This is a genomic window from Roseomonas marmotae, assembly GCF_017654485.1.
Taxonomy (GTDB): domain Bacteria; phylum Pseudomonadota; class Alphaproteobacteria; order Acetobacterales; family Acetobacteraceae; genus Pseudoroseomonas; species Pseudoroseomonas marmotae.
This window is the reverse complement of the sequence record NZ_CP061091.1, coordinates 980,512-1,034,629: the sequence shown is the minus strand read 5'-3', so window position 1 is coordinate 1,034,629 and position 54,118 is coordinate 980,512. Positions and strand designations below refer to the sequence as shown.

At 67.4% G+C, this 54,118-nt stretch carries 64 protein-coding genes and 4 tRNA genes (1 of these 68 cut by a window edge); 15 read left to right on the top strand and 53 right to left on the bottom strand.

The genetic code is table 11. The features are described from left to right. The 5 genes in view from IAI58_RS04935 to IAI58_RS04915 are tightly spaced (at most 7 nt apart) and all read left to right on the top strand, a layout consistent with a single transcriptional unit that may run on beyond the window. Positions 1-489: the 3' portion of an ABC transporter substrate-binding protein gene (locus IAI58_RS04935; protein ID WP_207448522.1), read on the top strand. The gene continues 1,113 nt to the left of window position 1, outside the view; the window shows 489 of its 1,602 coding nt (coding positions 1,114-1,602); its start codon lies off the left edge, out of view; its stop codon occupies positions 487-489. Between the two features lie 4 nt (positions 490-493). After that, on the top strand, positions 494-1,468 hold the full coding sequence (locus IAI58_RS04930; RefSeq protein ID WP_207448520.1) for an ABC transporter permease: 975 nt from the start codon (positions 494-496) through the stop codon (positions 1,466-1,468). Next, positions 1,465-2,394 (top strand): ABC transporter permease, encoded by a 930-nt coding sequence (locus IAI58_RS04925; protein WP_207448518.1) that lies wholly within the window; start codon positions 1,465-1,467, stop codon positions 2,392-2,394. Before IAI58_RS04930 ends, IAI58_RS04925 begins: the two co-directional genes overlap by 4 nt. A gap of 7 nt (positions 2,395-2,401) precedes the next feature. After that, positions 2,402-3,421, top strand: coding sequence for an ABC transporter ATP-binding protein (locus IAI58_RS04920; RefSeq protein WP_207448516.1), 1,020 nt, complete (start codon positions 2,402-2,404; stop codon positions 3,419-3,421). Next, positions 3,418-4,425, top strand: a complete 1,008-nt coding sequence (locus tag IAI58_RS04915; protein WP_207448514.1) for an ABC transporter ATP-binding protein — start codon at positions 3,418-3,420, stop codon at positions 4,423-4,425. The genes IAI58_RS04920 and IAI58_RS04915 overlap by 4 nt, the downstream gene beginning before the upstream one ends. 83 nt (positions 4,426-4,508) lie before the next feature. Here the strand turns inward: IAI58_RS04915 and IAI58_RS04910 are convergent, their stop codons facing one another. From IAI58_RS04910 to IAI58_RS04685, 46 genes are all read right to left on the bottom strand, one after another. Further along, positions 4,509-5,147 carry a glutathione S-transferase family protein gene (locus IAI58_RS04910; RefSeq protein WP_207448512.1) on the bottom strand — a complete coding sequence of 213 codons (639 nt, stop codon included), beginning with the start codon at positions 5,145-5,147 and terminating at the stop codon, positions 4,509-4,511. Between the two features lie 15 nt (positions 5,148-5,162). Further along, positions 5,163-5,963, bottom strand: coding sequence for an NAD kinase (locus tag IAI58_RS04905; RefSeq protein WP_207448645.1), 801 nt, complete (start codon positions 5,961-5,963; stop codon positions 5,163-5,165). 187 nt (positions 5,964-6,150) lie between these two features. Beyond that, positions 6,151-6,579 carry a 50S ribosomal protein L17 gene (rplQ, locus tag IAI58_RS04900; protein ID WP_207448510.1) on the bottom strand — a complete coding sequence of 143 codons (429 nt, stop codon included), beginning with the start codon at positions 6,577-6,579 and terminating at the stop codon, positions 6,151-6,153. Between the two features lie 26 nt (positions 6,580-6,605). After that, entirely contained in the window at positions 6,606-7,622 is a 1,017-nt protein-coding gene (locus tag IAI58_RS04895) for a DNA-directed RNA polymerase subunit alpha (protein WP_207448509.1), read from the bottom strand. A gap of 26 nt (positions 7,623-7,648) precedes the next feature. After that, positions 7,649-8,041, bottom strand: coding sequence for a 30S ribosomal protein S11 (gene rpsK / locus IAI58_RS04890; RefSeq protein ID WP_007434887.1), 393 nt, complete (start codon positions 8,039-8,041; stop codon positions 7,649-7,651). Position 8,042: 1 nt separating this feature from the next. Continuing rightward, positions 8,043-8,420: a 30S ribosomal protein S13 gene (gene rpsM, locus IAI58_RS04885; protein ID WP_120637997.1), complete on the bottom strand. Its 378-nt coding sequence runs from the start codon at positions 8,418-8,420 to the stop codon at positions 8,043-8,045. A gap of 198 nt (positions 8,421-8,618) precedes the next feature. Further along, positions 8,619-9,272, bottom strand: a complete 654-nt coding sequence (locus IAI58_RS04880) for an adenylate kinase (RefSeq protein ID WP_207448508.1) — start codon at positions 9,270-9,272, stop codon at positions 8,619-8,621. A gap of 41 nt (positions 9,273-9,313) precedes the next feature. Continuing rightward, on the bottom strand, positions 9,314-10,675 hold the full coding sequence (gene secY, locus IAI58_RS04875; RefSeq protein ID WP_207448507.1) for a preprotein translocase subunit SecY: 1,362 nt from the start codon (positions 10,673-10,675) through the stop codon (positions 9,314-9,316). A 108-nt stretch (positions 10,676-10,783) separates the two neighbouring features. Next, on the bottom strand, positions 10,784-11,275 hold the full coding sequence (gene rplO, locus IAI58_RS04870; protein WP_207448506.1) for a 50S ribosomal protein L15: 492 nt from the start codon (positions 11,273-11,275) through the stop codon (positions 10,784-10,786). A gap of 1 nt (position 11,276) precedes the next feature. Beyond that, entirely contained in the window at positions 11,277-11,474 is a 198-nt protein-coding gene (gene rpmD, locus IAI58_RS04865) for a 50S ribosomal protein L30 (protein ID WP_207448505.1), read from the bottom strand. After that, on the bottom strand, positions 11,467-12,078 hold the full coding sequence (rpsE, locus tag IAI58_RS04860; protein WP_207448504.1) for a 30S ribosomal protein S5: 612 nt from the start codon (positions 12,076-12,078) through the stop codon (positions 11,467-11,469). Before rpsE ends, rpmD begins: the two co-directional genes overlap by 8 nt. A gap of 12 nt (positions 12,079-12,090) precedes the next feature. After that, complete coding sequence (rplR, locus tag IAI58_RS04855; protein ID WP_207448503.1) at positions 12,091-12,453, bottom strand: 50S ribosomal protein L18; 363 nt, start codon at positions 12,451-12,453, stop codon at positions 12,091-12,093. Next, the gene (rplF, locus tag IAI58_RS04850) at positions 12,454-12,990 is read right to left on the bottom strand and encodes a 50S ribosomal protein L6 (protein WP_207448502.1); all 537 of its coding nucleotides are present in this window, start codon (positions 12,988-12,990) and stop codon (positions 12,454-12,456) included. Between the two features lie 13 nt (positions 12,991-13,003). Beyond that, the gene (gene rpsH, locus IAI58_RS04845) at positions 13,004-13,402 is read right to left on the bottom strand and encodes a 30S ribosomal protein S8 (protein WP_207448501.1); all 399 of its coding nucleotides are present in this window, start codon (positions 13,400-13,402) and stop codon (positions 13,004-13,006) included. 15 nt (positions 13,403-13,417) lie between these two features. Further along, positions 13,418-13,723: a 30S ribosomal protein S14 gene (gene rpsN / locus IAI58_RS04840; protein ID WP_207448499.1), complete on the bottom strand. Its 306-nt coding sequence runs from the start codon at positions 13,721-13,723 to the stop codon at positions 13,418-13,420. 51 nt (positions 13,724-13,774) lie between these two features. Beyond that, positions 13,775-14,335: a 50S ribosomal protein L5 gene (gene rplE, locus IAI58_RS04835; RefSeq protein ID WP_207448498.1), complete on the bottom strand. Its 561-nt coding sequence runs from the start codon at positions 14,333-14,335 to the stop codon at positions 13,775-13,777. Next, the gene (gene rplX, locus IAI58_RS04830) at positions 14,332-14,652 is read right to left on the bottom strand and encodes a 50S ribosomal protein L24 (protein WP_207448496.1); all 321 of its coding nucleotides are present in this window, start codon (positions 14,650-14,652) and stop codon (positions 14,332-14,334) included. Before rplX ends, rplE begins: the two co-directional genes overlap by 4 nt. A 2-nt stretch (positions 14,653-14,654) precedes the next feature. Continuing rightward, complete coding sequence (gene rplN, locus IAI58_RS04825; protein ID WP_207448494.1) at positions 14,655-15,023, bottom strand: 50S ribosomal protein L14; 369 nt, start codon at positions 15,021-15,023, stop codon at positions 14,655-14,657. A gap of 11 nt (positions 15,024-15,034) precedes the next feature. Next, positions 15,035-15,325, bottom strand: coding sequence for a 30S ribosomal protein S17 (gene rpsQ / locus IAI58_RS04820; RefSeq protein WP_207448491.1), 291 nt, complete (start codon positions 15,323-15,325; stop codon positions 15,035-15,037). A 16-nt stretch (positions 15,326-15,341) separates the two neighbouring features. Further along, positions 15,342-15,548, bottom strand: coding sequence for a 50S ribosomal protein L29 (gene rpmC, locus IAI58_RS04815; RefSeq protein WP_007434872.1), 207 nt, complete (start codon positions 15,546-15,548; stop codon positions 15,342-15,344). A 4-nt stretch (positions 15,549-15,552) separates the two neighbouring features. Next, positions 15,553-15,975 carry a 50S ribosomal protein L16 gene (gene rplP / locus IAI58_RS04810; protein WP_187785658.1) on the bottom strand — a complete coding sequence of 141 codons (423 nt, stop codon included), beginning with the start codon at positions 15,973-15,975 and terminating at the stop codon, positions 15,553-15,555. Positions 15,976-15,987: 12 nt separating this feature from the next. Next, entirely contained in the window at positions 15,988-16,665 is a 678-nt protein-coding gene (gene rpsC / locus IAI58_RS04805; protein WP_207448489.1) for a 30S ribosomal protein S3, read from the bottom strand. Position 16,666: 1 nt separating this feature from the next. Beyond that, positions 16,667-17,071 carry a 50S ribosomal protein L22 gene (gene rplV / locus IAI58_RS04800; protein ID WP_207448487.1) on the bottom strand — a complete coding sequence of 135 codons (405 nt, stop codon included), beginning with the start codon at positions 17,069-17,071 and terminating at the stop codon, positions 16,667-16,669. A 6-nt stretch (positions 17,072-17,077) separates the two neighbouring features. After that, positions 17,078-17,356, bottom strand: coding sequence for a 30S ribosomal protein S19 (rpsS, locus tag IAI58_RS04795; RefSeq protein ID WP_207448485.1), 279 nt, complete (start codon positions 17,354-17,356; stop codon positions 17,078-17,080). Between the two features lie 5 nt (positions 17,357-17,361). Beyond that, positions 17,362-18,195 (bottom strand): 50S ribosomal protein L2, encoded by an 834-nt coding sequence (gene rplB, locus IAI58_RS04790; RefSeq protein WP_207448483.1) that lies wholly within the window; start codon positions 18,193-18,195, stop codon positions 17,362-17,364. A gap of 4 nt (positions 18,196-18,199) precedes the next feature. Then, the gene (locus IAI58_RS04785) at positions 18,200-18,496 is read right to left on the bottom strand and encodes a 50S ribosomal protein L23 (protein WP_419555851.1); all 297 of its coding nucleotides are present in this window, start codon (positions 18,494-18,496) and stop codon (positions 18,200-18,202) included. A 29-nt stretch (positions 18,497-18,525) separates the two neighbouring features. Then, positions 18,526-19,146 (bottom strand): 50S ribosomal protein L4, encoded by a 621-nt coding sequence (gene rplD, locus IAI58_RS04780; protein ID WP_207448481.1) that lies wholly within the window; start codon positions 19,144-19,146, stop codon positions 18,526-18,528. A 12-nt stretch (positions 19,147-19,158) separates the two neighbouring features. Further along, positions 19,159-19,845 carry a 50S ribosomal protein L3 gene (rplC, locus tag IAI58_RS04775; RefSeq protein ID WP_207448479.1) on the bottom strand — a complete coding sequence of 229 codons (687 nt, stop codon included), beginning with the start codon at positions 19,843-19,845 and terminating at the stop codon, positions 19,159-19,161. Positions 19,846-19,864: 19 nt separating this feature from the next. Then, positions 19,865-20,173: a 30S ribosomal protein S10 gene (rpsJ, locus tag IAI58_RS04770; RefSeq protein ID WP_007004401.1), complete on the bottom strand. Its 309-nt coding sequence runs from the start codon at positions 20,171-20,173 to the stop codon at positions 19,865-19,867. Positions 20,174-20,202: 29 nt separating this feature from the next. Then, on the bottom strand, positions 20,203-21,390 hold the full coding sequence (gene tuf, locus IAI58_RS04765) for an elongation factor Tu (RefSeq protein WP_207448477.1): 1,188 nt from the start codon (positions 21,388-21,390) through the stop codon (positions 20,203-20,205). Positions 21,391-21,414: 24 nt separating this feature from the next. Next, positions 21,415-21,891, bottom strand: coding sequence for a 30S ribosomal protein S7 (gene rpsG, locus IAI58_RS04760; RefSeq protein WP_007438459.1), 477 nt, complete (start codon positions 21,889-21,891; stop codon positions 21,415-21,417). A 13-nt stretch (positions 21,892-21,904) separates the two neighbouring features. Continuing rightward, positions 21,905-22,276 (bottom strand): 30S ribosomal protein S12, encoded by a 372-nt coding sequence (gene rpsL, locus IAI58_RS04755; RefSeq protein WP_120010321.1) that lies wholly within the window; start codon positions 22,274-22,276, stop codon positions 21,905-21,907. A 331-nt stretch (positions 22,277-22,607) separates the two neighbouring features. Beyond that, the gene (gene rpoC / locus IAI58_RS04750; protein ID WP_207448475.1) at positions 22,608-26,876 is read right to left on the bottom strand and encodes a DNA-directed RNA polymerase subunit beta'; all 4,269 of its coding nucleotides are present in this window, start codon (positions 26,874-26,876) and stop codon (positions 22,608-22,610) included. A 97-nt stretch (positions 26,877-26,973) separates the two neighbouring features. Further along, positions 26,974-31,161, bottom strand: coding sequence for a DNA-directed RNA polymerase subunit beta (gene rpoB / locus IAI58_RS04745; protein ID WP_207448473.1), 4,188 nt, complete (start codon positions 31,159-31,161; stop codon positions 26,974-26,976). Positions 31,162-31,368: 207 nt separating this feature from the next. Continuing rightward, positions 31,369-31,749, bottom strand: coding sequence for a 50S ribosomal protein L7/L12 (gene rplL, locus IAI58_RS04740; RefSeq protein WP_207448471.1), 381 nt, complete (start codon positions 31,747-31,749; stop codon positions 31,369-31,371). Positions 31,750-31,838: 89 nt separating this feature from the next. After that, entirely contained in the window at positions 31,839-32,357 is a 519-nt protein-coding gene (rplJ, locus tag IAI58_RS04735; protein WP_120639583.1) for a 50S ribosomal protein L10, read from the bottom strand. A gap of 323 nt (positions 32,358-32,680) precedes the next feature. Further along, positions 32,681-33,376: a 50S ribosomal protein L1 gene (gene rplA / locus IAI58_RS04730; protein WP_120639584.1), complete on the bottom strand. Its 696-nt coding sequence runs from the start codon at positions 33,374-33,376 to the stop codon at positions 32,681-32,683. Between the two features lie 4 nt (positions 33,377-33,380). Then, positions 33,381-33,815: a 50S ribosomal protein L11 gene (rplK, locus tag IAI58_RS04725; protein ID WP_187779871.1), complete on the bottom strand. Its 435-nt coding sequence runs from the start codon at positions 33,813-33,815 to the stop codon at positions 33,381-33,383. A 198-nt stretch (positions 33,816-34,013) separates the two neighbouring features. Next, positions 34,014-34,580: a DUF4142 domain-containing protein gene (locus tag IAI58_RS04720; RefSeq protein ID WP_207448470.1), complete on the bottom strand. Its 567-nt coding sequence runs from the start codon at positions 34,578-34,580 to the stop codon at positions 34,014-34,016. A 110-nt stretch (positions 34,581-34,690) separates the two neighbouring features. Continuing rightward, positions 34,691-35,137, bottom strand: a complete 447-nt coding sequence (locus IAI58_RS04715; protein WP_208776026.1) for a DUF2062 domain-containing protein — start codon at positions 35,135-35,137, stop codon at positions 34,691-34,693. A gap of 7 nt (positions 35,138-35,144) precedes the next feature. Next, complete coding sequence (nusG, locus tag IAI58_RS04710) at positions 35,145-35,681, bottom strand: transcription termination/antitermination protein NusG (RefSeq protein ID WP_207448468.1); 537 nt, start codon at positions 35,679-35,681, stop codon at positions 35,145-35,147. A 16-nt stretch (positions 35,682-35,697) separates the two neighbouring features. Beyond that, positions 35,698-35,895 (bottom strand): preprotein translocase subunit SecE, encoded by a 198-nt coding sequence (gene secE, locus IAI58_RS04705; RefSeq protein WP_207448641.1) that lies wholly within the window; start codon positions 35,893-35,895, stop codon positions 35,698-35,700. A 108-nt stretch (positions 35,896-36,003) separates the two neighbouring features. Next, positions 36,004-36,080: transfer RNA gene (locus IAI58_RS04700), tRNA-Trp, on the bottom strand. Positions 36,081-36,326: 246 nt separating this feature from the next. Continuing rightward, positions 36,327-37,514, bottom strand: a complete 1,188-nt coding sequence (tuf, locus tag IAI58_RS04695; protein ID WP_207448639.1) for an elongation factor Tu — start codon at positions 37,512-37,514, stop codon at positions 36,327-36,329. 96 nt (positions 37,515-37,610) lie between these two features. Next, positions 37,611-37,684 (bottom strand) — tRNA-Gly (locus IAI58_RS04690). Between the two features lie 93 nt (positions 37,685-37,777). Next, a tRNA-Tyr gene (locus IAI58_RS04685) sits at positions 37,778-37,860 on the bottom strand. Positions 37,861-38,405: 545 nt separating this feature from the next. On the opposite strand from IAI58_RS04685, the gene rlmB reads away from it, so the two are divergent. From rlmB to IAI58_RS04650, 7 genes are all read left to right on the top strand, one after another. After that, complete coding sequence (rlmB, locus tag IAI58_RS04680) at positions 38,406-39,248, top strand: 23S rRNA (guanosine(2251)-2'-O)-methyltransferase RlmB (protein ID WP_419555850.1); 843 nt, start codon at positions 38,406-38,408, stop codon at positions 39,246-39,248. 119 nt (positions 39,249-39,367) lie between these two features. Next, entirely contained in the window at positions 39,368-39,595 is a 228-nt protein-coding gene (locus IAI58_RS04675) for a hypothetical protein (RefSeq protein ID WP_207450646.1), read from the top strand. Between the two features lie 212 nt (positions 39,596-39,807). Further along, positions 39,808-41,124, top strand: a complete 1,317-nt coding sequence (gabT, locus tag IAI58_RS04670; RefSeq protein WP_207450644.1) for a 4-aminobutyrate--2-oxoglutarate transaminase — start codon at positions 39,808-39,810, stop codon at positions 41,122-41,124. A 157-nt stretch (positions 41,125-41,281) separates the two neighbouring features. Next, positions 41,282-41,353: transfer RNA gene (locus IAI58_RS04665), tRNA-Thr, on the top strand. Between the two features lie 45 nt (positions 41,354-41,398). Next, positions 41,399-41,821 (top strand): hypothetical protein, encoded by a 423-nt coding sequence (locus tag IAI58_RS04660; protein ID WP_208776025.1) that lies wholly within the window; start codon positions 41,399-41,401, stop codon positions 41,819-41,821. An 11-nt stretch (positions 41,822-41,832) separates the two neighbouring features. Then, a complete protein-coding gene (locus IAI58_RS04655) occupies positions 41,833-43,233 on the top strand; it encodes a putative O-glycosylation ligase, exosortase A system-associated (RefSeq protein ID WP_207450625.1) in 1,401 nt (466 codons plus the stop codon). A gap of 52 nt (positions 43,234-43,285) precedes the next feature. Next, positions 43,286-44,413 carry an acyltransferase family protein gene (locus tag IAI58_RS04650; protein ID WP_207450624.1) on the top strand — a complete coding sequence of 376 codons (1,128 nt, stop codon included), beginning with the start codon at positions 43,286-43,288 and terminating at the stop codon, positions 44,411-44,413. An 85-nt stretch (positions 44,414-44,498) separates the two neighbouring features. Here IAI58_RS04650 and IAI58_RS04645 read toward each other — a convergent pair whose 3' ends face one another. Then, on the bottom strand, positions 44,499-44,747 hold the full coding sequence (locus IAI58_RS04645) for a hypothetical protein (RefSeq protein ID WP_207450622.1): 249 nt from the start codon (positions 44,745-44,747) through the stop codon (positions 44,499-44,501). A gap of 140 nt (positions 44,748-44,887) precedes the next feature. Here IAI58_RS04645 and IAI58_RS04640 point away from each other — a divergent pair, with 140 nt between their 5' ends. After that, positions 44,888-45,793: a diacylglycerol/lipid kinase family protein gene (locus IAI58_RS04640; protein WP_207450620.1), complete on the top strand. Its 906-nt coding sequence runs from the start codon at positions 44,888-44,890 to the stop codon at positions 45,791-45,793. Next, entirely contained in the window at positions 45,790-46,629 is an 840-nt protein-coding gene (locus IAI58_RS04635) for an inositol monophosphatase family protein (protein ID WP_207450618.1), read from the top strand. The genes IAI58_RS04640 and IAI58_RS04635 overlap by 4 nt, the downstream gene beginning before the upstream one ends. 100 nt (positions 46,630-46,729) lie before the next feature. Here the strand turns inward: IAI58_RS04635 and IAI58_RS04630 are convergent, their stop codons facing one another. Genes IAI58_RS04630 through osmF form a run of 4 tightly spaced genes read right to left on the bottom strand, consistent with a single transcriptional unit; the run spans position 46,730 to position 50,532 of the window. Further along, positions 46,730-47,455 (bottom strand): ABC transporter permease, encoded by a 726-nt coding sequence (locus IAI58_RS04630; protein ID WP_237182912.1) that lies wholly within the window; start codon positions 47,453-47,455, stop codon positions 46,730-46,732. After that, positions 47,452-48,366, bottom strand: a complete 915-nt coding sequence (locus IAI58_RS04625) for an ABC transporter ATP-binding protein (protein WP_207450616.1) — start codon at positions 48,364-48,366, stop codon at positions 47,452-47,454. The genes IAI58_RS04630 and IAI58_RS04625 overlap by 4 nt, the downstream gene beginning before the upstream one ends. Next, entirely contained in the window at positions 48,363-49,583 is a 1,221-nt protein-coding gene (locus tag IAI58_RS04620) for an ABC transporter permease (RefSeq protein ID WP_237182911.1), read from the bottom strand. The genes IAI58_RS04625 and IAI58_RS04620 overlap by 4 nt, the downstream gene beginning before the upstream one ends. Positions 49,584-49,590: 7 nt before the next feature. Continuing rightward, entirely contained in the window at positions 49,591-50,532 is a 942-nt protein-coding gene (gene osmF, locus IAI58_RS04615) for a glycine betaine ABC transporter substrate-binding protein OsmF (protein ID WP_237182656.1), read from the bottom strand. 414 nt (positions 50,533-50,946) lie between these two features. Here osmF and zwf point away from each other — a divergent pair, with 414 nt between their 5' ends. After that, positions 50,947-52,440 carry a glucose-6-phosphate dehydrogenase gene (gene zwf, locus IAI58_RS04610; protein WP_207450605.1) on the top strand — a complete coding sequence of 498 codons (1,494 nt, stop codon included), beginning with the start codon at positions 50,947-50,949 and terminating at the stop codon, positions 52,438-52,440. A 304-nt stretch (positions 52,441-52,744) separates the two neighbouring features. Here zwf and IAI58_RS04605 read toward each other — a convergent pair whose 3' ends face one another. After that, positions 52,745-53,017 carry an HU family DNA-binding protein gene (locus IAI58_RS04605; protein ID WP_207450650.1) on the bottom strand — a complete coding sequence of 91 codons (273 nt, stop codon included), beginning with the start codon at positions 53,015-53,017 and terminating at the stop codon, positions 52,745-52,747. Positions 53,018-53,168: 151 nt separating this feature from the next. Then, complete coding sequence (locus IAI58_RS04600) at positions 53,169-53,702, bottom strand: energy transducer TonB (RefSeq protein ID WP_208776024.1); 534 nt, start codon at positions 53,700-53,702, stop codon at positions 53,169-53,171. Positions 53,703-54,118 lie beyond the last annotated feature (416 nt).

Here is a 54,118-nt window from a genome sequence, read left to right as displayed (position 1 = left end):
AATGACCGTTACCTGAACGATGCGCGCATCATCCAGGCGGTGGGCCAGATGTGGTCGCGCATCGGCGTGACCACCAATGTGGAGGCATCGCCCTGGACCACCTTCGTGGCCCGCCGCAGCAAGCAGGAATTCGGCGCCTTCCTGGCCGGATGGGGCACATCCTCGGCCGAGGCCTCCTCGCCCCTCCGCTCGCTGACGGCGACGCCGACGCGTGACAAGGGCTGGGGCGGCTCCAATGGCGGCCGCTACAGCAACCCCGAGGCCGATGCCAAGCTCGAGGCCGCACTCTCCGAGCTGGACGACGCCAAGCGTGAGGCCCTGCTGCAGGAAGCCACCCGCATCACCATGGAGGATGTCGGCGTGATGCCTATCCATATCCAGAAGAACGTCTGGGCAATGAAGCCCAACCTGGCACACGATGCCCGCGCGGATGAACTCACCCGCGCCCAGGACGTGCGCCCGGCCTCCTCCAGCGCGGCGAACCGCTGACACCATGAGCCTTTATCTGATGCGACGGCTGTTGCAGGCCGTTCTTGTTATGCTGGCGATGTCCCTTATCGTCTTCGTCGGCGTCTACGCCATCGGCGATCCGGTGGAGATCCTGATCAGTCCGGATGCGGACCAGATCGAGCGTGAGCGCGCCATCAAGGCGCTCGGTCTCGATCTGCCGCTGTGGATGCAGTACATGTCCTTCCTCGGCAATGCGCTGCGGGGTGATCTGGGCCGCAGCTTCGTCTTCAATGAGCCGGCGCTGCAGCTGATCCTGCAGCGCATGCCGGCGACGCTGGAACTGGCCTTCGGCGCCACCATCGTGGCGCTGGTCATCGGCATCCCGCTCGGCCTCTATGCCGGGCTGAAGCCGAATGCGGGCGCCTCCAAGGTCATCATGACCAGCTCCATCCTCGGCTTCTCGCTGCCCACCTTCTGGGTCGGCCTGATGCTGATCATGGTCTTCGCCGTGCAGCTGGGCTGGCTGCCCTCGACGGGACGTGGACCGACGGTGGAAGTGCTGGGCCTGCGCTGGTCCTTCCTGACCTGGGACGGGCTGCGCCACCTGGCCATGCCGGTGCTCAACCTGGCACTCTTCAAGATCAGCCTCGTCATCCGCCTGACCCGCGCCGGCGTGCGCGAGACGATGCTGATGGACTTCGTGAAGTTCGCCCGCGCCAAGGGCCTGACGAACCAGCGGGTCATCTTCGTCCATGTCTTCAAGAACATCATGATCCCGGTCGTCACCGTGGTCGGCCTGGAGCTGGGCTCCACCATCGCCTTCTCGGTGGTGACGGAAAGCGTCTTCGCCTGGCCCGGCATGGGCAAGCTGATCATCGACAGCATCAACGTGCTCGATCGCCCCGTGATCGTCGCCTACCTGATGATCATCGTCCTGATGTTCATCACCATTAATCTGCTGGTCGACCTCTCCTACTCGGCCCTCGACCCGCGCGTGCGGCTGGAGAACAAGCAATGAGCGCGAGTTCCCTCCCTCAGGCCGCCACGCCGGCGGCCCCCGCCCCGGCCAAGGTCGAAACGCCGTTCCGCCGCTTCGTCTCCGAGTTCTTCGAGAGCAAGACGGCGACGGTCGGCCTGGTGGTCTTCACCTTCCTGGTGCTGATCGCCGTGTTTGCGCCGCTCATCGCGCCGCAGAACCCCTATGACCTGGCGCAGCTCGACATCATGGACGGGCGGATGGAGCCCGGCACGGTGGGCGGCGCCGGCTTCACCTACTGGCTGGGGACGGATGACCAGGGGCGCGACATGCTCTCCGGCATCATGTATGGGCTGCGCATCTCGCTGATGGTCGGCGCCGGCTCGGCCATCGTGGCCTGCCTCATCGGCGCCTCGCTGGGCCTGCTGGCCGCCTATGCAGGCGGGCGGACCGACAGCGCCATCATGCGCCTCGTCGACCTGCAGCTCTCCTTCCCGTCCATCCTGGCGGCGCTGATGATCCTTGCCTTCCTCGGCAAGGGCATCACGAATGTGGTGCTGGCGCTGGTGATCGTGGAATGGGCCTATTACGCCCGAACGGTGCGCGGCACCGCGCTGGTGGAGCGCCGCCGCGAATATATCGAGGCCGCGCAGTGCCTGGCCCTGCCGACCTACCGCGTGATCTTCCGCCACCTGCTGCCGAACTGCCTGCCGCCGCTGATCGTGGTCGGCACCATGCAGATCGCCCGCGCCATCGCGCTGGAGGCCACCCTCTCCTTCCTCGGCCTCGGCGTGCCCATCACCGAGCCCTCGCTCGGCCTGCTGATCTCCAACGGCTACGAGTACATGCTCTCCGGCAAGTATTGGATCAGCTTCTATCCCGGCATCGCGCTGCTGGTGACCATCGTCTCGATCAATCTCGTGGGCGACCACCTGCGTGATGTGCTGAACCCGCGACTGAAGAAGTGATCGTCCAATGTCAGCAGTGATGCAGGCCCCGGTTGCGGGCTCCCCGACTCTCGAAGTCCGCAACCTGCAAACGCATTTCTTTACCCGCGCCGGCGTGGTGAAGGCGGTGGATGATGTCTCCTTCACCGTCCGCCGCGGCAAGGTGCTGGGGCTGGTGGGGGAATCCGGCTCCGGCAAGACCGTGACCGGCTTCTCCATCCTCGGCCTGGTCGATGAACCCGGCCGGATCACCGGCGGCTCCATCCTGTTCCATGGGCAGGACCTGGCCAAGCTCTCGGAAGAGGAGATGCGGAAGCTTCGCGGCAACCGCATCGCCATGATCTTCCAGGACCCGATGATGACGCTGAACCCGGTCCTGCGTATCGACACGCAGATGATCGAGACGGTTCAGGCCCATAGCAAGGTCTCCAAGGAGGAGGCCCGCCAGCGCGCCCGCGACACGCTGGGCATGGTGGGCATCCCCTCCCCCGAGGAGCGGCTGAAGTCCTATCCGCACCAGTTCTCGGGCGGCATGCGCCAGCGCGTGGCCATCGCCATCGCGCTGCTGCACCGCCCCGAGCTGATCGTGGCGGACGAGCCGACCACGGCGCTGGACGTGACCATCCAGGCGCAGATCCTGGCCGAGGTGCAGAAGCTCTGCGCTGAGACCGGCACGGCGATGATCTGGATCACGCATGACCTCTCCGTGGTCGCCGGCCTCGCCGACGACATCGCGGTCATGTATGCCGGCCGTATCGTCGAGAAGGGCGAGGTGGCCCCTGTCCTGGACATGCCGCTGCACCCCTATACCGCCGGGCTCATCGGCTCCGTGCCCAGCCGCAACAAGCGCGGCGAGCCGCTGCGGCAGATCCCGGGCATGACGCCCAGCCTGCTGAAGCTGCCGCCGGGATGCGCCTTCCGCACCCGCTGCCCGCGCGTGACCGAGGTCTGCATCAACGAGCCGCCCTTCGGCGAGGTGGCGCCCGGCCGCGACGTGCGCTGCTTCCACCCGATGTTCCCGAATCCCGCACAGGGAGAAGCCGCATGAGCAGCGAAACCCCCATCATCGAGCTGAAGGGCGTCGCCAAGCGCTTCTCCAAGAAGCTGGACTTCGCCGGCAAGCTGCTGCAGCGGCTCGGTGCCCCGGTGAAGGAAGAGACGGTGCATGCCGTCGATGGCGTCGACCTGATCGTGAACAAGGGCGAAGTGGTCGGGCTGGTGGGTGAGTCCGGCTGCGGCAAGTCCACCCTGGGCCGCATGGTGGCGGGCATCATGCCGGCCACCGAGGGCAGCATCCGTTGGCATGGGAAGGAGCTTTCCTCCCTGAGCGGCGCCGAGGCGCGGCGCGCCAAGCTGCAGACGCAGATGATCTTCCAGGACCCGATGTCCTCGCTCAATCCGCGCCTGCGGGTGGCCGAGATCATCGGCGAGGCGCCGCTGGTGCATGGCCTGACCAAGCGCGCCGAGTTCGACCGCTATGTGGACGAGCAGATGCGCCGCGCGGGCATGGACCCCTCGCTGAAGCGCCGCTACCCGCACCAGTTCTCGGGTGGCCAGCGCCAGCGCATCGGCATCGCCCGGGCGCTCGCTGTGCAGCCGGAGTTCATTGTCTGCGACGAATCCGTCGCGGCGCTGGACGTCTCCATCCAGGCGCAGATCCTGAACCTGTTCATGCAGCTGCGGAAGGATCTGAACCTCACCTACCTCTTCATCAGCCATGACCTCGGCGTGGTCGAGCATCTCTCGGACCGCGTGGTGATCATGTATCTGGGCCGGGTGGTGGAGGAGGCCCCTTCCGAGGAAGTCTTCGCCCGCGCCAATCATCCCTATACCCAGGCCCTGCTGGCCGAGGTGCCACGGATCGAGGCGCGCAAGAAGAGCTTCGCCGGCGTGAAGGGCGAGATCCCCTCGCCGCTCAACCCGCCGCCGGGCTGCCATTTCCACCCGCGCTGCCCGCATGCCTTCGACCGCTGCCGCGTGGAGCGGCCAGTGCTCAAGAACATCGCGCCGGGCCACCGCAGCGCCTGCCACCTGAACGACCTGCCGGGCTGATCCTTTCCACCCGGCCCTGAACGGGAAAGCCCCGCTCCGCCAGATGGCGGGCGGGGCTTTTTCATGTCCGGCGGCGGAGGCCGTCAGTCCTGTGGCGGCTTCGGCCCGGCCGGGGGCGGCGCCGCTTCCTCCGGCCCGGCATCGATGGCCAGGGCACGCTGATAGGCCGGCCGTGCCTCGCAGCGCTCGATATAGGCGGTGCGGAGCGGCGTGGCCGGGATCATGCCGAACTTCAGGCCCCAGCCGAGCCCCGTGCCCATGGTGACATCGGCCGCGCTGAAATGTTCGCCCAGCAGCCACGGCCCCTTCTGCAATCCGGCATCCATGGCCGCCAACACCCGGTCGAAATCTCCCCAGGCATGGGCGTGGGTATTGGTCTTCCAGCCGCCCTGACGCTCCACCAGGGCCGGCTCCATATAGGCGGCCGGGAAGATCAGCCACTGCAGGTAGCTGCCGCGATCCGTGTGGTTCAGCGAGGGCGCCAGTCCGGCCTCCGGCAGGCGGTCCGCCAGCCAGGCACAGATCGCGGTGGAATCGGCGATGATGATGGCGCCGTGTTCCAGCACCGGCACTTTCGCCATGGGGTTCAGAGCCAGGAAGGCGGGGTCCTGCTGCGCGCCGGCGCGGATATCCACAAGCACACGCTCATAGGCGGCCCCTGCCTCTTCCAGCATCCAAAGTGCACGGAAGGATCGTGTCTTCGGACACCAGTGGAGCTTCATGAGAACGTCTCCTGCTCAGACAGTGAATTGTTCAGCGATAATGCGTTCGGACAGGCCGTGATCCGGGTCGAACAGCAAAGTGAGGCGGCTGCTGCGATCCTCCCGCACCTCCACGGAACGGACATCGCGCACCTCGACATAATCGGCCACGGCGGCGACCGGCCGCTTCTCGAATTCCAGGATCTCGAACATCACCACCGCCTCGCCGGGCAGCAGCGCGCCGCGCCAGCGGCGGGGCCGGAAGGCGGAGATCGGCGTCATCGGCAGGAGGTTGGCGCCGAGCGGCACGATGGGGCCATGGGCGGAAAGGTTATAAGCGGTGCTGCCGGCGGGCGTGGACACCAGGATGCCATCGCAGATCAGCTCCGGCAGCCGCTCCTTGCCATCGACGAGGATGCGGATCTTGGCCGCCTGCCGCGTCTCCCGCAGCAGGGAGACCTCGTTGATGGCCAGCGCCTCCCGCCGCTCGCCGTCGCCCGCCACGGTCCGCATCCGCAGCGGGAAGAGCGTGGCCGACTGCGCCGCCGCCAGGCGCTGCGGCAGTTCCTCCTCCCTGAAGGCGTTCATCAGGAAGCCGACGCTGCCACAGTTCATGCCGTAGATCGGCGGGTTGCGGCCCAGGAAGCGGTGCTGGGTCTCCAGCATGAAGCCGTCGCCGCCGAGCGCGACGATGACGGCGGCCTCCTCCGGCTGCGGGTCGCCATGCCGGGCGGCCAGCCGCTCCCGCGCCGCCATGGCGACCTCGGTCGGCGCGGCCAGGAAGGCGATGCGTCCATGCAGATCCGCCGGCAGGTCCGGCATCTCGGCCGACTGCATCCCCGCCTCGAGCAAGGCGGCGGTCACGCGCGGAAGCCCAGGAACACGCGGCGGCGGAACATCCCCGAAGTCTTACCCGCCAGCCCGCCGCCCGCAAGGCCGGCGCGAACCGCGCAGGAGGCCACGCATGGAAAAAGGGCGGATGGTCACCCATCCGCCCTTTTCCACTTCACTCCAGGAGAACGGCTTACGCCGCGTCCTGCTGGCCCTCGGCCTCGGCTTCCGGCTGCTGGCCGCTGTCGAGGCCCTTGGCCGCCGCATCGCGCTCCACCAGCTCGATCACCGCCATGTCGGCGGCGTCGCCGTAGCGGACACCCGCCTTCAGCACGCGGGTATAGCCGCCCTGGCGGGTCTTGTACCGCTCGGCGATGGTGGTGAAGAGCTTGGCCACCACCTTCTCGTCGCGGATCTGCGCATAGGCCTGGCGGCGGGCATGCAGGTCGCCACGCTTACCGAGGCTGATGATGCGCTCCACATAGGGGCGCAGCTCCTTGGCCTTCGGCAGGGTCGTGGTGATCTGCTCATGCTTGAGCAGGCTGGTCGCCATATTGCGGAGCATCGCAATACGGTGGGAGGAGGTAACGCCGAGCTTCCGGCCGGCAACCCCGTGACGCATGGGTCTATTCCTTCAGGTGGCCGAAATCAGAACGGCTCTTCGATCTTCTTCGCGAGGTCCTCGATATTCTCCGGCGGCCAGCCCGACACGGTCATGCCGAGGGACAGCCCCATGGAAGCGAGGACTTCCTTGATTTCGTTCAGCGACTTGCGGCCGAAATTCGGCGTGCGGAGCATTTCCTGCTCGGTCTTCTGAACGAGGTCGCCGATATAGACGATATTGTCGTTCTTCAGGCAGTTCGCGCTGCGGACCGACAGTTCCAGCTCGTCCACCTTGCGCAGCAGGTTGCGGTTGAAGGGCAGGTCGTCCTGCACCTCTTCCACCTTGCGCTCACGCGGCTCATCGAAGTTGATGAAGAGCTGAAGCTGATCCTGCAGGATGCGCGCGGCCAGGGCGATGGCATCGTCCGGGGCGATCGTGCCGTCCGTCTCCACCGTCATCACCAGCTTGTCGTAGTCGGTGCGCTGGCCGACGCGGGTCGGCTGCACCTGATACGCCACGCGGCGAACCGGGGAGTAGATGGCATCGACCGGGATCAGCCCGATGGGGGCGTCTTCCGGGCGATTCTCGCTGGCCGGGACATAACCCTTGCCCAGGTCCACCGTCAGCTCCATCGACAGCTTGGCGCCATCGTCGAGCGTGCAGATGACCAGGTCCGGATTGGCGATCTCGATATCGCCGGTGGTCTGGATCTGGCCAGCGGTGACCTCGCCAGGGCCGGTTGCCGTGAGCTGGAGGCGCTTCGGCCCCTCGCCCTGCATCCGGATGGCCAGCCGCTTGATGTTCAGGACGATGTCCGTGACATCTTCCCGCACACCCTGAAGGCTGCTGAATTCATGCAGCGCGCCATCGATACGGATGGCGGTCACGGCCGCACCCTGCAGCGACGACAGAAGAATCCGCCGCAGTGCATTGCCGAGCGTCATGCCGAAGCCGCGCTCCAGCGGCTCCGCCACCACGGTCGCGGTGCGGGACGGCTCCGCCCCCAGCTCGACATCGAGCTTTTCGGGGCGGATCAGGGAACGCCAGTTGCGCTCGAGCAAAGTGGGTGCCTCCTTGCCGCCGTGCCTCAGACCCGCCGACGCTTGCGCGGGCGGCAGCCGTTGTGCGGGATCGGCGTCACATCGCGGATGGCGGTGACGTAGAAGCCGACCGTCTGCAGCGCGCGCAGAGCCGACTCACGCCCCGAACCGGGACCGGACACCATGATCTCCAGCGTCTCCATCCCGTGCTCGCGCGCCTTGCGGCCCGCGTCTTCGGCCGCGACCTGCGCGGCGTACGGGGTGGACTTGCGGCTGCCCTTGAAACCCTGGCTGCCGGCCGAGGACCACGCGATGGCGTTGCCCTGGCTGTCCGTGATGGTGACGATGGTGTTGTTGAAGCTGGCGAGGACGTGGGCCACGCCGGACGCAATATTCTTGCGTTCCTTCTTACGCGGACGACCGCTGGGCTGACGGGCCATCTTACTTCGTCACCTTCTTCTTGCCGGCGATCGCCACGGCCTTGCCCTTGCGGGTGCGGGCGTTGGTGTGGGTGCGCTGGCCGCGGACCGGCAGGCCCTTGCGGTGACGCAGGCCGCGATAGCAGGCCATGTCCATCAGGCGCTTGATGTTCATCGCGTTCTCGCGACGCAGATCGCCTTCGACCCGGTAGTCGCGGTCGATCGTCTCACGCAGCTTGACGATCTCTTCGTCCGTCAGCTGGTTGACGCGCCGGTCCTCGGGGATGCCGAGCTGCTCGCAGATCACCTTCGCATTCGCCGGGCCGATGCCGTAGATGTAGCGAAGGGAAATGAGAACGCGTTTGTTGGTGGGGATGTTCACGCCTGCAATGCGCGCCACGTACCTGCTCCCGAAGCCCCTGTGGGCTTCCGTTCGTCCTGCCAGACACCCGATGATGCCGGCCAAGGTGATCATCCGCGCCCCGCCGGACAACTGGTCCCGCACGAAACGCAAACAGTCTCACGGCCGGGATGACCCCGCCCGCAAGAGGCGGCGGTTTACCCCCCCTGACGCAAAAGAGTCAAGGGGGAACCAAACTCAGCCCGGTTCGCCCAGGATCTCCGCGATCTGGGCCGAGACCTCGGCCATCGCGGCCATGCCGTCCACGGCCCTCAGCTTGCCCTGCGCCTGGTAGTAAGGCAGCAGAGGCGCCGTCTGGCGGTGATAGGCCTCCAGCCGCGCGGCCACCGTCTCAGCCTTGTCGTCGGCGCGCCGGGTGAACTCGGTGCTGCCGCAGACATCGCAGACGCCCGACGTCCTGGTCGGCTTGAAGCTGTCGTGATAGCCCTCGCCGCACTTCGCGCAGGTGAAGCGGCCGGCGATGCGCTCGACCAGCGCGCCATCATCGACCTTCAGCTCGATCACATGGTCGAGCTGAAGCCCCTTCTCCTTCAGCATCACGTCCAGCGCCTCGGCCTGGGGCGTGGTGCGGGGGAAGCCGTCGAGGATGAAGCCGCGGGCCGCATCGGGCTTCTCCACCCGCAGCGCCAGCATGGCCGTGATGATCGCGTCGGGCATCAGCTCGCCGCGCTCCATGATGCCCTTGGCCTGCAGCCCGATCTCGCTGCCGCTCTTCACCTCGGCCCGCAGCATGTCGCCCGTCGAGATCTGCGCGATCCCGTAGCGGTCTTCCAGGCGCTTGGCCTGCGTGCCTTTGCCGGCCCCCGGTGGACCGAGCAGGATGAGGTTCATCGACGCGTTTTCCCTGGCAAAGCTAGCAAGAGCCCGCGTGCCTAGCGCACGCGGGGAGCACCACGCCCGCCCAGGCGGGACTTGCGAATCAGCCCCTCATACTGGTGGGCGAAGAGATGAGACTGAATCTGAGCCACCGTGTCCATCGTCACGGAAACAATAATCAGCAAGGAAGTGCCGCCGAAGTAGAAGGGCACGCCGTATTGACTGATCAGGATCTCCGGCAGAAGGCAGACGATACAGAGATAAAGGGCGCCGATGGCGGTCAGACGCGTCAGCACCCGGTCCAGATAATCAGCCGTGGACTGCCCGGGGCGGATACCCGGAATGAAGCCGCCGTTCTTCTTCAGCTGATCCGCAGTCTCGGCCGGGTTGAAAACCACCGCCGTATAGAAGAAGGCGAAGAAGATGATCAGCGCCACATAGAGCGCCATATAGGCCGGCCGCCCATGCGCCAGGGCATTGGCGATCGTCATCAGCCAGCTATCCGTCTGCTGCCCGCCTGCGAAGCCTGCGAAGGTCGCCGGCAACAACAGCAGGGAGGAGGCGAAGATCGGCGGAATGACGCCAGCCGTGTTCAGCTTCAGCGGCAAATGCGTGTTCTCACCGCCGAACATCCGGTTGCCGATCTGGCGCTTCGGATACTGGACGGGGATACGCCGCTGCGCCCGCTCCATGAAGACCACGAAGGCGATGACGCCCAGGGCGATCAGCAGGAAGGCGATGATGAAGAAGGTGGAGAGCGCGCCGGTCCGGCCCAGCTCCAGCGTGGCGACAGCCGCGGAAGGCAGGTTGGCGACGATGCCGGCGAAGATGATCAGGCTGATGCCATTGCCGACGCCGCGGGCCGTGATCTGCTCGCCCAGCCACATCAGGAAGAGAGTGCCGCCCACCAGCGTGACCACGCAGGAGATGCGGAAGAACATCCCGGCCTCGAAGACCGCGGCCTGGCCCAAGCTTCCGCGCATGCTCTCCAGCCCGATCGCGATGCCCCAGGCCTGGAAGAGGGCGATCAGCACCGTCAGGTAGCGGGTATACTGGTTCAGCTTCTTGCGCCCGGCCTCACCCTCCTTCTTGAGGGCCTCCAGGCTCGGCACCGCGCTGCTGAGCAGCTGCACGATGATGCTGGCGGAGATGTAGGGCATGATGTTCAGCGCGAAGACGGTCATGCGCCCCAGCGCGCCGCCCGTGAACATGTCGAACATGCCCAGGATGCCGCTGCCATGCTGGCGCAGGATATCCGCCATCACCGTGGCATCGACGCCTGGCACGGGCACATAGGTGCCGATGCGGTAGACAATCAGCGCAGCCAGCGTGAACCAGATGCGCTTTTTGAGCTCGGTGGCCTTGGACAGCACGCCGAGGTTGAGGTTGGCTGCGAGCTGCTCGGCGGCGGACGCCATGAGTTCTGACCCTTCAACATGACTGCGGCGCCGGGAGCATGCCCCACGGCGCCGTTGCCAGCCCATCTGCGAAGCACCTAGCGCCCCCGGTGGCGGGGGCGCAAGGCATTACGCCTGGGGTGCTTCTTCCGCGGCGGCCGGAGCCGTCACAGTGACGCTGCCGCCGGCGGCCTGCACCGCCGCGATGGCGGCAGCAGAGGCACCGGAGACCGTCACGGTGATGGCGCGCTTGATCTCGCCACGCGCCAGGAGGCGCACGCCGACGACCTTGCCACCGGTCCGCACCAGGCCAGCGGCCTTCAGCGCGTCCTCGGTGATCTCCGTACCCGTCAGGCGGCCGGACTCCAGCGCCTGCTCCAACGTGCCGAGGTTGATCGGCGCGTATTCCTTGCGGAAAATATTGACGAAGCCGCGCTTCGGCAGACGACGGTAGATCGGGAGCTGACCACCCTCGAAGCCGTTCAGCGACACGCCGGTACGGGCCTTCTGGCCCTTCACGCCACGGCCGGAGGTCTTACCCTTACCGGAACCGATGCCGCGCCCAACGCGCTTGAACTTGTTGCGCGCGCCTTCATTGTCGCGCAGTTCGTTCAGCTTCATCTTATTTCTCCGTGGTCTCGCCCACCTGAATCAGGTGCGCGACCTTGCGGATCATGCCACGCACGGCCGGAGTATCCTCCAGCTCGCGCGTACGGCGGATCTTGTTAAGGCCCAGACCGATCAGCGTCTCGCGCTGACCGGGCTTGCGGCCGATGGGCGACGCGATCTGCGTCACCCGGACGGTCTTCTTCTCAGACATTGGCCGCGGCCTCCGTGCTGGCCTCGTCCTTGCGGGCGCCCAGCAGGTCGGAGACCTTCTTGCCACGACGCGAGGCCACAGCGCGGGGGCTGGTGCAGCGCGACAGGGCGGAGAAGGTCGCCTTGACCATGTTGTGCGGGTTCGTGGAACCCGTGCACTTCGCGACAACGTCGCCCATGCCCAGGGTCTCGAACACCGCGCGCATCGGGCCACCCGCGATGATGCCCGTGCCGGCCGGAGCCGCGCGCAGGATCACACGGCCAGCGCCGAAATCGCCGACGACGTCGTGGTGCAGGGTCCGGCCCTCGCGCATCGGCACACGGATCATCGTGCGCTTCGCACGCTCCGTCGCCTTGCGGATCGCCTCGGGCACCTCGCGCGCCTTGCCGGCGCCCCAGCCAACCCGGCCCTTCTCGTCACCCACGACGACCAGCGCGGCGAAGGAGAAGCGACGGCCACCCTTCACCACCTTGGCCACGCGGTTGATCGTGACCAGCTTGTCCTTCAGCTCGTCGCCGGGCTCACGCTCGGCGTTACGATCGGGACCACGGCCACGGCCGCGACGGTTCTCGTCGCTGCCACCGCTCCTCGGTTCACGTGCCATCTTCTGTGCTCCTTAGAACGACAGCCCGCCCTCGCGGGCGCCGTCCGCCAGGGCTTTCACCCGGCCGTGATACAGGTAAGGCCCACGGTCGAAAACGACCTCGGTCACCCCGGCAGCGATGGCGCGCTCGGCCAGCAGCTTGCCGATGGCGGTCGCGGCATCCTTGTCGGCGCCGGTGCGCAGGCTTTCGCGCTGCACCTTCTCCAGCGACGAGGCAGCGGCCAGCGTGCGGCCCTGCTTGTCGTCGATGACCTGGGCATAGATATGACGACCCGAGCGGAAGACCGACAGACGCGGCCGGCCACCACTCTTGAGGCGAAGCTGGAAGCGCAGGCGCGCGCGGCGGCGTGTCTGCAGAGCGAGTTTGTTCGCCATTTACTTCTTCTTCCCCTCCTTCCGGAGGATCGTCTCGTTGTCGTAGCGCACGCCCTTGCCCTTGTAGGGCTCGGGGCCGCGGAAGCCGCGGATCTCGGCGGCCACCTGGCCAACGCGCTGCTTGTCCGCGCCCTCGACCTTGACGGCCGTGGGACGCTCAACGGTGATCTTGATGCCGGCCGGGACGGGGTAACGGATCTCGTGGCTGTAACCGAGGTTCAGCACGAGATCGCTGCCCTGCATCGCGGCGCGGTAGCCGGTGCCGGTGATCTCCATCGACTTCGAGAAGCCGGTGGAAACGCCGATGCACATGCCGTTGATCAGGCTGCGGGTGGTGCCCCACATGGTGCGGGCACGGCGATCGGAACCCTTGGGGGAGACCGAAACCTCGTTGCCCTTCACCTCGACCTCGACGGCATCGGTGACGATCGGCATGGACAGCTCGCCGAGCTTGCCCTTGGCGGTCACGACGCCGTCGTTCAGCGAGACGGTGACACCGGCGGGGACGGAGACGGGATATTTGCCGACGCGCGACATGCTTACCCCTCCCTCAGAACACGCGGCAGAGGACTTCGCCGCCAACATTGGCAGCGCGGGCCTCATTGTCGCTCATCACGCCGGACGGCGTGGACAGGATGGAGATGCCGAGTCCGTTATAGAACTTCTGCAGCTCCTTGATCTTCGTATAGACGCGCCGGCCGGGCTTGGAGACGCGGGTGATCTCCTTGATGGCGGGCTCGCCTTCCGAATACTTCAGTTCGATGTCCAGCATGGACACGCCGGGGCGTACCTGCTCAGTGCGCCACGCGCGGATATAACCCTCGCGCTTCAGCACTTCGAGAACATCAGACCGCAGGCGGCTGGCGGGCGAGACGATACGGCTCTGCCGCGCGCGCTGACCGTTGCGGATGCGCGTCAGCATATCGCCGAGCGGATCGGAGAGAGACATGTTGTGCCCCCTGCCTTACCAGCTGGCCTTAACAAGACCCGGGATCTGGCCATTCGAGGCCAGCTCACGGAGCATGTTACGGCTCAGCTTAAACTTGCGATAATTGGCGCGGGGACGACCCGTCAGCTCACAGCGCAGGCGCACGCGCACCCGGGCGCCGTTGCGCGGCAGCTCGGCGAGCTTCAGCGTCGCCTCGAAGCGCTCCTCAACCGGAAGCTCACGGTTCATCACCGTTTCCTTCAGGGCGGCGCGCTTGCCAGCGTGCAGCTTCGAGAGGCGCTCGCGGCGCTTGTTCTTCTCGACAGCCGATGTCTTGGCCATGCGGTTATAATCCTCCGGAACCTGCCCGGCTTCCCGGGCGGTTTTCCAAACTCAGTTGACGAAAGGAAGATCGAAGGCCTTCATCAGGGCCTTGGCTTCCTTGTCCGTCTTCGCCGTCGTGACGAACACGATGTCCATGCCGCGGACCGCATCCACCTTATCATAGCTGATTTCGGGGAACACGATCTGCTCCTTCAGGCCCAGGGAGAAGTTCCCACGGCCGTCGAAGCCCTTATTGCCCGGAAGGCCGCGGAAGTCACGCATGCGCGGAAGCGCAATGGTCACCAGGCGGTCCAGGAATTCATACATCCGGGCACGACGCAGCGTCACCTTGGTGCCGATCGCCTGACCTTCGCGGATCTTGAAGCCGGCGATAGCCTTCTTCGCCCGCGTCTTCACCGGCTTCTGGCCAGCGATGAGCGTCAGTTCAGCGACCGCGACATCAAGCTTCTTCTGGTCGCCGGCGGCTTCGCCGACGCCCATGTTGATGACGATCTTCTCCAGCTTCGGCACCTGCATCGGGTTGCCGTAGCCGAATTCTTCCATCAGCTTCTTGCGCACCACTTCGGCGTAGTGCGTCTGCAGGCGGGGAAGCTCCTTCGCCTCGCTCATGCGTCGATCACCTCGCCGGAGGGACGCGCCACCCGGACCTTCTTGCCGTCCTCAAGCACCTTGAAACCGACACGGGTCGGCTTGCCGGACTTCGGGTCGAGCAGGGAGAGGTTCGAGAGGTCGATGGTCGCCTCCTTCTCCACGATCCCGCCTTCCTGACCCGCGCCCTTGGGCTTGGTATGGCGCTTCACGATGTTGATGCCCTGGACCACCGCGCGGTTGTCCTCGGGCAGCACGCGCAGCACTTCGCCGCGCTTGCCCTTGTCCTTGCCCGTCAGGACCTGGACCTGGTCACCCTTTTTGATCTTGGCGGCCATGGTTACAGAACCTCCGGCGCCAGCGAGATGATCTTCATGAACTTGCGCGCGCGCAGCTCACGGACCACCGGGCCAAAGATACGGGTGCCGATGGGCTCGTTCTGCTTGTTGATCAGAACGGCCGCATTGCGGTCGAAGCGGATGGCAGTGCCGTCATTGCGGCGCACCGGGTAAGCGGTGCGCACGATGACCGCGCGCTGCACGTCGCCCTTCTTCACCTTACCGCGCGGAATCGCTTCCTTAACGGAGACGACAATGATGTCGCCCACCGACGCGGTGCGGCGCTTGGAGCCGCCCAGCACCTTGATGCACTGAACCCGGCGGGCGCCGGAATTGTCGGCGACCTCCAGGTTGGATTCGACGATGATCATCGATCGCTACCTCAGACCGTCGCAGGCTCGGCGGCGGCGGTGAAGCCGGCCGGCGCAGACACGGCCTCGCCATTGCGCTGGACCAGAAGCCAGGTCTTGCGCTTGCTGATCGGACGGCATTCCTCGATGGTCACGAGGTCGCCTTCCTTGCACAGGTTCGCGTCGTCATGCGCGGCGTACTTCTTGGAGCGCCGGATGAACTTCTTATAGAGCGGATGCATCACGCGACGCTCAACCAGGACCGTAATGGTCTTGTCCTGCTTGTCGCTGACAACCCGCCCGGTGAGGACGCGCTTCGGCATTGCCGGGGTCTCCTCGTCAGGCCTTTGCCGCCGAGCGAGCTTGCTCGGCCAGCACCGTCTTAACACGAGCGATGTCGCGACGCACCACCTTGATGCGGGAAACCGCTTCAAGCTGGCCTGTTGCGCGCTGGAAGCGGAGGTTAAACTGCTCCTTCCGCAGATCCAGCAACATCGCCTTGAGCTCGTCCGGGGTCTTGCCCCGGACATCCACGATCTTCGTCATTGCCTTAAAGCTCCGCCGCACCCAAGCGGGTGACCAGCTTGGTCTTGATCGGCAGCTTGGCGGCGCCCAGGGCCAGGGCCTCGCGCGCCGTCTCCAGGGAGACGCCATCGATCTCGAACATGATGCGGCCAGGCTTGACGCGGGCCACCCAGTATTCCGGCGCGCCCTTACCCGAACCCATGCGGACTTCCGCAGGCTTCGTGGAGACGGGAACGTCGGGGAAGATGCGGATCCAGACGCGACCCGCGCGCTTCATCGCACGCGTGATCGCGCGGCGGGCCGCCTCGATCTGCCGCGCGGTGACCCGCTCGGGCTCCAGCGCCTTCAGGCCGTAGGCCCCGAAGGTCAGGGAGAACCCGCCCTTCGCCAGACCCTTGATGCGGCCCTTATGCGCCTTCCGGAACTTCGTACGCTTCGGACTCAACATGGTGCCAATCCCTTAGCGCTGAGGCGCCTGCTCGGCGGCGCGCTTGTCCTGCGCCATCGGGTCATGGGCCATGATCTCACCCTTGAAGATCCACACCTTCACACCGCAGGTGCCATAGGTGGTCTTCGCCGTGGCCGTGCCGAAGTCGATATCGGCGCGGAGCGTGTGCAGCGGCACCCGGCCCTCGCGATACCACTCCATGCGCGCGATCTCTGCGCCGCCCAGACGGCCACCGCAGTTGATGCGGATGCCGCCGGCGCCGAGGCGCATCGCGGACTGCACGGCGCGCTTCATCGCGCGACGGAAGGCCACGCGGCGCTCCAGCTGCTGGGCGATGCTCTCGGCCACCAGCTGCGCCTCGATCTCCGGCTTGCGGATCTCGACGATGTTCAGCGCCACCTCGGCCCCGGCGAGCTTCGCCAGGTCCTTGCGCAGCACCTCGATATCGGCGCCCTTCTTGCCGATCACGACGCCCGGACGGGCGGCGTGGATCGTCACGCGGGGCTTCTTCGCCGGGCGCTCGATGATCACCTTGGAAACGCCGGCGCCCTTGAGGCGGGCCTTCAGCGTGTTCCGCAGCTTGATGTCATCGTGCAGCAGGCGGGCATAGTCGGCATCGGCGAACCAACGGGAATCCCAGGTCCGGTTGATGCCGAGCCGCAGCCCGATCGGGTTGACTTTATGGCCCATGTTACGCGGCCTCCTGCTCTGCGGGCGCTGCTTCGGCCTGTGCCTCGGCGACCGTGATCGAGAGATGGCTGAACCACTTCTCGACGCGGGCGGCCTTGCCGCGACCACGCGCATGGAAACGCTTCATCACGATGGCGCGGCCCACCTCAACGCGGGACACGACCAGCCGGTCGACGTCCAGCTGGTGGTTGTTCTCGCCATTGGCGATGGCGCTTTCCAGCGTCTTCTTCACCGTGTCCGAGATGCGGCGCTTGGAGAAGGTCAGGACCGCGACCGCGTCCTGCACCTTCTTGCCCCGGATCAGGCCGGCGACCAGGTTCAGCTTGCGCGGCGAGACGCGGATATTCCGCGTCACGGCCTGGGCTGCGGTCTCGGCGACGGTACGGGGATGCTTCGGCTTGCTCATATCGCCTTAGCCCCTCTTCGCCTTCTTGTCCGAAGAATGCCCGGTGAAGGTACGGGTCGGCGAGAACTCGCCGAACTTGTGCCCCACCATATTCTCCGTCACCTGGACAGGGATGAACTTCTTGCCGTTGTAGACACCGAAGGTCAGCCCGACGAACTGCGGCAGGATCGTGCTCCGGCGCGACCAGATCTTAATGATCTCGTTGCGGGTGGAGGCACGTGCCGCTTCCGCCTTGTTCAGCAGGTAGCCGTCAACGAACGGCCCCTTCCAGACACTGCGCGACATCGCGGTCAGCCCTTCGTTACGTTGCGGCGGCGGACAATAAGCTTGTCCGTGCGCTTGTTGGTGCGGGTCTTGTAGCCCTTGGTCGGCTTACCCCACGGCGTCACCGGGTGGCGGCCACCCGAGGTCCGGCCTTCACCACCACCATGCGGGTGGTCGACCGGGTTCATGACGACGCCGCGCTGATGCGGCTTGCGGCCGAGCCAACGGCTACGGCCAGCCTTGCCGAGCTGCTGGTTCTGGTTGTCCGGGTTGGACACCGCGCCGATGGCGGCGATGCATTCACCACGCACCAGGCGCAGCTCGCCAGACATCAGCTTGATCTGCGCGTAGCCGGCATCCTTGCCGACCAGCTGGGCATAGGTGCCAGCCGAACGCGCGATCTTGCCACCCGCACCGGGCTTCATCTCGATGTTGTAGATGATGGTGCCGACCGGGATCGCGCCGAGCGGCATCGCATTGCCCGGCTTGATGTCGACCTTCTCACCAGCAACGACCGTGTCGCCCACCTTCAGGCGCTGCGGCGCGATGATGTAGGAAAGCTCCCCATCCTCATACTTCAGCAGCGCCAGGAAGGCCGTGCGGTTCGGGTCGTATTCCAGCCGCTCGACCGTAGCGGGCACATTGAACTTGCGCCGCTTGAAGTCGACGATGCGGTAGGACTGCTTGTGCCCACCCCCACGGAACCGGACGGTGATCCGACCATGATTGTTGCGGCCGCCGGAGTGGCTCTTGCCCTCCGTCAGCTGCTTGACCGGCTTACCCTTGAACAGCTCGGAACGATCGATGAGGATCGTTCCGCGCGTGCTCGGGGTGACCGGGTTAAAGTGCTTCAGCGCCATGGCGTTAAGCGAGCCCCGTCGTCAGGTCGATGCTCTGGCCTTCGGCCAGGCGGACGACCGCTTTTTTCCAGTCGGAACGCTGGCCCTCACGGCCACGCACCCGCTTGGTCTTGCCCTTCACGATCAGGGTGTTCACGGTGACGACCGTCACCCCGAACAGGCCCTCGACGGAAGCCTTGATCTCCGGCTTCGTCGCGCTCAGCGGCACGCGGAAGGCCACCTGCCCCTTTTCGCCCAGGGCAGCGGCCTTCTCGGTCACCAGCGGCGAGAGGATGGTCTGATACATCCTCTCACGCGACAGCACCGGCTTCTTCTTTGCGGTGGTCTCGCTCACGACAGCCGCTCCTTCAGCGCCTCGACGGCCGAGCGGGTGACCGCCAGGACGTCATGGTTCAGGATGTCGTAGACGTTCGCGCCGATGGTCGGCAGAACGTTCACGTGCGGCAGGTTGCGAACGGCGCGGCCGAAGCCGTCTTCCACCGCCGCATCCACCACCAGCGCACTCTTCCAGCCGAGCGCCTTGAGCTTGCTGGCGACGGCGGCGGTCTTGGCGTTCTCGCCCAGCTCCACCGTGTCCAGCACGATCAACTTGCCCTCGGCGGCCTTCTGGCTCAGCGCGCTGATCAGGCCCAGACGACGGACCTTCTTGTTCAGCGAATAGCCATGGTCGCGCACCACAGGGCCGTGCACCACGCCACCCGTGCGGAACTGCGGCGCCCGCAGCGAGCCCTGACGGGCGTTACCCGTGCCCTTCTGGCGGTAAGGCTTCTTGGTCGTACCAGAAACCTCACCCATCCCCTTCACCTTGTGGGTGCCGGCGCGGCGCTTGGCGAGCTGCCAATGCACCACGCGCGCCATGATGTCGGCGCGGGGGGAAGCCGCGAAGACGTCGTCGGGCAGATCGATGTCGCCCGCATTGCCGTTATCCAGCGTGATGACCGGAACCTGCATTGTCCTATTTCCTCAGGCCACGGCCGCGGGGAACGGCGCGTCGGCATGACGCGCGTGCTTCACGGCGTCGCGCACCAGCACATAGCCGCCCTTGGCACCGGGAACCGCGCCCTTGACCATCAGCAGGCCCTTGTCGAGGTCGAAACCAGCGACCTCAAGGTTCTGCGTGGTAATGCGCTCGACGCCCAGATGGCCCGCCATCTTCTTGTTCTTGAAGGTCTTGCCCGGATCCTGACGGTTACCCGTCGAACCGTGCGAGCGGTGGCTGATCGACACGCCGTGCGAGGCTTCCAGGCCGGAGAAGTTCCAGCGCTTCATGGCGCCGGCAAATCCCTTACCCTTGGAGGTGCCCGTCACGTCGACGATCTGGCCCTTCACGAAGTGATTCGCGGAGAGCTTCGCGCCAACCTCCAGCACCGCGTCGGCAGCGACGCGGAACTCGGTGACCTTCTTCGGTGCCTCGACACCCGCCTTGGCGAAGTGACCCTTGTTGGGCTTCGAGACGTTCTTCGGCTTCGCCAGGCCAAAGCCCAGCTGAACCGCATCATAACCGTCCTTCTCCGCCGAACGCACGGCCACCACGCGCACCTGATCCAGGTGCAGCACAGTGACGGGCACGGTGGAGCCGTCGTCGTTGAACAGCCGGGTCATGCCCAGCTTCTTCGCGATCAGGCCGGTGCGACCATTCTTCGCGGCCATGGTGAGTTACTCCCCGGCCTCAGAGCTTGATCTCGACGTCCACACCGGCGGCCAGGTCGAGCTTCATCAGCGCGTCCACGGTCTGCGGGGTGGGGTCGACGATATCAAGCAGGCGCCGATGCGTCCGGATTTCGAACTGCTCACGGCTCTTCTTGTCGACGTGCGGCGAGCGGTTCACGGTGAAACGCTCGATTTCCGTCGGCAGCGGGATGGGCCCGCGCACGCGCGCGCCCGTCCGCTTCGCGGTGTTCACGATCTCCCGCGTGCTGCCATCCAGCACGCGGTGATCGAACGCCTTGAGGCGGATGCGGATGTTTTGGCTGTCCATTGTCTGGTGCCTATACTTTCCCGCGCCGCTTACGCGCTGATGCTGGCGACGACGCCGGCGCCGACGGTGCGGCCGCCTTCGCGGATGGCGAAGCGCAGGCCCTGGTCCATGGCGATCGGCGCGATCAGCTCGACGTTCATCGTCACGTTGTCGCCCGGCATCACCATCTCCACGCCTTCCGGCAGGGTGACAACGCCCGTCACGTCGGTCGTGCGGAAGTAGAACTGCGGACGGTAGTTGGTGAAGAACGGCGTGTGGCGGCCGCCCTCTTCCTTCGTCAGCACATAGGCTTCCGCCTTGAACTTGGTGTGCGGCGTGATCGAGCCGGGCTTCGCCAGCACCTGGCCGCGCTCCACGTCCTCGCGCTTCGTGCCGCGCAGCAGCGCGCCGATGTTGTCACCGGCCTCGCCGCTGTCCAGCAGCTTGCGGAACATCTCGACGCCCGTCACCGTCGTCTTCGTCGTGTCCTTCAGACCGACGATCTCGACTTCCTCACCGACCTTGACGATGCCGCGCTCGATGCGCCCCGTCACCACCGTGCCGCGGCCCGAGATCGAGAACACGTCCTCGATCGGCATCAGGAACGGCAGGTCCTTCGGACGCTCCGGCTGCGGGATGTAGCTGTCGACCGCTTCCATCAGCTTCAGGATGGCCTGCTCGCCCAGCTCGGGGGACTTGTCTTCCAGCGCCATCAGGGCCGAGCCCTTGATCACGGGAATATCGTCGCCCGGGAACTGGTAGCTGCTCAGCAGCTCGCGCACTTCCATCTCGACCAGCTCCAGCAGGTCGGGATCGGCCATGTCGCACTTGTTCAGGAACACCACCAGCGCCGGCACACCGACCTGGCGCGCCAGCAGGATGTGCTCGCGCGTCTGCGGCATCGGGCCATCGGCCGCCGACACCACCAGGATCGCGCCGTCCATCTGCGCCGCACCCGTGATCATGTTCTTCACGTAGTCGGCGTGGCCCGGGCAATCCACATGCGCGTAGTGACGGTTGGCCGTCTCATACTCGACATGCGCCGTCGAGATCGTGATGCCGCGCGCGCGCTCCTCAGGAGCCTTGTCGATCTGGTCATACGCCGTGAACGACGCACCGCCCGACTTGGCCAGAACCTTGGTGATCGCCGCCGTCAGCGACGTCTTGCCATGGTCCACATGCCCGATCGTGCCAATGTTGCAGTGCGGCTTGTTCCGCTCAAACTTAGCTTTCGCCATCGTCTTTAATCCCGATCGGGTCTGTTACCAGCGGTAGTGGCTGAAAGCCTTGTTGGCTTCGGCCATCCGGTGCGTGTCTTCGCGCTTCTTCACAGCCGTGCCGCGGTTGTTGGCCGCATCCATCAGCTCGGAAGAAAGGCGCTCTTCCATGGTGTGCTCACCACGCTTACGCGCGGATTCGATCAGCCAGCGGATCGCCAGGGCCTGGCGACGCTCCGGCCGAACTTCGACGGGCACCTGGTAGGTGGCGCCGCCGACGCGGCGGGACCGCACCTCGACCGCCGGCTTCACGTTGTCCATCGCTTCATGGAACAGGCGCAGGGGGTCGCTGTTCGGACCGCCGCGGCGCTTCAGGGTATCCATGGCGGCGTAGACGATACGCTCGGCCGTGCTCTTCTTGCCGTCATACATCAGCACGTTCATGAAACGGCTGAGGACGAGATCGCCGAACTTCGGATCCGGCAGGACTTCGCGCTTCTCGGCGCTGTGGCGACGCGACATCGCTCTTTATTCCTTACTTCGGCCGCTTCGCGCCGTAGAGCGAGCGCCGCTTGCGCCGCTTGGCGATACCCTGCGTATCCAGCACACCGCGCAGGATGTGATAGCGCACGCCGGGAAGATCCTTCACGCGCCCGCCGCGGATCAGCACCACGGAGTGCTCCTGCAGGTTGTGACCTTCACCGGGAATGTAGCTCACCACCTCGTAGCCGTTCACCAGGCGAACCTTGGCGACCTTACGCAGAGCCGAGTTCGGCTTCTTCGGCGTGGTGGTGTAGACGCGGGTGCAGACGCCACGCTTCTGCGGGCAGTTCTGCAAGGCCGGAACCTTGTTCCGGACAGGCTTGGGCTCACGCCCGCTGGCGATGAGCTGGTTGATCGTCGGCATGACGCCCCTTGTGTCTTCTACTGACGCCCAGACACCATGCAAGCGAGAACGCCCGGCCAGGCCGCGCATTGCTGCACCCCTTTCCGAGCCTTGCCCCCGCCCCGGCCTGACCACCGCCAGAAGCGATGGGGAACCGGTTGCACAGAACCTGTCGTCCGAACTCCGCAGGCCAATCCGAGAGCCGGATTAAACCCCGTCGAGGGCGCGGAACCTACGCGCCGACCCCCCATGAGTCAAGCACGCCGAGCCCCCTCCATGGAGAATCCGGGGCTTTGAGGGCCCCGGATTCCCTTGATCTATCATGCATCAGGCGCTGGGCGCCCGATGCCGATCATTCCGCCGCCTGAGCCCCCGACTTGGGCAGAGCCGTCTGGCTCTGCGGCAGTCGCTGGCTGTCACGCTGGGCAGCCAGCGCGCGGAGGCGGTTCATCACGGAGCCCGTGCCCGCCGGGATCAGGCGCCCGACGATCACGTTCTCCTTCAGACCGGCCAGGAAGTCGACCTTGCCGGCCACCGCCGCCTCCGTCAGCACCCTGGTCGTCTCCTGGAAGGAGGCGGCCGAGATGAAGCTGGTCGTCTGCAGCGAGGCCTTGGTGATGCCCTGCAGCACCGGCTCAGCCCGCGCCGGACGCTCCTTGTTCGCGACGAGCTTCTCGTTCTCGATCTCGAACTCGATGCGCTCGACCGTCTCGCCCACGAGGTAGGTGCTATCGCCAGGCTCGATGATCTCGACCTTCTGCAGCATCTGGCGAACGATCACCTCGATGTGCTTGTCGTTGATCTTCACGCCCTGCAGTCGATAGACGTCCTGGATCTCGTTGACCAGGTAGTTGGCCAGCGCCTCGACGCCCAGCACGCGCAGGATGTCGTGCGGAACGCGGGGGCCGTCCACCAGCGGGTCGCCGGCCTTGACGTAGTCGCCTTCCTGCACGGACACGTGCTTGCCCTTAGGCACCAGGTATTCGCGCGGCACGGGGGGCTCGTCGCCCACCTGCTCCGGCACCACCAGGATGCGGCGCTTGGCCTTGTAGTCCTTGCCGAATTCCACGCGGCCGTCGATCTCGCTGATGATCGCGTGATCCTTCGGCCGGCGGGCCTCGAAGAGCTCGGCCACGCGCGGCAGACCGCCCGTGATGTCGCGGGTCTTGGAGGATTCACGCGGCAGGCGGGCCACCACGTCACCGGCCTGGACCTGCGCGCCGTTGTCGACGGACAGGATCGAGTCCGGGGACAGGAAGTAGCGGGCCTCGGCGCCATTCGCGAGCTTGACGATATTGCCCCGCTCGTCCTTCAGGATGATGCGCGGACGCAGATCGGCGCCACGGGCCGCCTGCTTGTAGTCCACCACCACCTTGGAGGAGAGGCCGGTCACCTCGTCCTGCCGCTCCACCAGCGTCACGCCCTCGATCAGGTCGGCGTATTCGATGATACCCCCCTTCTCGGTGATGATCGGCAGGGTGAAGGGGTCCCATTCGGCCAGCTTCTGGCCGCGGGTGACGGCCAGGCCGTCCTCCAGCACCAGCAGGCGGGCACCATAGGGCACGCGGTAGCGGGCGCGCTCACGGCCATTGGCGTCGCTCAGCACGATCTCGCAGTTACGCGACATCACGATGGGGTTGCCCTGGCTGTTCTGCACCACCACGCGGTTCAGCACGGAGACGGTACCGTCGCCGGTGGCCTCCACCGCCGACTGCTCGGCGCCACGCTGCGCCGCACCGCCGATGTGGAAGGTACGCATGGTCAGCTGCGTGCCCGGCTCGCCGATCGACTGCGCGGCGATGACGCCCACGGCCTCACCGATATTCACCGGCGTGCCGCGCGCCAGGTCGCGGCCATAGCAATGGCCGCAGACGCCGGAGCGTGCCTCGCAGGTGAGGACGGAGCGGATATAGACTTCCTCGACGCCCGACTTCTCGATCGCCTCGGCGGCCGGCTCATCGACCAGCGTGTTGCGCGGGAAGAGGATCTCGCCCGTCTCCGGGTCCACCACGTCGCGCTGGATCGTCCGGCCCAGGATCCGCTCGGAAAGCGAGGAGACCGTCTCACCGCCATCCATCACGGCGCGCACGGTGATGCCGCGCTCGGAGCCGCAATCATTCTCGACGATGATGCAGTCCTGCGCCACATCCACCAGGCGGCGGGTCAGGTAGCCGGAGTTCGCGGTCTTCAACGCGGTATCCGCGAGGCCCTTACGGGCACCGTGGGTCGAGTTGAAATACTCCAGGACGGACAGGCCTTCCTTGAAGTTCGCGATGATCGGCTGCTCGATGATCTCGCCCGACGGCTTGGCCATCAGGCCGCGCATGCCGGCCAGCTGGCGCATCTGCGCCGGCGAGCCACGGGCACCGGAATGCGACATCATCCAGACGCTGTTGGTGACGCGGCCGACCTCCTGACGGGAGATCTCCTTCATCATCGCGGTGGCGACCTCGTCCGTGCAGCGCGACCAGGCGTCAACCACCTTGTTGTAGCGCTCGCCGGCCGTGATCAGGCCATCGAGATACTGCTGCTCGAACTCCTTCACCTCGCCCTTGGTAGCCGCAATCAGCCCTTCCTTCTCGGCAGGGATCTGCATGTCGTCCTTGCCGAAGGAAATGCCGGCCTTGGCCGCCTGCTTGAAGCCCAGGGACATCAGGCGGTCGGCGAAGATCACCGACTCCTTCTGGCCGCAGTGACGGTAGACCGCGTCCATGACGTCCGAGATGGACTTCTTGGTCAGCTGGCGGTTGACCAGGCTGTAGGGCGTGCGGGGGTCGCGCGGCAGCAGCGCGCCCATCATCATGCGGCCAGCGGTGGTCAGCACCGTCTCATGGCGCCGGGGATTGTCCTCGGTCGGGGCCGCCACGCGGGCCATGACGGCCGTGTGCAGGTTGATGGCGCCGGCGGCCAGCGCCTGCTCCACCTCACCCAGGTCGCCGAAGACATGCGGGCGGTGCTCCAGGGCCTTCCGCTCGGCGCCCGTCAGCGCGTCCACGGACTTGCCGTTGGCGCCGGTGATGGCGGCGCGGATCTCCTCCAGCTCCTTCTGGGCGACGCGGAATTCCGGCGTCTCCAGGGAGAGGTAGTAGAGGCCCAGAACGATGTCCTGCGACGGCACGATGATCGGCTTGCCGTTGGCGGGGCTGAGGATGTTGTTGGTCGACATCATCAGCACGCGCGCTTCCAGCTGGGCCTCGAGGCTCAGGGGCACGTGCACGGCCATCTGGTCGCCGTCGAAGTCCGCGTTGAAGGCGGTGCAGACCAGCGGATGCAGCTGGATCGCCTTGCCCTCGACCAGCACCGGCTCGAAGGCCTGGATGCCCAGGCGGTGCAGCGTCGGCGCGCGGTTCAGCATCACCGGATGCTCGCGGATGACTTCTTCGAGAATGTCCCAGACTTCCGGGCGCTCCTTCTCGACCATCCGCTTGGCCGCCTTGATCGTCGTGGCGTGCCCGTACTTCTCAAGCTTCGAATAGATGAAGGGCTTGAACAGCTCCAGCGCCATCTTCTTGGGAAGACCGCACTGGTGCAGCTTCATCTCGGGACCGACGACGATCACCGAACGGCCGGAATAATCGACGCGCTTGCCCAGCAGGTTCTGCCGGAAGCGGCCCTGCTTGCCCTTCAGCATGTCGGACAGCGACTTCAGCGGGCGCTTGTTGGCACCCGTGATGGCGCGGCCGCGGCGGCCGTTGTCGAACAGCGCGTCCACCGACTCCTGCAGCATGCGCTTCTCGTTGCGCACGATGATATCAGGCGCGCGCAGCTCGATCAGCCGCTTCAGGCGGTTGTTGCGGTTGATGACGCGGCGGTACAGGTCGTTCAGGTCGGAGGTCGCGAAGCGGCCACCATCCAGCGGCACCAGCGGGCGCAGCTCGGGCGGGATCACCGGCACGACGTCGAGGATCATCCATTCAGGACGGGCACCGCCCTCCTTGAAGGATTCGATCATCTTCAGGCGCTTGACGTACTTCTTGCGCTTGGCCTCGGAGTTGGTCTCCTTGAGGTCGACGCGAAGCTGCGTGCTTTCCTTGTCCAGGTCGATGGCGGCCAGCATCTGCTTCACCGCCTCGGCACCGATGCCGACGGAGAAGGCATCCTCGCCGAACTCGTCCATCTTGGACTGGTACTGCTCCTCGGTCAGCAGCTGGTGCAGCTTCAGGTCGGTCAGACCCGGCTCCAGCACCACATACGACTCGAAGTACAGGACCTTCTCCAGCTCCTTCAGCGACATATCGACCATGAGGCCGACGCGCGAAGGCAGCGACTTCATGAACCAGATATGCGCGACCGGGCTGGCCAGCTCGATATGGCCCATGCGCTCACGGCGCACCTTGGCCAGCGTGACCTCGACGCCGCACTTCTCGCAGATGATGCCGCGGAACTTCATCCGCTTGTACTTGCCGCACAGGCACTCATAGTCCTTGATCGGACCAAAGATGCGCGCGCAGAACAGCCCGTCCCGCTCCGGCTTGAAGGTGCGGTAGTTGATCGTCTCGGGCTTCTTGATCTCGCCATAGGACCAGGAGCGGATCTGCTCCGGCGAGGCGATCGTGATCTTGATCTGATCAAACGTCATCGCCTGGCCAGTCTGGCCCAGGATCTTCATCAGCTCGTTCATGCGCCCGTCCTCTCAAGGTGAGGCCGCCGCGCCGGGGTCGTCCCGGCGCGGCTGAGCAAAAAGTGGTTCACACGCGATTCAATCAAGGGGAGCATGATCAAGGCGTGCGGTTCTCCAGATCGACATTCAGGCCCAGCGACTTCAGTTCCTTCACGAGGACGTTGAAGCTCTCGGGGATGCCGGCCTCGAAATTGTCCTGATCGCGGACGATGGCCTCATAGACCTTGGTGCGGCCGGACACGTCGTCCGACTTCACCGTCAGCATCTCCTGCAGGGTATAGGCGGCGCCATAAGCCTCCAGGGCCCAGACCTCCATCTCACCGAAGCGCTGGCCGCCGAACTGCGCCTTACCACCCAGCGGCTGCTGCGTGACGAGCGAGTACGGACCGATCGAACGCGCGTGGATCTTGTCGTCGACCAGATGGTGCAGCTTCAGCATGTAGATGTAGCCGACCGTCACCTTGCGCTCGAAGGGCTCGCCGGAGCGGCCGTCGATCAGCGTGGTCTGGCCCGAGGTATCGAGGCCCGCCTTGGTCAGCATGGTCTCGATATCGGAGATCCGCGCGCCGTCGAAGACCGGGGTCGCGATCGGCACGCCGCGCTGCAGGTTGGTGCCGAGTTCCAGCAGCTGGTCCTCGGTCATGTCCTCGATGTCGCGGTCGAAGATCTCCTGACCATAGACGTCGCGCAGCTTCTCGAGCAGCTCGTCGCGGGCCGCACCGGCACGCCGGTAGTCCTCGACCAGCTCACCGATCTGCTTGCCCAGCACCGCGCAGGCCCAGCCCAGATGCGTCTCCAGGATCTGGCCGATGTTCATGCGCGAGGGCACGCCCAGCGGGTTCAGCACCAGGTCCACCGAGGTGCCGTCCGGCAGGAAGGGCATGTCCTCGACAGGCACGACGCGGGAAACGACGCCCTTGTTGCCGTGACGGCCGGCCATCTTGTCGCCCGGCTGAAGCTTGCGCTTCACGGCCACGAAGACCTTGACCATCTTCATGACGCCCGGCGGCAGCTCGTCGCCGCGCTGCAGCTTCTCGACCTTGCTGTCGAAGCGCTTCTGCAGCTTCTCGACGGCCGCGTCGAACTCGCGCTTCAGCGCCTCGATCTCGGCCATCACGGCATCGTCCTGCACGCCGATCTGGCGCCAGGTGACACGGGAATACTGGTCCAGCACCTCGTCGGTGATGGGCGTGCCGGCCTTGATGCCCTTGAAGCCGCCGCTCGCCTTCTGGTTCAGCAGCTTCTCGCGCAGGCGCGAGGTGAAGCTGCGCTCCTGGATGGCGCGCTCGTCGTCACGGTCCTTGGCCAGACGCTCCACCTCGGCGCGGTCGATCGCCATGGCGCGCTCGTCCTTGTCCACGCCGCGGCGGGAGAAGACGCGCACGTCGACGACGGTGCCCGTGGTGCCCGGCGGCAGGCGCAGGGACGTGTCGCGCACGTCGGAGGCCTTCTCGCCGAAGATGGCGCGGAGGAGCTTCTCTTCCGGCGTCATCGGGCTCTCGCCCTTCGGCGTCACCTTGCCGATCAGGATGTCGCCCGGGTTCACCTCGGCGCCGACATAGACGATGCCGGCCTCGTCGAGGTTGCGGAGCGCTTCCTCGCCGACATTCGGAATGTCGCGGGTGATCTCTTCCTGGCCCAGCTTGGTGTCGCGGGCCATCACCTCGAATTCCTCGATATGGATCGAGGTGAAGACGTCATCCGTCGCGATACGCTCGCTGATGAGGATGGAGTCCTCGAAGTTGTACCCGTTCCACGGCATGAAGGCGACGAGCACGTTGCGGCCCAGCGCCAGCTCACCGAGCTGGGTGGAGGGGCCGTCAGCGATGATGTCGCCAGCCGCCACCTGATCACCCACCTTCACCAGCGGGCGCTGGTTGATGCAGGTGCTCTGGTTGGAGCGCTGGAACTTCCGCAGGCGATAGATGTCGACGCCGCGGGTGGTGCCGTCCTCCTCGCTGGTCGCGCGCACCACGATGCGCGCGCCGTCGATGGAGTCCACCACGCCGCCACGCCGCGCCACGATGGTCGCGCCGGAGTCGCGCGCCACGGCGGCCTCCATGCCCGTGCCCACCAGCGGCGCGTCGGACTGCACCAGCGGCACCGCCTGACGCATCATGTTGGAGCCCATCAGCGCACGGTTGGCGTCATCGTTCTCCAGGAACGGGATGAGCGCCGCGGCGACGGACACGAGCTGCTTGGGCGAGACGTCGATCGCCGTCACCTCTTCCGGCTTCACCAGCCGGAAGTCGCCGCCCTGGCGGACGGAGACGAGGTCGGACAGGAACTCGCCGCTCTCGGCATTCACCTCGGCATCGGCCTGGGCGACCACCAGCTTCTCCTCCTCCATGGCGGAGAGGTAGCGGGGCGCGCCCACGATCTTGCCGTCCTTCACCAGGCGGTACGGCGTCTCGATGAAGCCGTATTTGTTCACCTTGGCGAAGGTCGCGAGGCTGTTGATCAGGCCGATATTCGGGCCTTCCGGCGTCTCGATCGGGCAGATGCGGCCGTAATGCGTCGGGTGCACGTCGCGCACCTCGAAGCCGGCGCGCTCACGCGTCAGACCGCCCGGGCCAAGCGCCGAGAGGCGGCGCTTATGCGTTACCTCGGACAGCGGGTTGGTCTGGTCCATGAACTGGCTGAGCTGCGAGGAGCCGAAGAACTCGCGCACGGCGGCAGCGGCGGGCTTCGCGTTGATCAGGTCATGCGGCATGACGGTGTCGATATCGACCGACCCCATGCGCTCCTTGATCGCGCGCTCCATCCGCAGCAGGCCGACGCGGTACTGGTTCTCCATCAGCTCGCCGACCGAACGCACCCGGCGGTTGCCGAGGTTGTCGATGTCGTCGATCTGGCCCTTGCCGTCCTTCAGCTCCAGCAGCGTCTTGACGGTGGCCAGGATGTCCTGCTTGCGCAGCGTGCGCAGGTAATCCGGCACATCGTCCAGGCTGAAGCCCAGGCGCATGTTCATCTTCACGCGGCCGACGGTGGAGAGGTCGTAGCGCTCCTCGTCGAAGAAGAGGCCGCGGAACAGCGCCTCGGCGGTCTCCGGCGTCGGCGGCTCACCCGGCCGCATGACGCGGTAGATGTCCATCAGCGCTTCGTCGCGGCTGTTGTTCTTGTCGACGACCAGCGTGTTGCGGATCCAGGGGCCGGTGGACTGGTCGATCGCCAGCGTCGGCAGCTCGTCCAGGCCAGCCTGCTCGATGGCGGCCAGCTTCGGCTCGGTCAGCTCCTCGCCCGCCTCCGCCCAGATCTCGCCCGTATTCAGGTCGACCAGATCCTCGGCCACGAAACGGCCCAGCAGATCGGCACGGCCGACCAACACCTCGGTGGTGCCCCCCTCGGCGATCTTGCGGGCGGCGCGCGCCGTCAGCTTGGTCTCCTTCTCCGCGACGACCTCGCCGGAGATGGCATCCACCAGATTCTCGGTCAGCTTCAGGCCACGGAAGGAGTCCGGCTCGAAGGAGCGGCTCCAGCCCTTCGGGCCGAGCTTGAAGACCACCTGCTGGTAGAAGGTGTTGAGGATTTCCTCGCCATCCATGCCACGGACTTCGCCGGGCTCCAGCTGCGCGCCCTCGGGCAGCGCGGCGCGCTTGGCCTCGGTCGCGGCGGATTCCAGGGCGTAGAGCAGCGTCGTGGCGGGCAGCTTGCGCTTCCGGTCCACGCGCACGTAGCAGATGTCCTTGGCGTCGAACTCGAAGTCCAGCCAGGAGCCACGGTAGGGGATGACGCGCGCGGCGAAGAGATACTTGCCGGAGGAGTGCGTCTTGCCCTTGTCATGGTCGAAGAAGACGCCCGGCGAGCGGTGCATCTGCGAGACGATGACGCGCTCGGTGCCGTTGATGATAAAGGTGCCGTTATCCGTCATGAGCGGCATGTCGCCCATGTAGACATCCTGCTCCTTGATGTCGCGGACGGAGCGCGAGCCCGTGTCCTCATCGACATCCCAGACGATCAGGCGCAGGCGCACCTTCAGCGGGGCGGCAAAGGTCAGCCCGCGCTGGATGCATTCCTCGACGTCGTATTTCGGCTCTTCCAGCTCATACTGGACGAATTCCAGCCGGCCGCGGCCAGCGAAGTCGTCGATCGGAAAGACCGACTTGAACACTTCCTGCAACCCGGTGTTCGTCCGCGCGTCTGGGTCCACACCCATCTGCAGGAACGCTTCATAGGAGGCGCGCTGCACATCGATGAGGTTCGGCATCGGTGCCACCTCGGGCAGCCGCCCAAAGGACTTACGGATGCGCTTGCGCCCGGTGAACGACTTGGTGATCGCGTTCATGCCCGTCTTGCTTCCCTTCACGCCGAACCATCTTCCCGGCTAATCAGTCCCCAACCGGCGGGGCATCCCCAGGGGAAACCCTGGACGCGAGACACGGAAGAGCCCGTGAAACGCAGGCGCGGGCAGGCACCCAGAGGGTCCCCGCCCGAACCGACAGCACTCTTTGTATCCCCCGGAGCGGAAGCCCCGGGAGAGGGACGAAAGAGCTTACTTGACCTCGACGGTGGCCCCGTTCTCTTCGAGCACCTTCTTGATCTTCGCCGCTTCGTCCTTGGACACGCCTTCCTTGACGGTCTTCGGGGCGCCCTCGACCAGGTCCTTGGCTTCCTTCAGGCCCAGGCCGGTGATGGTGCGGATTTCCTTGATGACGTTGATCTTCTTGTCACCAGCGGTGGCAAGGATGACCGTGAACTCGGTCTGCTCTTCAACGGGGGCGGCAGCAGCGCCACCACCGGCCGGGGCAGCAGCCACGGCGACAGGAGCGGCGGCGGAAACGCCCCACTTCTCTTCCAGCATCTTGGAGAGCTCGGCGGCTTCCAGAACCGTCAGGGCGGACAGATCGTCCACGATCTTAGCGAGATCGGCCATGTCTTGTATCCTTCGATGTAATCGCTTGGCTTGTTAAATGCAATCCCTGGCCCAAACAGGACCGGGATTGGGTCTTCCGCGAAGGGCTGTTAGGCCGCCTCGTCCTTCTTGGCATACGCCGCCAGGACGCGCGCAACCTGGCCACCCGGCGCCTGAAGGATGCCGGCGATACGAGTCGCAGGCGTCTGGATCAGGCCCAGCAGCTGGGCACGCAGCGTCTCGAGCGAGGGCAGTTCCGCCAGAGCCTTGATGCCGTTGACATCAAGAACCTGGCTTCCCAGCGACCCGCCGAGGATGACGAACTTGTCGTTCGTCTTGGCGAATTCCACGGCGGTCTTCGCCACGGCCACGGGATCCTTGGACCACGCCAGCGCGGTCGGACCCTTCAGCAGCGGCGAGATGCCCTGGAAGGAGGTGCCATCGAGGGCAAGGTTGGCCAGACGGTTCTTCGCGACCTTATACGTCGCACCCGCCGCCCGCATCTTGCGCCGCAGATCACTCACGCCCGCGACCGTCATGCCCTTATTCTGGGCGACGAGCACGAAGGAGGTATCCGCGAACACTTCCGCGAGGGAGGCAACGAACGCGCGCTTTTCCGTACGGTCCATACTTCCCAACTTCTTACAAAGCCGGCGCCTTGTGGAAGGGCGCCAGCCGGTTCACGCGGGAGCTTCCGCCCGGCCAAGGCCGCGCTTCCACTCCTGGCTCACCTGTCATTTGAGTTCGGCGGAAGACACCAAGCCAATCCCACCGGAGGCAAAAAGGCCACCGGCAACGATCTCTCGGGCATCCCGTCTCACGCTTGCGGGGCGGACCCCATCAAGGCCTTTCGGCCACAGGCGCTCTCGGACAGGCATTCGGAAAGGGCCAAAGGCCCCCCCCTGCCCACGCCGCCGGCGGACCGGCGGCGGGAATTCGGTTTCCCCTCGGCTCAGGCCGAGAGGGAGGAGACGTCGACCTTGTAGCCGGCGCCCATGGAAGAAGAGACGTTCACCTTCTTCACATAGGTGCCCTTGGCACCGGCCGGCTTCGCGCGCTGGATGGCGTCCACGAAAGCCTTGGCGTTCTCCAGCAGAGCCTCGGCGGAGAAGGAGGCCTTGCCGATACCGGCATGCACGATGCCGGCCTTCTCGGCGCGGAACTCCACCTGGCCGGCCTTGGCGGCGGCCACGGCGCCCTTCACGTCCATAGTGACGGAACCCAGCTTCGGGTTCGGCATCAGGCCGCGCGGGCCCAGGATCTTACCCAGGCGGCCGACGAGGCCCATCATGTCCGGGGTCGCGATGCAGCGGTCGAACTCGATCTTGCCTTCCTGCACCAGGGCGGCCAGGTCGTCCGCGCCCACCACGTCGGCGCCGGCGGCCAGAGCCTCCTCCGCCTTCGGGCCGCGGGCGAAGACGCCCACGCGCACGGTCTTGCCGGTGCCGTTCGGCAGGCCGACCACGCCGCGGACCATCTGGTCGGCGTGGCGCGGGTCGATGCCGAGGTTCATCGAGATCTCGATGGTCTCATCGAACTTCGCCTTGGCATTCGCCTTGGCGGTCTCGATGGCGGCGTTCAGCGCGTACAGCTTGTCGGTGTCGAGCGACGCGTAGAGCGCCTTCAGACGCTTGCCCTGCTTGGCCATCGGATCAGCCCTCCACCACGGCGATGCCCATCGAGCGGGCGGAACCGGCCAGCATGGACACGGCCGCCTCGACGTCGTTGGCGTTCATGTCCTTCATCTTGGTCGCGGCGATTTCGCGCAGCTGCGACTTCGTGACGCGGCCGACATTGCCACCCTTGCCCGGCGTCTGCGTGCCCTTGTCGATCTTGGCAGCCTTCAGCAGGAAGTAGGTGTTCGGCGGCGTCTTGGTGACGAAGGAGAAGGTACGGTCGGAATACGCGGTGATGACGACCGGCGTCGGGGTGCCGGGCTCCATCTGCTGCGTCGCCGCGTTGAATTCCTTCACGAACTGCATGATGTTCAGGCCGCGCTGACCCAGCGCCGGGCCTACCGGCGGCGAGGGGTTCGCCTTGCCGGCCGGGATCTGCAGCTTGATGTAGCCGACGATCTTCTTCGCCATAATCCGTCCTCTGCGATCTCAGAGGCGCGCGGTCCGAACGGCAGGCCCCATGGCCATTGCCTTCCGCGTCCCTGAAACACCACGGCGGCCGCCGGACGCAATACGCCCAGGGCCGCCGTGGCGGAGGCGGGCGTATAACCCCCTCCCTTCTGAGAGTCCAGCGCTAAGAATCGGCCAGGCGGCGGCGCCCGGCACGGCTCAGGCGATGGCCTGCAACATGGCGATATGCTGCTGGATGGCGGCCACGGAGAGGGTGGCGATCACCTGTTCCGGCACCGTGCCGGCGGCCAGCAGGGGCTGATACAGCTGCAGCAGCTCCTGATGCACCGCGATCTGGCCCTGCAGATACGCCAGGTCGAACTGCGCGCCGTCGAGACCGCGTAGCTGCTGCAGCAGCTGCATCTTCGGGCCGTCCATGTCGATCTGCGCCGGCAGTGGGAGGCCGCCGATCTTCATGGCCTGCATGGTGGCGCGCTGCTCATTGACCTCGAACTGCGCGAAGGTCTTCACGGCCGGGGCCTGGGCCTTCTGCAAGGCCAGCTCGCTGCTGGCCAGCGAGAAGACGGAATCCACGAGGATCCGTTGCAGCAACTGGACGTCCATGCCGGGGGCGGGCTGGCCCCCTGCACCCGGAGCGGTCTGGACGCCTCCGCCAGGGGCGGGCTGAGCGCCTCCACCCGGAGCGGTCTGGGCGCCGGCGCTGCGAAGCAGGACCGGCATCAGTGCAGCAGCGGACAGAGCGGTCATCGCGGTACGACGGATCATGGCGGTCTCCTGGGGGGGATGGCGGTATCGGGAGCCAACCACCGGGAAACCGCCGGCGCGGGCCTCCGGTTGCCCGGCCATGTCATCACCAGGAGTTTAATCTCCAGCAATTACCGAGGCTTAGCTTCTTTCGCCCGAAGGCTCCAGCGGGAGAGCAGCAGGACAGCCAGACCCAGGATAAAGGCCAGAAGCAGGCCTCCGGCCAGGGTTCCCTCCGCATCGGGCAGGAGCAGCAGCAGCCAGCCAGGCCCGTGCTTTGGCAACAGGTCCAGGGAAGGCGGCACCAGCCGGCGCCCCAGTTCAAATTCCAGCGGCAGCAGAAAGAGATGCGTCAGCGGATTGCCAATGAACAGGCAGGCGGCCGTTGCCACCGGCAGGCTGCCGCGCAGGAGCCAGGCCAGGGCGGCAGCGATGACCAGATGCAATCCGAAGGCGGGCAACATGGCGGCGGCCGCGCCGGCCGCCATGCCTCGGGATACTCTCCCGGGTCCTCCGGGCGAGGCCAGCAGGCCCGCCCAATAATCCCGCGCCCGCCTCAGCAGCGCGCGGGGCGACATCGGAAGGTCAGACCTTCTCGACCTGTGCGTATTCCAGCTCGACCGGGGTGGCGCGGCCGAAGATGGAGACGCTGACCTTCACGCGGCCCTTCTCCTCATCGACCTCTTCCACCGTGCCGTTGAAGCTGGCGAAGGGACCGTCAGCCACCCGCACCTGCTCACCCACCTCATAGACCACGGCGGGGCGCTTCGGCTTGTCGACGCCTTCCTGCACCTGCTTGACGATCCGCAGGGCCTCGGCCTCGGTAATCGGGCTGGGGCGGTTGCGGGCGCCCAGGAAGCCAGTGACCTTGGGCGTGTCCTTCACCAGGTGCCAGGCATCGTCGGTCATGGCCATCTTCACCAGCACATAGCCGGGGAAGAACTTGCGCTCGGCATTGACCTTCTGGCCACGCCGCACCTCCGTCACCTCCTCGGAAGGGACGAGGATGTCACCAATCTGGTCAGCCAGCCCCTTCTGGGCGGCCTGCTCCTTGATCTGCTGGGCGATCTTCTTCTCGAAGCCCGAGTAGACGTGAACGACGTACCACTTCATGTCAGCCATGGAACGCGCTCCGCGATCAGGCGCCGAAGCCGAACAGCAGGCTCATGCCCAGCTGGATCAGCTTGTCGGTCACCAGGAAAAACACAGCGGCCAGCGCGGACAGCGCCAGCACCAGCCCGGTGGTGATCAGGGTTTCCTTGCGCGACGGCCAGGTGACCCGCGCCACCTCCTGCCGAACATCGCGAGCGAACAGGATGGGATTGAACTTAGCCAATGACCGGCGACCCTGCCTGATTCTGAAGAACACCACCTGGCCATCTGGACAGGCTTCGCGGGCGGAGGGCTTCACGACCACCGCCCGGCGGAAAGCTTCGGGCGGCGCTGGCAGGGACGGAGGGTCTCGAACCCGCAACCTCCGGTTTTGGAGACCGGCGCTCTAGCCAATTGAGCTACGTCCCTGCGGAGCAGCGCTGCCGCGAGGGGGGCTCTATAGGTCAGCACGGCGGGCCTGTCGAGAGGGTGCCGCTCCGGCCACGCCGATTCCTTTCATGACGGACCACCGCCGCACTGCCCAGGCCCCGCCACCCCGTTTCGCCGACAGGTTCCGCGGCCGCGCCCATACCGGCGGCGGCCCGAGGCACAAAAAAAGGCCGCCCCCAGGAGGGGCGGCCCGTTTTTTCGACCAGCCGCTGACGGCTGGAGGGATCAGTCCGTGATGCTGGCGACGACGCCGGCGCCGACGGTGCGGCCGCCTTCGCGGATGGCGAAGCGCAGGCCCTGGTCCATGGCGATCGGCGCGATCAGCTCGACGTTCATCGTCACGTTGTCGCCCGGCATCACCATCTCCACGCCTTCCGGCAGGGTGACAACGCCCGTCACGTCGGTCGTGCGGAAGTAGAACTGCGGACGGTAGTTGGTGAAGAACGGCGTGTGGCGGCCGCCCTCTTCCTTCGTCAGCACATAGGCTTCCGCCTTGAACTTGGTGTGCGGCGTGATCGAGCCGGGCTTCGCCAGCACCTGGCCGCGCTCCACGTCCTCGCGCTTCGTGCCGCGCAGCAGCGCGCCGATGTTGTCACCGGCCTCGCCGCTGTCCAGCAGCTTGCGGAACATCTCGACGCCCGTCACCGTCGTCTTCGTCGTGTCCTTCAGACCGACGATCTCGACTTCCTCACCGACCTTGACGATGCCGCGCTCGATGCGCCCCGTCACCACCGTGCCGCGGCCCGAGATCGAGAACACGTCCTCGATCGGCATCAGGAACGGCAGGTCCTTCGGACGCTCCGGCTGCGGGATGTAGCTGTCGACCGCTTCCATCAGCTTCAGGATGGCCTGCTCGCCCAGCTCGGGGGACTTGTCTTCCAGCGCCATCAGGGCCGAGCCCTTGATCACGGGAATATCGTCGCCCGGGAACTGGTAGCTGCTCAGCAGCTCGCGCACTTCCATCTCGACCAGCTCCAGCAGGTCGGGATCGGCCATGTCGCACTTGTTCAGGAACACCACCAGCGCCGGCACACCGACCTGGCGCGCCAGCAGGATGTGCTCGCGCGTCTGCGGCATCGGGCCATCGGCCGCCGACACCACCAGGATCGCGCCGTCCATCTGCGCCGCACCCGTGATCATGTTCTTCACGTAGTCGGCGTGGCCCGGGCAATCCACATGCGCGTAGTGACGGTTGGCCGTCTCATACTCGACATGCGCCGTCGAGATCGTGATGCCGCGCGCGCGCTCCTCAGGAGCCTTGTCGATCTGGTCATACGCCGTGAACGACGCACCGCCCGACTTGGCCAGAACCTTGGTGATCGCCGCCGTCAGCGACGTCTTGCCATGGTCCACATGCCCGATCGTGCCAATGTTGCAGTGCGGCTTGTTCCGCTCAAACTTAGCTTTCGCCATCGTCCGTCACCCTGTCGGTCAGTCGGTCAGCGCCATATATGGCGCGAATCGGCCCACTTCCAATCACCTGCTCCCTCGCCTGAACACGGGCGACGTTGGAGCGGGTGACGGGAATCGAACCCGCACAACCAGCTTGGAAGGCTGGGGCTCTACCATTGAGCTACACCCGCACCATGCCCGGCGCGGCCTCACGGCAACGCCGGATACAGGTAGCACCTCCCACCGGGGTAGAAGCCCATGCCAGCCATGCGGCTGACCGGATATGGAGGGGGTTGGATTCGAACCAACGTAGGCGTGCGCCAGCGGATTTACAGTCCGCCCCCTTTAGCCACTCGGGCACCCCTCCACCTGACCCCGGTCGATGGGAGCCGGCGGACTATCCGCTTTCTTCCCCTTCTGTCAACGTGCCGTGATGCGGTGTCGCGCAGGAATCTTCACGGCATGCATCATCGCGCTTGCTCCGCCCCGCCGGATGCGGAGGATGCGCCCATGTCCCGACCCCCTCGCCGCCCAGCCGGCTCTTCTTTTCCCGCTTCCTCCAGCCCCCGCGCCGGCGGCGTCCGCCCGCCCCGTGACCGGGACGAGGCCGCCCCCGGCCGCCAGCACCACGCCGCCCCGCGCGGCGATCGCCCTGCCCCCCGCCAGGACCGGCGTGGCCTCGACACGCCCGACCGTGGCGAGGAGCGCCAGGCCCCGCGCGGCATCCGCCCCGCCCCTCGCCAGGACCGGCGCGGCATCGACACGCCCGACCGTGGTGAGGAGCGCCAGGCCCCGCGTGGCTTCCGCCCCGCTCTTCGCCAGGACCGGCGCGGCCTTGACGCACCCGCCCGTGGCGAGGAGCGCCAGGCCCCGCGTGGCGTCCGCCCGGATCCGCGCCATGCCGAAGTGCCGGTGCGCGGCCGCCCCCGCCCCTTCGCGTCCGAGGAGCGCGCCCGCCATCCCGCCGAGGAGGCTGAGGCGCCCGCCCGCCGCGCGCCCCGCGACGCCGGCATGGCTGCCCCCGCAGGCTCGCTCTGGCTCTATGGCCTGCATGCGGTCTCGGCCGCGCTCGCCAACCCCCGGCGCCGGGTCCGACGCCTGCTGGCCACCACCGATGCCGAGGAAGCGCTGGCCGAGCGCCTGCCCCGCCCCTGGCGCGTGCAGGCGGAGCGGGTGGAGAAGAACCGCTTTCAGACCTTCCTGACCGAGGATGCCGTCCACCAGGGCCTTGCCCTACTGGCGGATCCGCTGCCGCCTTCGGATCTGGAGGATGCCATCGCCGCCTCCAACGGCCCGGTGCTGCTGCTGGACCAGGTGACGGACCCCCGTAATGTCGGCGCCATCCTGCGCTCGGCCGCCGCCTTCGGCGCGGCGGCGGTGGTGATGCAGGACCGCAATGCCCCGCCCGAGACGGCGGCGCTGGCCCGCACCGCCAGCGGTGCCCTGGAGACCGTGCCTGTGGTGCGGGAAGTGAACCTGGCCCGCACCATCCAGACCCTGCAGAAGGCAGGCTTCTGGGTGATGGGCCTGGCCGGGGAGGCCACGCGCAGCCTGGCCGAGGCCTGCCCGCGCGACCGTCGCGTGGCGCTGGTGCTCGGAGCCGAGGATACCGGCCTGCGCCGCCTGCAGCGCGAGACCTGCGACGAGCTGGTGCGTCTGCCGATCCTGCCGGCGATGGAGAGCCTCAATGTCTCCGCCGCCGCCACCGTGGCCCTCTATGAGCTGACGCGGGACGGCGGGTCCGACAAAACCTGACGGAGGTTGAACGGCGCCGGCGGCGCCGTTCATCTTTTCTCAAGCCTTGTCGGCGAATGTGCGATGGCCGCCCAGGGGCGGAGACCCTGCCAGAACGGCCCAGCACACAGGACAACGCGATGCGGCCCGCCGAATGGCACGAGCTATCCGACACAATGCAGATCGCCCTCTCACGCCAGGCGCTGGAGCGGGCGGCCGAGACCCTGGCCGCCCATGCCGAATTGCTGGCGCGGGAGATGGAGGGAGGCGCCCTGCTGGACCAGGGCGGCCCGGATGCGCTGCGGCTCTTCGCCGCCGTGGTACGGGCCACCAATGCCAGCACCTATGGCGTCGCCGGTCATGCCTGAAAACCCGTGGCACGCCTGAGGGGCTTGGCGGGCCGCCGGGAGAGCCGCCCCGGGGCAGGCCCGCCAGCCTCAGCCGAGCCGGATGCCGGCACCCCGCGCCATTGCGCCGGCGAAGGAGGCCACTTCCGTCCTCTTCCTCGCAGACCCCTCTTGCCCCGTTCTGAGGGGCAGCGCATCGTCTCGTTGTTTCGGCGTTTCAGGAGTGACGAGCGATGGGCGTGACGGCAGCAGACAGCAACAAGGCGCTGCATGAGCGGCGGCAGGCGGCCCTGCCGCGTGGATTGGGCGTGCAGCTGCCGGTCTTCGCCGCCAAGGCGGAGAATGCCGAGATCACGGATGTCGAGGGCAAGCGCTACATCGACTTCGCCGCCGGCATCGCGGTGGTGAACACCGGGCATCTCCACCCCAAGGTGAAGGCGGCCGTCGCCGCGCAGCTCGAGAATTTCAGCCATACCTGCATCCAGGTCATGCCCTATGAGGGCTATGTCCGCCTGGCCGAGCGGCTGAATGAAAAAGTGCCGACCCGCGGCCCGCGCAAGACCATCTTCCTGACCACCGGCGCAGAGGCGATCGAGAACGCGATCAAGATCTCCCGCGCCCATACCGGCCGCAACGGCGTCATCGCTTTCTCCGGCGCCTTCCATGGCCGCACGCTGATGGGCATGGCGCTGACCGGCAAGGTGGTCCCGTACAAGGTCGGCTTCGGCGCCATGCCGGGCGATGTCTACCACCTGCCCTTCCCCGTGACCTACCACGGCAAGGAAGTGGAGCAGACGCTGGAGGCGCTGGAGACGCTGTTCCGCGCCGATGTGGACCCCAAGCGCATCGCGGCCATGATCATCGAGCCCGTGCAGGGCGAGGGCGGCTTCTACATTGCCCAGAAGGAGCTGCTGCAGGGCCTGCGCCGCATCTGCGACGAGCATGGCATCGTCATGATCGTCGATGAGGTGCAGACCGGCTTCGCCCGCACCGGCAAGATGTTCGCCATCGAGCATTCCGGCGTGGAGCCGGACATCATGACCATGGCGAAGTCCCTGGCCGGCGGCTTCCCGCTCTCCGCCGTCACCGGCAAGGCCGAGATCATGGACGCCCCCGGCCCTGGCGGCCTGGGCGGCACCTATGGCGGCAACCCGCTGGCCTGCGCCGCCGGCAATGCCGTGCTGGACGTGATCGAGGAGGAGAACCTCTGCGCCCGCGCCAACGAGATCGGCGAGCTGATGGTCAGCCGCATCAAGCAGATGCAGGACACCAACAGCCTGAAGGGCGTGATCGGCGACATCCGCGCCCTCGGCGCCATGGTGGCGATGGAGCTGGTGGCCAATGGCGAGGCCGACCGCCCCGATCCCGACCTGGCCAAGGCCCTGGTGGTCCGCGCGGGCGAGAAGGGGCTGATCCTGCTCTCCTGCGGCGTGCGCGGCAATGTCATCCGCTTCCTGGTGCCGCTGACAGCCGCCGATGCCCTGATCAACGAGGGCATGGACATCCTGGCCGAATGCCTGCGGGAATGCGCCGGCGAGCGCGCGGCCTGAAGGTCCGCTCCCCCTGCCGCGGATAGCGGCGGGGGGGACGCCTTGCCGGCGACGACCGGCGATACCTTTTCCCAGGCCAACTCACCCTTGGCCGGCCTGGGGAGTTCGGATATGCAGGGTGCCGCCCATGGCCGTCCGCCATGGCACGTGCAGCCAGGCCGGGTTAGCACAGCGGTAGTGCAGCGGTTTTGTAAACCGAAGGTCGGGGGTTCGATCCCCTCACCCGGCATTCCCTGCCCCCAGCGGCCTGCCCGCAGGCGCGGAACTCGGGGCCATGCCGCTTTCTCGGCCCGCCCCTTGTGTTATGCTGCCTGCTATTTACAGCATTGGGCGCCGGTGGCGCGATGGCGTAGGCGCAACCATGATCGACCTGGCCTTCATCCTGTTCACCACAGTCATCATCCTTTTCGTGGTGGTCAGGGCCATCATCCTGGACCGGATGATTCCATGGTTCCGGCCGGAAGCCCTGGTGGAAGCGGCCAAGGGGCATCTTGGTACCATGCGAAACGGCTGGCGCCCGAATGCGCCTTCCGACGCCCCGGGCAGCCGGAGACAGCCGCGCGGCGAAGGCAGGGCCGGGACGCAGGAGCCACCGCCCGCCGCCACCTGGGCAGATGCGGGAGTGACGGAGGCCGGCGGCTCCGGGCCTACCGGATGGCGGGCGAAGGCAGCCCAGAACCTGGCGAATAAGAGGTAAGGACTTCAGCGATGCGTAGCCTCTATCTCACGCTGGTCTATCTGTCCTTCCTGGGGCTTGGCGCCGTGGCGCCATTCGTCCTGACCCTCGGATATGTCTGGGTCGACACCTTCACACCGCAGGACATCGCCTACTCCATCCTGACAGCCCTGCCGGTCTCAGCGCTCATGGGCGCCGCCGCCATCGGCGGCTATTTCCTGTTCGACCGGAAGGCGCCGGCGCCGTTTTCCGTCCATACGGCTCTGACGCTAATGTTGGCGGGGTGGGTCACGGTGACGACCTTCTTCTTCGCCGTCTCCCCGGCCTCGGCTGTGGTGAAATGGGACTGGGCCTTCAAGACCATCCTGATCTCGGCCTTCATCCCCCTCGTCATCCGCTCCTACGTGCAGATCGAGGCCTTCCTGCAGGTCTACATCTTCTCCCTGGCCATCCACATCATGCCCTATGGCATCAAGAGCCTGATCAGCGGCGGCGGCTACGGCCAGCAGCTGGGCGTTGTCTCCGGCAATTCCGGCTTTGCCGAAGGCAGCACCCTGGCCGCCGTCAGCCTCTATTCCATCCCCGGGCTGTTCTACCTGTCCAAGCACGCCATCCTGCTGCCGAAGAAATACATCAAGTACCTGTATTTCTTCATGATCGCCGTTTTCATCGCCTGCGCGATCGGCACCTATGCCCGCACCGCGCTGATCGGCCTGATCGTGCTCGGCGTGGCGCTCTGGCTGCGGTCGGATAAGAAGATCCTGGGCGCGATCCTCGGGGCGATGGTGGCCGGCTCGATCGTGTTCTTCACCTCCAATGCCTGGGAAGAGCGGATCTCGACCATCGGCGAATACAAGAACGAGGATTCCGCGCTCGGCCGCATCCTGGTCTGGCAATGGACGCTGGGCTTCGTCGCCACCCACCCGGCCGGCGGCGGCTTCAATGCCTATGAGATCAACGAGGTCCACTACCCCGGTGAGGACGGCGGCGAAGCTCACGTGGTCCGTGGCAAGGCCTTCCACAGCATCTATTTCGAGGTGCTGGGGGAACATGGCTGGCCCGGTGCCATTCTCTATGCCGGGCTGGTCCTGACCACCTTCCTGTCCCTGCACCGCAGCGGACGGCGGGCGAAGATGATGCCCGCCCTGGCGCGATGCCGGGATCTCGCCATCGCCATGCAGGTTTCTCTGCTGACTCTCCTGGTCTGCGGCGCCTTCATCGGCATCGCCTTCCAGCCGATGCTGTTCTACTCCTTCGCCCTGGCCGCCTGCATGGCCAATTATACGAAGCGCGCACTGGCCGAGGCCGGGGCTTCCCTGCCGGAAGAGGCCAGCTGGGGCCTCCGTTCTCCGGCCCGGCAGGGCGCGGCCGCCATCTCGTCGCAGGGAGCCCCCGCCGCCGGCACGGTACGGCGGTCCTGGCGGCTTCCCTGAGCCCGGCAGAGCCTGGCCATCACGTGACCCAAGCCCAGCCCGGAGAGCGGCTTTGAGCGCGCGTATGCAACTCGACGCCCTCACATCCCTGCGCGGCATCGCCGCCTGGTGGGTGGTGCTCTATCACTTCCGGGAGGGACTGCCGGCGCATTGGCCGGCCTTCCTGGCCTCCACCGCCGCCTATGGCTACCTGGCAGTGGACCTGTTCTTCATCCTGAGCGGCTTCGTCATCTCGCTGAACTACAGCCAGCAGTTCCGTAACGGCGTCAGGGGAAGCTTCACCTTCTACGGGATGCGACTCGCCCGGATCTATCCCCTGCACCTGCTGGTGATGATCCTCTATCTCAGCGTGCCGGTCGCGGTGGCCCTGTTCTCAAGCCAGGGCCTGCAGGAAGGGGAGCTGCCTGTCGGCTATTACCTGCAGAGCCTGCTGCTGATCCAGAACTGGGGCTTCACCGACCGGCTGCTCTGGAACGTCCCGGCCTGGTCCATCAGCACGGAGATGTTCGCCTACCTCATCTTTCCGCTGGTCGCCTTCGGCGTCTCCCGCTTCGTCACGGGCCTGACGGCGGCGCTGTCCTATGTGCTGCTGCTGCTGTTGCTGCTCGCCGGTCTGGCCGCGGCCCTGGTGCCGAGCATCGGCGACGATATCGAGCATTTCGGCCTCATCCGCTGCGTGCTGGAATTCAGCATCGGCATCGGCCTGCACCGGATCATCGCCTTCCACCCGGCCCGGCATCCGCTGGAGAACAGCGCCGGCCTGCTGCTGTTCCTGGCCTGCGCCGCCGCTTTCGCCCTGGGGCTGGCGCCGGATTACATCCTGATGCCCTTCGGCTTCTTCTGCCTGATCTATGCGCTGGCGGACCCTGGCGGGTCTGTCGCGCGGCTCCTCAGCACCCGTGTGCTGATCTTCGTGGGCGCCATCTCCTACTCCACCTATCTCGTCCACTACCTGGTCAAGACCTGGGTGAAGTTCCTGCTGGTCCAGCCAGGCATCCCCGAGCTGGTGCCGCTGCTGGCCTATCTGGCGGTGACGGCCGTGGCATCCTGGGTGCTGTATCAGCGGGTCGAAATTCCCGCGCAGCGCTGGTGCCGCGGCATCATCGCCCGGCTTTCGGCCCCCAAACCCGCCATCGCCCGCTATGTCGATACGGCCGGGCCGGGGCCTGGGGCACCCTGATCCCCTCCGCCCACAGCAGGGGCGGAGAGCCTGACGACGCCCCCTTCCCGGCCTTGCCGTCAGAAGGGAAGACTGCCGGAGCCTGTTACCGTTCACCAGTCCCGGCAGTGCCCGGCCCGCTTCCCGCGCTGCCTGCCCCGCCGCTCGGGCCGACATTGCTGCCCTGGTTGCCGCTGCTCTGGTTCTGCCGGGGCATCGCCGGCTCCGGCGTGCTGAAGCTCGGGCTTGTGGAGGTCGAGACGGAGGGGGTCGGCGAGGAGGCCGACATCTGCCCGCTATCGCAGGCCGCCAAGGCCAGCACCGGGAGAATTGCTGCCGCGCAGAGCGTCTTCATGGCCAATGGTCCTTTCCCTGACATATCGTTCCGCCGGCTAACATCCGGCGGGGCCAGGGGGTTGCCAGCATGGCCAGAGCAATCGGCCAAAGCCGGCACGTGGCCATGGAACGCGGATTGCACCCGGACGTTATGCCGGCATGAGGACAATCCTGTTCCACAACCCCTCCGCGGGGGACGAAGACCATTCGCAGGAGGAGCTGGTGGCGCTGCTGCGCGCCTCCGGCCTGCAGGTCGAACTGCACGGCACCAAGGGAGACACGCTGCGGCAGGGCCTGGATACTCCTGCCGGGCTGATTCTGGTGGCCGGCGGCGACGGCACCCTGGGCAGGGTCGCGACCGGGCTGGAGCGGCGCGACCTGAGGCTGGCCGTGCTGCCGCTGGGCACCGCCAATAATCTGGCGCGCGCCCTCGGCCCCTGGCCTTCCGCCCGCCATTTCGCCGAGGGCTGGGCGGAGGCCGCGCACCGGCACCTGAATCTGGCGGTGGTGGAGGCGGCAGGTGGCCCGGCTCCTTTCCAGCGCCGCCGCTTCGTCGAGGCCATGGGCTTCGGGGCCTTCGCCCAGGCGGTGGAAGTTGCAGACGAGACCGGCACATCCGGCGTCGAGGCCGGCCGCGATGCCTTCCGCCGGGTCCTCTTGGACGCCGAGCCGCGGCAGGCCCGCGTCACCGTCAACGGGCAGCAGGAATTGGTAGAGACGCTGCTGATCGAGGTGATGAACATCCCGCTCTTCGGCCCCAACCTCGTGCTGGCGCAGGATGCCGATCCCGGGGACGGGCTGCTGGATGTTGTCACCCTGCCGCCAGCCCGCCGCCAGGCCATGCTGGACTGGCTGGAAGCCCCCGCCAGCGGCCCGCCACCCGTCGATATCCGCCGTGGCGCCACCGCCGCCATCGACTGGCCCGGCGGCCATCTCCGCCTGGATGACGAGCCGCTGGACTGGCCCGGTCCGGTCAGCCTGGCCTTCCGGGTGGAGCCGGAGCCCTTGACCTTCCTGATCCCGCCCGCCTGCCTCGCAGCGCCGCAGAAGGCCTCTGCCCCATGACCGCATCCCGCATCGCTTCCGACCTCGATCTCGACGCCATCGGCCAGCTGGCCCTGCGGCTGGCACGGCTGGCGGGCAGCGAGATGGCAGCGGCGCTGGGCCGCCCGCTGGAGGTGCACTACAAACCCACCGCCGAGACCGAGCACAGCCTGAAGGACCCGGTCTCCGAGGTGGACCGTGCCGTGGAGGCCGCGCTGCGCGCCGAAATCGCCGCGCGCTTCCCCGACCACCAGGTGCTTGGCGAGGAATTCGCCAATCCGCCCACCGAGCCGGACGGCGTGACCTGGGCCATCGACCCCGTGGACGGCACCGCGAATTTCATCAATGGCTTCCCGCTCTTCTGCGGTTCCATCGGCGTGGTGAAGGACGGGGTGCCGATCGCGGGCGCCCTGTGGTGCGCCTCCTCCCACGCGCTGCGGGCCGGGGTCTATCACTGCGTCCAGGGCGGGCCGCTGATGTTCGAGGAGAAACCCGTCATCCCCCGCCGCAATGCGGAGGTGAAGCGCCGGCTGGGCGGCTTCCGCGACGCCTCCCACCGCTCCCCGCAGCGCTGGGAGCCGCGCCGCACCGGCTCGGCCGCCATCGAATGCGCCTTCGTCGCCGCCGGACTGATGGAGGTGGCGCAGTTTGAGAACCCTAATGTCTGGGACATCGCCGGCGGGCTGGCCCTGGTGCGGGCGGCGGGCGGCGAGGCCTTCGCGCGCGACCCGGACGGCTGGAAGCCGTTGGAGGCCTTCACCACCGAGGCCGCGGACAGCGACCTGCGCCAGTGGCGCAAGCCCATGGTGGTCGCCGCCGCCGGCGCGGGCGAGGCGCTCTGCAAGGCACTGGGCTGACGCGGACCCTGATCGCCTGGGCGGGGACGGGCACCGGAGTGGCGCAGCAGGTCAGGCCCGGACAATGTGCGGGCCATCCGGCCGGCCAGGTCCCCCTCCCTCAGCGCTGCGCCGGTGCCAGCAATGCCAGTGTCCGGTCCGCCAGCAATGCCAGCCAGGCGGTGAAAAGCCCGCCCTGCAGCACATAGGCGCCATTGTTGTTGGCCAGCCCCACCACGATGGGGGTGCCCAGGCATTCCGCTCCGGCCATGGCCCCCACCGCCGCGGTGGCGATGGACAGCACCACCGCCAGCCGTAGGCCCGAGAGGACAACCGGCAGCGCCAGCGGCATCTCCACCTGCGCCAGCATCCGCCAGGGCCCCATGCCGGTGCCGCGCGCGGCGTCCAGCACCCCCGGCGGCACGCCGTCCAGCCCCGCCACGGCACCGCGCAGTACGGGCAGGCAGGCATAGAGCACCAGGGCCAGCAGGGTCGGCGCCGCCCCGAAGCCCAGGCCCGGCAGCGCCAGGGCGATGACGGCGATGGGCGGCACGGACTGCGCCAGGGAGAAGAGCGCGTCCAGCAGCGGCCGCAGCCGCCGCCCGCCCGGACGCGTGGCCAGGATGCCGGCCAGCAGCCCCAGCAGCGCCGCCACCGCCGCCGCGCCGAGCGAAAGCAGCAGATGCGAGCCCAGCAGCGCGAACCAGCCCCGCTGCTCCCAGACCGGGCGCTGCACCTCCGGGAACAGCGCGCCCCAGAGCGCGCCGAGATGCGGCGCCGCCCAGAGCGCCAGCAGGAAGGCCATGCCCTGCGCCACCACTGTCCAGGCGCGGCGGGAGAGCCTCACGCCGCCGCCAGGATGTCGGAGAGATGCAGGGCGCCGCCGCCGGCCAGGGCCAGCCGGTCGGTGCCATGTTCCAGCATCAGCATCAGCGCCTGCTTCAGCGTGGCATCCCCGGCCAGCAGCGGCGCCGCGGCGCCATCTCCCGAGCGGGCCAGGGGCGCCGCGGGCAGCGTGCCCAGGCGGTGGAAGGCCATCGTCGCCTCTCCAAAGAGGTTCCGCACCTCGGCTCCGGCATCGCGGGCCAGCACCCGGGCCGGCGGGCCATGCGCCACCAGCCGGCCGTCCCGCATCACCGCCAGCTCGTCGGCCAGCAGCAACGCCTCCTCCACGTCATGGGTGACGAAGAGGATGGTCTTGCCGGTCTCGGCATGGATGCGCCGCAGCTCAGCCTGCAGGCCGCGCCGGATGCCGGGGTCGAGAGCCGAGAAAGGCTCGTCCATCAGCAGCACCGGCGGGTCCGCCGCCAGGGCGCGGGCCAGCCCGACACGCTGCGCCTGCCCGCCGGAGAGTTCGTGCGGATAGCGGTCGCGGAACTCGGCGGGCGGCAGGCCGGCCAGCTCCAGCAGCGCATCCACGCGGGCGGCGATGCGCGCCTCGTCCCAGCCCAGCAGGCGCGGCACGGTGGCCACGTTCTGCGCCACCCGCCAGTGCGGAAAAAGCCCGACGGACTGGATGACATAGCCGATGCCGTGCCGCAGCGCCTCGGCCGGGACGGTGGCGATGTCGCGGCCATCCAGCATGATCCGCCCGGCATCGGGCTCCACCAGCCGGTTGACCATCCGCATCAGGGTGGACTTGCCCGAGCCCGATTCGCCCAGCAGCACGCAGATGCGCCGTGCCCGCACCTCCAGGCTGACGGAATCCACCGCCGCCAGCAGGCCATAGCGCTTGGTGACTCCGTCGAAGCGGATCATGCCCGCCCTCCCGGCGGCATCAGCGCCCGCTGCGCTACCGCCAGCAGCGCATCGACGCAGAGGGACAGCGCGACCACCGGCAATACCCCCAGCAGGATCAGGTCTGCGGCCAACTGGCCGATGCCCTGGAAGACGATGGCGCCCAGCCCCCCGGCTCCCACCAGCGCCGCCAGGGTCGCCAGCCCCACCGCCTGCACGGCTGCCAGCCGCAGCCCGCCGAGCATGGCGCCCAGCCCCAGTGGCAGGCGCAGGTGGCGGAGGATGGCGGCCTCGCCCATGCCCTGGCCCCGCGCGGCATCCAGCAGGGCGGGCGGCGCCTGCCGCAGCCCGGCCATCATGCCCGCCGCCAGCGGCAGCAGCAGATAGGCCGCGATGCCGATCACCGCCGGCGCGGCGCCGATGCCGCCCAGGCCTGCCTCCCGCAGTGCCGGCAGCAGCCGCGCCAGCGCGGCCAGCGGCGCCATCAGCAACCCGAACAGGGCTATGGCCGGCACCACCTGCAGGCCATTGGCCAGCGTCATCAGCGCCGCCTCCAGCCTGGGCCGGTGCAGCGCCAGCAAGGCCGCCGGCACCGCCACCGCCGCCGCCAGGGCCAGGCCTCCTGCCGACAGCACGACATGGCGCAGCACCGCCGCACGCAGTTCCGGCCCGCGCGAGGCAGCCTCGCGCAGCAGGGAGAGCGGGTCCAGCATTCCGCTGGCCACCAGCAGCACCAGCCCCGGCACGGCCAGCGCCAGGAAGCGGACGGGCGTGGCGCCCGCCATCCGCCCGCCCCCGGCGGCGCAGCACCCCGCCGCCAGCAGCAGCGCCAGGGCCGAGGCCCAGGCCCCCGCCCCCGGCGCCACCCGTGCGAGGCGCGAGGCATCCTGCAGCAGCGCGCCCGCACCCAGCCCGGTGGTGGCCAGCAGCGCCAGGAAGCCCAGCCCCGCCGCCGCCTCCGCCCAGGGCAGCAGGCTCCGCCGCCGCGCCAGCAGCGCCACGCCCAGGCAGCAGAGCAGGAAAGCGCCCAGCGGCAGCGCCACCTGCGCCAGCGGCAGCGCCACCGGACGGGCCGAGACCAGCCGGTTCGGCGCCAGCGAAAGCCAGCCGAGCAGGAAGGGCAGGAGTGCCGCCAGCGCCGCCAGCAGGGCGGCGGCCGTGGCCTCACGCGGGATGGACGGATGGCTGGCGGAGGCGGCCCCCGAGCCGGTCAGGACCTGGGGCCGCGCCTGGGCCACGCGGGGCCTATCCGATGCCCAGCCCATGCAGGTGTGCGCGGGCGATGTCGCGGGGGTTCTGCCCCTCGACGACGATCTTGGCATTCAACCCCTGCAGCCCCGTCAGCGTCAGGGACTCGAAGACGGGGTTCAGCCATTCCCCGAGTTGCGGATGCGCCGCCGCGACCTCCCCCCGCACCGTCGGCGCGGGCTGGTAGACCATCTGCGCTCCCTTGGGGTCCGCCAGCACTTGCAGGTCCAGCGCGGCGATGGCGCCATCGGTGCCATAGACCATGGCGGCATTGACGCCGTTCATCTTCTCGGCCGCCGCGCGCATGGTCACGGCGGTATCGCCCCCTGCCAGCACCAGCAGGTTCGCCGGCTCCAGCCTGAAGCCATAGGTCTGCTGGAAGGCCGGCAGCGCCGCCGGGCTTTCCACGAACTCGGCCGAGGCCGCCAGCTTGAAGCGGCCCTTGAAGTCGCCGCCCAGCAGCCGCGCCAGATCCTCCAGGCTCGCCAGCGTCTGGCCGGGGGGCGCGGCATCCTTCCGCACGGCGATGGCCCAGGTGTTGTTGGCGCTGGCGGGCTTCAGCCAGACCACCTTGTTCTTCTCGGCATCCAGCGCCCGCACCTTGTCATAGGCGGCGGCGGGCTGCCGCCAGGCGGGGTCGTCCTCGATATTGAAGAAGAAGGCGCCATTGCCGGTGTATTCCGGATAGATGTCGATCTCGCCGGCCAGCAGCGCGCCGCGCACGATCCTGGTCGGGCCAAGCTGTAGCCTGCGCTCCACCCCCACGCCTTTCGCCTCCAGCACCTGGGCGATCATCTCGCCCAGCAGCGCACCCTCGGTATCCAGCTTGGAGGAGACGGTGATGCGGCGGCCACCGGACTGCGCGCGGGCGAAGCCGCCCGGCAGCGCGGCGGAGATGGCGAGGCCGGCGCCCCCCTGCAACAGGAGGCGACGGGTCATCGGGTTCTGCATGGGCCAGGCCTCCGCGTTGATCTGCCGCGCCAGCATGAACGCGGCCGCAGGGATTCATGACAAGCACGCCGGAAGTTTTCACCCCAACCCGCGCCGATGCCACATCACGCTGCCGCGAAGGCTGCCGCCATACGAGGAGACCGGGACATGGACGGGATGGCGGCGGCGCCGGCACGTGGCGAAGCGCATGGACCGGCCGCCCGCGGCAGGCCACTCCGCCCCCTGACGCGCGTCAGGGTGCCTCTGCTTCCGCCGGCGGCCTGACGGCCGCCCCTTTCCGTCATGCCGCAGCGCACCCATCCTTCCTGAAGGAGGGAGGTTCGTCGCGCGCGGGCGCAGCATGCTCGCCCGTGCCGAGGCCACATCCCGACCGCCGCCACCCCCTGCCCCAGTGAGTGCGCCATGGCCCGGATCCTGCCCGTCCCCTCCTTCGACTGCGTGGTCTTCGGCGCCACCGGCGACCTGACGATGCGCAAGCTGCTGCCCTCGCTCTACGGGCGCTTCCGGGACCGGCAGTTCGGCACTGACAGCCGCATCATCGGCGCCGCCCGCAGCCTGCTCTCCACCAGCGAGTATCGCCAGCGGGCCGAGGCCGCGCTGCGCGCCCATCTGCCTGCGGCCGAGCTGGAGCCGGAGGTGATCGGGGCTTTCCTGGCATTGATCGAGTACCGCCCCGTCGGGGCCGATGACAGCCGGGGATGGGAGGCGCTGGTGGCGCTGCTGGAGGAGCGATCCGGCCAGGTGCGGGTCTTCTATCTCGCCACCTCGCCCGATCTCTATGGCGCCGTCTGCGCCAGGCTGGCCGGGATCGGCGCCATCAACGCGCGCTCCCGCGTCGTGCTGGAAAAACCGCTGGGGCATGACCTCGCCTCCGCCCGCGCCATCAATGAGGCGGTGGGCGTGGTGGTGCCGGAGGCGCAGACCTTCCGCATCGACCATTACCTGGGCAAGGAGACGGTGCAGAACCTGCTGGCGCTGCGCTTCGCCAACCCGATCTTCGAGCGGTTGTGGAACGCCGATGTCATCGACCACGTGCAGATCACGGTGGCCGAGACGGTGGGGGTGGAGACGCGCGGCGGCTATTACGACCGGGCGGGCGCGCTGCGGGACATGGTGCAGAACCACATGCTCCAGCTGCTCTGCCTGCTGGCCATGGAAAGCCCGCTCTCCCTGGATGCCGATGCGGTACGGGACGAGAAGCTGAAGGTGCTGCGCGCGCTCCGCCCCCTCTCCCCGCGCGAGGCCCAGGCCGTGGTGGTGCGCGGCCAGTATGGTGCCGGGGCGGTGGAGGGCCAGCCGGTGCCGGGCTATCTCGAGAATCTCGCCGCCTTCCCGGGAACAGAGCGAGAGGGCTGGGGGCCCAGCACCACCGAGACCTTCGTGGCCCTGAAGGCGCAGGTGGATTCCTGGCGCTGGGCAGGGGTTCCCTTCTATCTCCGCACCGGCAAGCGGCTGCCGCGCAAGGTCTCGGAAATCGTGGTGCAGTTCCGCATGCCGCCCTTCTCCCTCTTCCCGCCCGAGGCGCAGGCCCGCGAGCCCAACCGGCTGCTGATCCGCCTGCAGCCGGAGGAAGGGATGCGGCTGGAGGTGATGACCAAGGAGCCGGGTCCCGGCGGGCTGCGCCTGCGCCCCACCAGCCTCGACATCTCCTTCGAGAAGACCTTCGGGCAGCGTTTCCCGGACGCCTATGAGCGGCTGCTGATGGATGTGGTGCGCGGCAATCCCACGCTCTTCATGCGGCGTGACGAGGTGGAGGCGGCCTGGGCCTGGGTGCAGCCACTGCTGGAGGCGCAGGCGGACAGGCCGGAGACGCCGCGCCCCTATGCCGCCGGTTCCTGGGGCCCCACCGCCGCCATCGCGCTGATCGAACGCGATGGCCGCACCTGGCACGAATGAAGAACTTTCCACCAACGTGAGGCTTGCGGCACCGCGATGGAGAACCCATTTCGGCACTATCGCAGCAACAACTGAAAGGAGGTGATCCGGTGTCTCATTGTTTGATCGCGGCCACGGCGGCCCAGGCCTGGATCTCTTCGTCCTCCGTGTCCTCGCGCACGGCCTGAGACGACCCTGCCGGCCCGGCAGGGCTGGCCGGTATCAGGCCGGGCCCGACTGGCCCACAGACAATGCCTGAAAAGAAGAAGGCTCCGGGGTCACCCCCGGAGCCTTTTTCATGTCCGCGCCCGAGGGCCGGCCAGGCTCAGCCCAGACGGGACTTCAGGTCCTTGGCGGGCTTGAACTTCACGGACTTGCTGGCCGCGATCTCCACTTCCTCGCCAGTGGCGGGGTTGCGGCCCTTGCGGGCGGCGCGCTCGCTGACGGCGAAGCTGCCGAAGCCGGCCAGGCGAACCTCGCGGCCCTCACCCAAAGCGTCGCCCAGGGTCGCCAGCACCGCCTTCAGCGCCGTATCGGCCTGGGTCTTGGGCAGGCTGGTGGCGGCGGCGACAGCGTCGATCAGGTCCTGGCGGCTCATCGGACGGGTTTGATCGCTCAAAGGAATTCTCCAACTCATAGAGGGCGCGCAGCAGAGGCACGGCAGAGGGGCCAAGGTCAAGCCGGGTTGCGGTGTTTGTGACTGGCCAGAGGGCTCCGGGGCACGGAAATCGTCATCCTCCGGCCGCCGCTCAGCGATAGACCAGGATGTAATTGACCGTGAAGGTGATGGTCATCGTGTCGCCTTCCATATCCGGCGTGAAGGCGGGCACCTGCTGGTCCCGGAAAATGGACTGGATCCCAAGGTCCAGCCAGCGCGAGCCCGAGCGGCGGCGCAGTTCGACCGAGCGCACCCGACCGCTGCGGTCAATCACCATCCTCACGGAATTGGTCCCGTCCTCGCCATTCATGGCGGCCTGCGGCGGGTAGAAGGAATGGGCGCGGACCCAGGCCATGAAGGCGCCGCTCCAGCTGCCACTCGGCTCCGCCCCGCCTTCGTGGCTGAGGTTGCCGTTGGTGTCCTGCCGCATCGGGGTCCGCCGCTGCTGCTGCGGCACGCGCCCCATGCTGAGGTCGAGGCTGCCCGGCGGCATCCGCTGGCGCGGCGCGCCACCGGCGGGCGGCGGCGCGAGGGCGAAGGGGGCCTGGCGGGAGAGGTCCAGCGTGCCCGCGAAGGGTGAGGATGGCGCCGGGCGCTGCGGGGTGGGCCGCGCCGGCTCCGCCACGCGCGGGCGCGGCGCGGGCTCGGGCGTGGGCGCCGGCGGTGGTGCTTCCTCGGCCGGAGGGCTGGGCGGCGGCAGCGGCAGGGGCGGCGCCTCCGCCAGCGGCGGGATGCCGGGCGGCGCCGGCGGGGGGGTGGGGCGGCCGGTGCCTGGGGCGCGGGCGCGGGCACCGGCACGGCGGGCGCCGGCGGTGCCGGGACGGGCGGCGCATCGGGCAGGACCGGCAGCGGCGGTGGCGCATCGGGATCGCCGGGCAGGCTGGGAACCTGCGGCAATTCCGGCAGGGCGGGGCTGCCGCCGGCACTCTCGAAGACCACCGGCACCTCGGTGCCGGCGCCAGGCTCCCGAAAGGGCTCGCGCGGCGGCGTCCAGAGCAGCAGGACGACCAGCAGCGCATGCAACAGGACCGAACCGCCGAT

Bases quoted from the DNA above. Each gene is read 5' to 3' on its own strand.
- IAI58_RS04930 (WP_207448520.1), top strand. From the start codon at position 494: ATGAGCCTTTATCTGATGCGACGGCTGTTGCAGGCCGTTCTTGTTATG.
- IAI58_RS04925 (WP_207448518.1), top strand. From the start codon at position 1,465: ATGAGCGCGAGTTCCCTCCCTCAGGCCGCCACGCCGGCGGCCCCCGCC.
- IAI58_RS04920 (WP_207448516.1), top strand. From the start codon at position 2,402: ATGTCAGCAGTGATGCAGGCCCCGGTTGCGGGCTCCCCGACTCTCGAA.
- IAI58_RS04915 (WP_207448514.1), top strand. From the start codon at position 3,418: ATGAGCAGCGAAACCCCCATCATCGAGCTGAAGGGCGTCGCCAAGCGC.
- IAI58_RS04910 (WP_207448512.1), bottom strand. From the start codon at position 5,147: ATGAAGCTCCACTGGTGTCCGAAGACACGATCCTTCCGTGCACTTTGG.
- IAI58_RS04905 (WP_207448645.1), bottom strand. From the start codon at position 5,963: ATGCAGTCGGCCGAGATGCCGGACCTGCCGGCGGATCTGCATGGACGC.
- rplQ (WP_207448510.1), bottom strand. From the start codon at position 6,579: ATGCGTCACGGGGTTGCCGGCCGGAAGCTCGGCGTTACCTCCTCCCAC.
- rpsK (WP_007434887.1), bottom strand. From the start codon at position 8,041: ATGGCCCGTCAGCCCAGCGGTCGTCCGCGTAAGAAGGAACGCAAGAAT.
- IAI58_RS04880 (WP_207448508.1), bottom strand. From the start codon at position 9,272: ATGAACCTCATCCTGCTCGGTCCACCGGGGGCCGGCAAAGGCACGCAG.
- secY (WP_207448507.1), bottom strand. From the start codon at position 10,675: ATGGCGTCCGCCGCCGAGCAGCTCGCAGCCAACCTCAACCTCGGCGTG.
- rplO (WP_207448506.1), bottom strand. From the start codon at position 11,275: ATGAAGCTGAACGAACTGCGCGACAATGAAGGCGCGCGCAACAAGTTC.
- rpmD (WP_207448505.1), bottom strand. From the start codon at position 11,474: ATGTCTGAGAAGAAGACCGTCCGGGTGACGCAGATCGCGTCGCCCATC.
- rpsE (WP_207448504.1), bottom strand. From the start codon at position 12,078: ATGGCACGTGAACCGAGGAGCGGTGGCAGCGACGAGAACCGTCGCGGC.
- rplR (WP_207448503.1), bottom strand. From the start codon at position 12,453: ATGGCGAACAAACTCGCTCTGCAGACACGCCGCCGCGCGCGCCTGCGC.
- rplF (WP_207448502.1), bottom strand. From the start codon at position 12,990: ATGTCGCGCGTCGGCAAATATCCCGTCTCCGTCCCCGCCGGTGTCACC.
- rpsH (WP_207448501.1), bottom strand. From the start codon at position 13,402: ATGTCTCTCTCCGATCCGCTCGGCGATATGCTGACGCGCATCCGCAAC.
- rpsN (WP_207448499.1), bottom strand. From the start codon at position 13,723: ATGGCCAAGACATCGGCTGTCGAGAAGAACAAGCGCCGCGAGCGCCTC.
- rplE (WP_207448498.1), bottom strand. From the start codon at position 14,335: ATGAGCGAGGCGAAGGAGCTTCCCCGCCTGCAGACGCACTACGCCGAA.
- rplX (WP_207448496.1), bottom strand. From the start codon at position 14,652: ATGGCCGCCAAGATCAAAAAGGGTGACCAGGTCCAGGTCCTGACGGGC.
- rplN (WP_207448494.1), bottom strand. From the start codon at position 15,023: ATGATCATCGTCGAATCCAACCTGGAGGTCGCCGACAATTCCGGCGCC.
- rpsQ (WP_207448491.1), bottom strand. From the start codon at position 15,325: ATGCCGAAGCGCGTCCTCACCGGGCGGGTTGTCAGCGACAAGCAGGAC.
- rpmC (WP_007434872.1), bottom strand. From the start codon at position 15,548: ATGACGAAGATCGTGGATGTCCGGGGCAAGACCCCGGACGAGCTCAAG.
- rplP (WP_187785658.1), bottom strand. From the start codon at position 15,975: ATGTTGAGTCCGAAGCGTACGAAGTTCCGGAAGGCGCATAAGGGCCGC.
- rpsC (WP_207448489.1), bottom strand. From the start codon at position 16,665: ATGGGCCATAAAGTCAACCCGATCGGGCTGCGGCTCGGCATCAACCGG.
- rplV (WP_207448487.1), bottom strand. From the start codon at position 17,071: ATGAGCAAGCCGAAGCATCCCCGTACCGTCGCCGAGACCGCAGCCCAG.
- rpsS (WP_207448485.1), bottom strand. From the start codon at position 17,356: ATGTCGCGCAGTGTCTGGAAGGGGCCGTTCGTTGACGGCTACCTGCTG.
- rplB (WP_207448483.1), bottom strand. From the start codon at position 18,195: ATGGCGCTGAAGCACTTTAACCCGGTCACCCCGAGCACGCGCGGAACG.
- rplD (WP_207448481.1), bottom strand. From the start codon at position 19,146: ATGCAGGTTCCGGTCATCACGCTGGATAACGGCAATGCGGGCGACATC.
- rplC (WP_207448479.1), bottom strand. From the start codon at position 19,845: ATGGCCGCGAAGAATGGTCGCACCGGCCTGATCGCGAAGAAGCTGGGC.
- rpsJ (WP_007004401.1), bottom strand. From the start codon at position 20,173: ATGGACAGCCAAAACATCCGCATCCGCCTCAAGGCGTTCGATCACCGC.
- tuf (WP_207448477.1), bottom strand. From the start codon at position 21,390: ATGGCGAAAGCTAAGTTTGAGCGGAACAAGCCGCACTGCAACATTGGC.
- rpsG (WP_007438459.1), bottom strand. From the start codon at position 21,891: ATGTCGCGTCGCCACAGCGCCGAGAAGCGCGAAGTCCTGCCGGATCCG.
- rpsL (WP_120010321.1), bottom strand. From the start codon at position 22,276: ATGCCGACGATCAACCAGCTCATCGCCAGCGGGCGTGAGCCCAAGCCT.
- rpoC (WP_207448475.1), bottom strand. From the start codon at position 26,876: ATGAACGAGCTGATGAAGATCCTGGGCCAGACTGGCCAGGCGATGACG.
- rpoB (WP_207448473.1), bottom strand. From the start codon at position 31,161: ATGAACGCGATCACCAAGTCGTTCACCGGGCGCAAGCGCATCCGTAAG.
- rplL (WP_207448471.1), bottom strand. From the start codon at position 31,749: ATGGCCGATCTCGCTAAGATCGTGGACGATCTGTCCGCCCTGACGGTT.
- rplJ (WP_120639583.1), bottom strand. From the start codon at position 32,357: ATGGACCGTACGGAAAAGCGCGCGTTCGTTGCCTCCCTCGCGGAAGTG.
- rplA (WP_120639584.1), bottom strand. From the start codon at position 33,376: ATGGCCAAGCAGGGCAAGCGTCTGAAGGCGCTCTACGCGTCGCTCGAC.
- rplK (WP_187779871.1), bottom strand. From the start codon at position 33,815: ATGGCGAAGAAGATCGTCGGCTACATCAAGCTGCAGATCCCGGCCGGC.
- IAI58_RS04720 (WP_207448470.1), bottom strand. From the start codon at position 34,580: ATGATCCGTCGTACCGCGATGACCGCTCTGTCCGCTGCTGCACTGATG.
- IAI58_RS04715 (WP_208776026.1), bottom strand. From the start codon at position 35,137: ATGTCGCCCCGCGCGCTGCTGAGGCGGGCGCGGGATTATTGGGCGGGC.
- nusG (WP_207448468.1), bottom strand. From the start codon at position 35,681: ATGGCTGACATGAAGTGGTACGTCGTTCACGTCTACTCGGGCTTCGAG.
- tuf (WP_207448639.1), bottom strand. From the start codon at position 37,514: ATGGCGAAAGCTAAGTTTGAGCGGAACAAGCCGCACTGCAACATTGGC.
- IAI58_RS04675 (WP_207450646.1), top strand. From the start codon at position 39,368: ATGCGGCCCGCCGAATGGCACGAGCTATCCGACACAATGCAGATCGCC.
- gabT (WP_207450644.1), top strand. From the start codon at position 39,808: ATGGGCGTGACGGCAGCAGACAGCAACAAGGCGCTGCATGAGCGGCGG.
- IAI58_RS04660 (WP_208776025.1), top strand. From the start codon at position 41,399: ATGCCGCTTTCTCGGCCCGCCCCTTGTGTTATGCTGCCTGCTATTTAC.
- IAI58_RS04655 (WP_207450625.1), top strand. From the start codon at position 41,833: ATGCGTAGCCTCTATCTCACGCTGGTCTATCTGTCCTTCCTGGGGCTT.
- IAI58_RS04645 (WP_207450622.1), bottom strand. From the start codon at position 44,747: ATGAAGACGCTCTGCGCGGCAGCAATTCTCCCGGTGCTGGCCTTGGCG.
- IAI58_RS04640 (WP_207450620.1), top strand. From the start codon at position 44,888: ATGAGGACAATCCTGTTCCACAACCCCTCCGCGGGGGACGAAGACCAT.
- IAI58_RS04635 (WP_207450618.1), top strand. From the start codon at position 45,790: ATGACCGCATCCCGCATCGCTTCCGACCTCGATCTCGACGCCATCGGC.
- IAI58_RS04625 (WP_207450616.1), bottom strand. From the start codon at position 48,366: ATGATCCGCTTCGACGGAGTCACCAAGCGCTATGGCCTGCTGGCGGCG.
- osmF (WP_237182656.1), bottom strand. From the start codon at position 50,532: ATGACCCGTCGCCTCCTGTTGCAGGGGGGCGCCGGCCTCGCCATCTCC.
- zwf (WP_207450605.1), top strand. From the start codon at position 50,947: ATGGCCCGGATCCTGCCCGTCCCCTCCTTCGACTGCGTGGTCTTCGGC.
- IAI58_RS04605 (WP_207450650.1), bottom strand. From the start codon at position 53,017: ATGAGCCGCCAGGACCTGATCGACGCTGTCGCCGCCGCCACCAGCCTG.